Annotated in this window: 56 protein-coding genes (2 of these 56 cut by a window edge); 25 read left to right on the top strand and 31 right to left on the bottom strand. The window is 70.9% G+C overall.

Translation table 11 applies throughout. The features are described from left to right. Together LSF15_RS09930 and LSF15_RS09925 are read right to left on the bottom strand one after the other, a co-directional pair. Positions 1–896: the 5' portion of a trans-sulfuration enzyme family protein gene (locus tag LSF15_RS09930; RefSeq protein WP_232498375.1), read on the bottom strand. The gene continues 217 nt to the left of window position 1, outside the view; 896 of the gene's 1,113 nt are visible here — the first part of the coding sequence; it begins with the start codon at positions 894–896; the stop codon falls past the left edge of the window. Between the two features lie 120 nt (positions 897–1,016). Continuing rightward, a complete protein-coding gene (locus LSF15_RS09925; protein ID WP_232498374.1) occupies positions 1,017–1,850 on the bottom strand; it encodes an alpha/beta hydrolase in 834 nt (277 codons plus the stop codon). 140 nt (positions 1,851–1,990) lie between these two features. On the opposite strand from LSF15_RS09925, the gene LSF15_RS09920 reads away from it, so the two are divergent. The 3 genes from LSF15_RS09920 to LSF15_RS09910 all read left to right on the top strand — a co-directional run bounded on the left by LSF15_RS09920 (position 1,991) and on the right by LSF15_RS09910 (position 3,683). Beyond that, positions 1,991–2,572, top strand: coding sequence for a TetR/AcrR family transcriptional regulator (locus LSF15_RS09920; protein ID WP_232498373.1), 582 nt, complete (start codon positions 1,991–1,993; stop codon positions 2,570–2,572). Positions 2,573–2,759: 187 nt separating this feature from the next. After that, positions 2,760–2,954: a hypothetical protein gene (locus tag LSF15_RS09915; protein ID WP_232498372.1), complete on the top strand. Its 195-nt coding sequence runs from the start codon at positions 2,760–2,762 to the stop codon at positions 2,952–2,954. A 117-nt stretch (positions 2,955–3,071) separates the two neighbouring features. Further along, positions 3,072–3,683 carry a class I SAM-dependent methyltransferase gene (locus LSF15_RS09910; RefSeq protein ID WP_232498371.1) on the top strand — a complete coding sequence of 204 codons (612 nt, stop codon included), beginning with the start codon at positions 3,072–3,074 and terminating at the stop codon, positions 3,681–3,683. A gap of 34 nt (positions 3,684–3,717) precedes the next feature. Here the strand turns inward: LSF15_RS09910 and LSF15_RS09905 are convergent, their stop codons facing one another. Beyond that, positions 3,718–4,725, bottom strand: a complete 1,008-nt coding sequence (locus LSF15_RS09905) for a hypothetical protein (RefSeq protein ID WP_232498370.1) — start codon at positions 4,723–4,725, stop codon at positions 3,718–3,720. 117 nt (positions 4,726–4,842) lie between these two features. Between LSF15_RS09905 and LSF15_RS09900 the strand changes: the two genes are divergently transcribed. Next, positions 4,843–5,535 (top strand): NAD-dependent deacylase, encoded by a 693-nt coding sequence (locus tag LSF15_RS09900; protein WP_232498369.1) that lies wholly within the window; start codon positions 4,843–4,845, stop codon positions 5,533–5,535. A 14-nt stretch (positions 5,536–5,549) separates the two neighbouring features. On the opposite strand, the gene LSF15_RS09895 is transcribed toward LSF15_RS09900, so the two are convergent. After that, on the bottom strand, positions 5,550–6,017 hold the full coding sequence (locus tag LSF15_RS09895; protein ID WP_232498368.1) for an NUDIX hydrolase: 468 nt from the start codon (positions 6,015–6,017) through the stop codon (positions 5,550–5,552). A 78-nt stretch (positions 6,018–6,095) separates the two neighbouring features. Here LSF15_RS09895 and LSF15_RS09890 point away from each other — a divergent pair, with 78 nt between their 5' ends. From LSF15_RS09890 to LSF15_RS09865, 6 genes are all read left to right on the top strand, one after another. Beyond that, complete coding sequence (locus LSF15_RS09890) at positions 6,096–6,734, top strand: NAD(P)H-binding protein (RefSeq protein WP_232498367.1); 639 nt, start codon at positions 6,096–6,098, stop codon at positions 6,732–6,734. A 265-nt stretch (positions 6,735–6,999) separates the two neighbouring features. Then, positions 7,000–7,194: a hypothetical protein gene (locus LSF15_RS09885; RefSeq protein ID WP_232498366.1), complete on the top strand. Its 195-nt coding sequence runs from the start codon at positions 7,000–7,002 to the stop codon at positions 7,192–7,194. 159 nt (positions 7,195–7,353) lie between these two features. Then, entirely contained in the window at positions 7,354–7,656 is a 303-nt protein-coding gene (locus LSF15_RS09880; protein WP_232498365.1) for a DUF1540 domain-containing protein, read from the top strand. A gap of 59 nt (positions 7,657–7,715) precedes the next feature. Then, the gene (locus tag LSF15_RS09875) at positions 7,716–8,201 is read left to right on the top strand and encodes a MarR family winged helix-turn-helix transcriptional regulator (RefSeq protein WP_232498364.1); all 486 of its coding nucleotides are present in this window, start codon (positions 7,716–7,718) and stop codon (positions 8,199–8,201) included. A 60-nt stretch (positions 8,202–8,261) separates the two neighbouring features. Then, positions 8,262–9,500, top strand: coding sequence for an AI-2E family transporter (locus LSF15_RS09870; protein WP_232498363.1), 1,239 nt, complete (start codon positions 8,262–8,264; stop codon positions 9,498–9,500). Positions 9,501–9,598: 98 nt separating this feature from the next. Next, positions 9,599–10,039, top strand: coding sequence for a helix-turn-helix domain-containing protein (locus LSF15_RS09865; RefSeq protein ID WP_232498362.1), 441 nt, complete (start codon positions 9,599–9,601; stop codon positions 10,037–10,039). 91 nt (positions 10,040–10,130) lie between these two features. On the opposite strand, the gene LSF15_RS09860 is transcribed toward LSF15_RS09865, so the two are convergent. The 5 genes from LSF15_RS09860 to LSF15_RS09840 form a co-directional block, all read right to left on the bottom strand. Then, complete coding sequence (locus tag LSF15_RS09860) at positions 10,131–10,541, bottom strand: VOC family protein (protein WP_232498361.1); 411 nt, start codon at positions 10,539–10,541, stop codon at positions 10,131–10,133. A gap of 37 nt (positions 10,542–10,578) precedes the next feature. Continuing rightward, complete coding sequence (locus tag LSF15_RS09855) at positions 10,579–11,007, bottom strand: helix-turn-helix transcriptional regulator (protein ID WP_232498360.1); 429 nt, start codon at positions 11,005–11,007, stop codon at positions 10,579–10,581. Between the two features lie 67 nt (positions 11,008–11,074). Then, positions 11,075–11,665, bottom strand: coding sequence for a ClpP family protease (locus LSF15_RS09850; protein WP_232498359.1), 591 nt, complete (start codon positions 11,663–11,665; stop codon positions 11,075–11,077). Next, positions 11,662–12,285 (bottom strand): ClpP family protease, encoded by a 624-nt coding sequence (locus LSF15_RS09845; RefSeq protein WP_232498358.1) that lies wholly within the window; start codon positions 12,283–12,285, stop codon positions 11,662–11,664. Before LSF15_RS09845 ends, LSF15_RS09850 begins: the two co-directional genes overlap by 4 nt. Positions 12,286–12,362: 77 nt before the next feature. Further along, on the bottom strand, positions 12,363–12,884 hold the full coding sequence (locus tag LSF15_RS09840) for a MarR family winged helix-turn-helix transcriptional regulator (RefSeq protein WP_232498357.1): 522 nt from the start codon (positions 12,882–12,884) through the stop codon (positions 12,363–12,365). A 104-nt stretch (positions 12,885–12,988) separates the two neighbouring features. Between LSF15_RS09840 and LSF15_RS09835 the strand changes: the two genes are divergently transcribed. Continuing rightward, positions 12,989–13,558 carry an NADPH-dependent F420 reductase gene (locus LSF15_RS09835; RefSeq protein ID WP_232498356.1) on the top strand — a complete coding sequence of 190 codons (570 nt, stop codon included), beginning with the start codon at positions 12,989–12,991 and terminating at the stop codon, positions 13,556–13,558. 5 nt (positions 13,559–13,563) lie between these two features. Here LSF15_RS09835 and LSF15_RS09830 read toward each other — a convergent pair whose 3' ends face one another. Continuing rightward, positions 13,564–14,373 (bottom strand): MBL fold metallo-hydrolase, encoded by an 810-nt coding sequence (locus tag LSF15_RS09830; RefSeq protein ID WP_232498355.1) that lies wholly within the window; start codon positions 14,371–14,373, stop codon positions 13,564–13,566. A gap of 58 nt (positions 14,374–14,431) precedes the next feature. Here LSF15_RS09830 and LSF15_RS09825 point away from each other — a divergent pair, with 58 nt between their 5' ends. From LSF15_RS09825 to LSF15_RS09815, 3 genes are all read left to right on the top strand, one after another. Further along, positions 14,432–15,121, top strand: a complete 690-nt coding sequence (locus LSF15_RS09825) for an NUDIX hydrolase (RefSeq protein ID WP_232498354.1) — start codon at positions 14,432–14,434, stop codon at positions 15,119–15,121. Positions 15,122–15,124: 3 nt separating this feature from the next. After that, on the top strand, positions 15,125–16,585 hold the full coding sequence (locus LSF15_RS09820) for a phytoene desaturase family protein (RefSeq protein ID WP_232498353.1): 1,461 nt from the start codon (positions 15,125–15,127) through the stop codon (positions 16,583–16,585). 176 nt (positions 16,586–16,761) lie between these two features. Next, positions 16,762–18,201, top strand: a complete 1,440-nt coding sequence (locus LSF15_RS09815; protein WP_232498352.1) for a lipase maturation factor family protein — start codon at positions 16,762–16,764, stop codon at positions 18,199–18,201. Positions 18,202–18,320: 119 nt separating this feature from the next. Here the strand turns inward: LSF15_RS09815 and LSF15_RS09810 are convergent, their stop codons facing one another. Continuing rightward, positions 18,321–19,772, bottom strand: a complete 1,452-nt coding sequence (locus LSF15_RS09810) for an MDR family MFS transporter (RefSeq protein ID WP_232498351.1) — start codon at positions 19,770–19,772, stop codon at positions 18,321–18,323. A 102-nt stretch (positions 19,773–19,874) separates the two neighbouring features. Between LSF15_RS09810 and LSF15_RS09805 the strand changes: the two genes are divergently transcribed. Continuing rightward, positions 19,875–20,999 (top strand): AI-2E family transporter, encoded by a 1,125-nt coding sequence (locus tag LSF15_RS09805; protein WP_269756344.1) that lies wholly within the window; start codon positions 19,875–19,877, stop codon positions 20,997–20,999. Positions 21,000–21,058: 59 nt separating this feature from the next. Here the strand turns inward: LSF15_RS09805 and LSF15_RS09800 are convergent, their stop codons facing one another. The 4 genes from LSF15_RS09800 to LSF15_RS09785 form a co-directional block, all read right to left on the bottom strand. Then, the gene (locus LSF15_RS09800; protein WP_232498350.1) at positions 21,059–22,351 is read right to left on the bottom strand and encodes a sugar ABC transporter permease; all 1,293 of its coding nucleotides are present in this window, start codon (positions 22,349–22,351) and stop codon (positions 21,059–21,061) included. Further along, entirely contained in the window at positions 22,348–23,127 is a 780-nt protein-coding gene (locus LSF15_RS09795) for an ATP-binding cassette domain-containing protein (RefSeq protein WP_232498349.1), read from the bottom strand. Before LSF15_RS09795 ends, LSF15_RS09800 begins: the two co-directional genes overlap by 4 nt. Positions 23,128–23,252: 125 nt before the next feature. Further along, entirely contained in the window at positions 23,253–24,317 is a 1,065-nt protein-coding gene (locus LSF15_RS09790; protein WP_232498348.1) for a sugar ABC transporter substrate-binding protein, read from the bottom strand. 216 nt (positions 24,318–24,533) lie between these two features. Further along, positions 24,534–25,862: a GNAT family N-acetyltransferase gene (locus tag LSF15_RS09785; protein WP_232498347.1), complete on the bottom strand. Its 1,329-nt coding sequence runs from the start codon at positions 25,860–25,862 to the stop codon at positions 24,534–24,536. A 226-nt stretch (positions 25,863–26,088) separates the two neighbouring features. Between LSF15_RS09785 and LSF15_RS09780 the strand changes: the two genes are divergently transcribed. Beyond that, a complete protein-coding gene (locus LSF15_RS09780; RefSeq protein WP_232498346.1) occupies positions 26,089–27,375 on the top strand; it encodes a multidrug effflux MFS transporter in 1,287 nt (428 codons plus the stop codon). 93 nt (positions 27,376–27,468) lie between these two features. After that, positions 27,469–28,170 (top strand): phosphatase PAP2 family protein, encoded by a 702-nt coding sequence (locus LSF15_RS09775; protein ID WP_232498345.1) that lies wholly within the window; start codon positions 27,469–27,471, stop codon positions 28,168–28,170. Here LSF15_RS09775 and narI read toward each other — a convergent pair. The 4 genes from narI to LSF15_RS09755 are packed head-to-tail and all read right to left on the bottom strand — an operon-like array spanning position 28,157 to position 35,023. Continuing rightward, positions 28,157–28,921 (bottom strand): respiratory nitrate reductase subunit gamma, encoded by a 765-nt coding sequence (narI, locus tag LSF15_RS09770; RefSeq protein ID WP_232498344.1) that lies wholly within the window; start codon positions 28,919–28,921, stop codon positions 28,157–28,159. The two genes, LSF15_RS09775 and narI, sit on opposite strands and share 14 nt — an antisense overlap. After that, a complete protein-coding gene (gene narJ, locus LSF15_RS09765; RefSeq protein WP_232498343.1) occupies positions 28,918–29,631 on the bottom strand; it encodes a nitrate reductase molybdenum cofactor assembly chaperone in 714 nt (237 codons plus the stop codon). The genes narI and narJ overlap by 4 nt, the downstream gene beginning before the upstream one ends. Next, entirely contained in the window at positions 29,631–31,268 is a 1,638-nt protein-coding gene (gene narH / locus LSF15_RS09760; RefSeq protein WP_232498342.1) for a nitrate reductase subunit beta, read from the bottom strand. The genes narJ and narH overlap by 1 nt, the downstream gene beginning before the upstream one ends. Further along, positions 31,268–35,023 carry a nitrate reductase subunit alpha gene (locus LSF15_RS09755; protein ID WP_232498341.1) on the bottom strand — a complete coding sequence of 1,252 codons (3,756 nt, stop codon included), beginning with the start codon at positions 35,021–35,023 and terminating at the stop codon, positions 31,268–31,270. Before LSF15_RS09755 ends, narH begins: the two co-directional genes overlap by 1 nt. 225 nt (positions 35,024–35,248) lie before the next feature. On the opposite strand from LSF15_RS09755, the gene LSF15_RS09750 reads away from it, so the two are divergent. Both LSF15_RS09750 and LSF15_RS09745 read left to right on the top strand, forming a co-directional pair. Continuing rightward, positions 35,249–36,472, top strand: coding sequence for an MFS transporter (locus LSF15_RS09750; RefSeq protein ID WP_232498340.1), 1,224 nt, complete (start codon positions 35,249–35,251; stop codon positions 36,470–36,472). Positions 36,473–36,498: 26 nt separating this feature from the next. Continuing rightward, entirely contained in the window at positions 36,499–37,005 is a 507-nt protein-coding gene (locus LSF15_RS09745) for a molybdopterin-binding protein (protein ID WP_232498339.1), read from the top strand. A gap of 9 nt (positions 37,006–37,014) precedes the next feature. Here the strand turns inward: LSF15_RS09745 and LSF15_RS09740 are convergent, their stop codons facing one another. Genes LSF15_RS09740 through LSF15_RS09715 form a run of 6 tightly spaced genes read right to left on the bottom strand, consistent with a single transcriptional unit; the run spans position 37,015 to position 42,154 of the window. Beyond that, a complete protein-coding gene (locus LSF15_RS09740; protein WP_232498338.1) occupies positions 37,015–38,007 on the bottom strand; it encodes a DUF6457 domain-containing protein in 993 nt (330 codons plus the stop codon). After that, positions 38,004–38,480 (bottom strand): cyclic pyranopterin monophosphate synthase MoaC, encoded by a 477-nt coding sequence (moaC, locus tag LSF15_RS09735; protein ID WP_232498337.1) that lies wholly within the window; start codon positions 38,478–38,480, stop codon positions 38,004–38,006. Before moaC ends, LSF15_RS09740 begins: the two co-directional genes overlap by 4 nt. Next, the gene (locus tag LSF15_RS09730; RefSeq protein WP_232498336.1) at positions 38,480–39,757 is read right to left on the bottom strand and encodes a molybdopterin molybdotransferase MoeA; all 1,278 of its coding nucleotides are present in this window, start codon (positions 39,755–39,757) and stop codon (positions 38,480–38,482) included. Before LSF15_RS09730 ends, moaC begins: the two co-directional genes overlap by 1 nt. A 51-nt stretch (positions 39,758–39,808) precedes the next feature. Then, the gene (locus LSF15_RS09725) at positions 39,809–41,104 is read right to left on the bottom strand and encodes a molybdopterin molybdotransferase MoeA (protein WP_232498335.1); all 1,296 of its coding nucleotides are present in this window, start codon (positions 41,102–41,104) and stop codon (positions 39,809–39,811) included. 15 nt (positions 41,105–41,119) lie between these two features. Continuing rightward, positions 41,120–41,368, bottom strand: a complete 249-nt coding sequence (locus LSF15_RS09720; RefSeq protein WP_232498334.1) for a MoaD/ThiS family protein — start codon at positions 41,366–41,368, stop codon at positions 41,120–41,122. Between the two features lie 48 nt (positions 41,369–41,416). Beyond that, positions 41,417–42,154, bottom strand: coding sequence for a MerR family transcriptional regulator (locus tag LSF15_RS09715; protein ID WP_232498333.1), 738 nt, complete (start codon positions 42,152–42,154; stop codon positions 41,417–41,419). 43 nt (positions 42,155–42,197) lie between these two features. Here LSF15_RS09715 and LSF15_RS09710 point away from each other — a divergent pair, with 43 nt between their 5' ends. The 4 genes from LSF15_RS09710 to LSF15_RS09695 all read left to right on the top strand — a co-directional run bounded on the left by LSF15_RS09710 (position 42,198) and on the right by LSF15_RS09695 (position 45,883). Further along, entirely contained in the window at positions 42,198–42,689 is a 492-nt protein-coding gene (locus LSF15_RS09710; RefSeq protein ID WP_232498332.1) for a DUF6194 family protein, read from the top strand. A gap of 69 nt (positions 42,690–42,758) precedes the next feature. After that, entirely contained in the window at positions 42,759–44,204 is a 1,446-nt protein-coding gene (locus tag LSF15_RS09705; protein WP_232498331.1) for an HNH endonuclease signature motif containing protein, read from the top strand. A gap of 75 nt (positions 44,205–44,279) precedes the next feature. After that, the gene (locus LSF15_RS09700; protein ID WP_232498330.1) at positions 44,280–45,443 is read left to right on the top strand and encodes a ThiF family adenylyltransferase; all 1,164 of its coding nucleotides are present in this window, start codon (positions 44,280–44,282) and stop codon (positions 45,441–45,443) included. Positions 45,444–45,469: 26 nt separating this feature from the next. Further along, positions 45,470–45,883: a molybdenum cofactor biosynthesis protein MoaE gene (locus LSF15_RS09695; RefSeq protein ID WP_232498329.1), complete on the top strand. Its 414-nt coding sequence runs from the start codon at positions 45,470–45,472 to the stop codon at positions 45,881–45,883. A 22-nt stretch (positions 45,884–45,905) separates the two neighbouring features. Here the strand turns inward: LSF15_RS09695 and LSF15_RS09690 are convergent, their stop codons facing one another. Beyond that, positions 45,906–46,832: an alpha/beta fold hydrolase gene (locus LSF15_RS09690; RefSeq protein ID WP_232498328.1), complete on the bottom strand. Its 927-nt coding sequence runs from the start codon at positions 46,830–46,832 to the stop codon at positions 45,906–45,908. Positions 46,833–46,895: 63 nt separating this feature from the next. On the opposite strand from LSF15_RS09690, the gene LSF15_RS09685 reads away from it, so the two are divergent. Further along, positions 46,896–47,447 (top strand): TetR/AcrR family transcriptional regulator, encoded by a 552-nt coding sequence (locus LSF15_RS09685; RefSeq protein ID WP_232498327.1) that lies wholly within the window; start codon positions 46,896–46,898, stop codon positions 47,445–47,447. 82 nt (positions 47,448–47,529) lie between these two features. Here the strand turns inward: LSF15_RS09685 and moaA are convergent, their stop codons facing one another. From moaA to LSF15_RS09660, 5 genes are read right to left on the bottom strand one after another with little or no spacing between them, the layout of a single operon-like run. Further along, positions 47,530–48,639 carry a GTP 3',8-cyclase MoaA gene (moaA, locus tag LSF15_RS09680; RefSeq protein WP_308188455.1) on the bottom strand — a complete coding sequence of 370 codons (1,110 nt, stop codon included), beginning with the start codon at positions 48,637–48,639 and terminating at the stop codon, positions 47,530–47,532. Between the two features lie 40 nt (positions 48,640–48,679). Continuing rightward, positions 48,680–49,810, bottom strand: a complete 1,131-nt coding sequence (locus LSF15_RS09675) for an ABC transporter ATP-binding protein (RefSeq protein WP_232498326.1) — start codon at positions 49,808–49,810, stop codon at positions 48,680–48,682. Then, the gene (locus tag LSF15_RS09670; protein WP_232498325.1) at positions 49,807–50,664 is read right to left on the bottom strand and encodes an ABC transporter permease; all 858 of its coding nucleotides are present in this window, start codon (positions 50,662–50,664) and stop codon (positions 49,807–49,809) included. The genes LSF15_RS09675 and LSF15_RS09670 overlap by 4 nt, the downstream gene beginning before the upstream one ends. Further along, positions 50,661–51,488: a molybdate ABC transporter substrate-binding protein gene (gene modA / locus LSF15_RS09665; RefSeq protein ID WP_232498324.1), complete on the bottom strand. Its 828-nt coding sequence runs from the start codon at positions 51,486–51,488 to the stop codon at positions 50,661–50,663. Before modA ends, LSF15_RS09670 begins: the two co-directional genes overlap by 4 nt. After that, positions 51,485–51,892 carry a TOBE domain-containing protein gene (locus tag LSF15_RS09660; protein WP_232498323.1) on the bottom strand — a complete coding sequence of 136 codons (408 nt, stop codon included), beginning with the start codon at positions 51,890–51,892 and terminating at the stop codon, positions 51,485–51,487. Before LSF15_RS09660 ends, modA begins: the two co-directional genes overlap by 4 nt. A 352-nt stretch (positions 51,893–52,244) precedes the next feature. Between LSF15_RS09660 and LSF15_RS09655 the strand changes: the two genes are divergently transcribed. Then, on the top strand, positions 52,245–55,360 hold the 5' portion of the coding sequence (locus LSF15_RS09655) for an efflux RND transporter permease subunit (RefSeq protein ID WP_232498322.1). 115 nt of this gene lie beyond the right edge of the window; only the first 3,116 of its 3,231 coding nucleotides appear in the window; the start codon lies at positions 52,245–52,247; the stop codon falls past the right edge of the window.

The following is a 55,360-nucleotide window of genomic DNA, read 5'->3' as shown; positions in this document are numbered from 1 at the left end:
ACGAGCGCCTCGGCCGGGGCCGCACCGCCGCGCAGCACGATCGAGATGATGGCGCCGAAGCCGGGGTAGCGCACCTCCTCGAGGGCGGGGTGGGCGGCGAGCCGCGTCACGAGCTCGGTTGCCGTGGCCTGTGCGCGTTCCATGCGCACGGGCAGCGTGCGCAGCCCGCGCAACGCGAGGAACGCCTCGAGCGCCGAGGGAATGGCGCCGCCGAGTGAGCGGCGGGTCGTGAGCGCGTCGGCGTGGGCGGGGTCGGCGGCGACCACCGCGCCCATGACGACGTCGCTGTGACCCGAGATGTACTTCGTCGCGGAGTGCACGACGAGGTCGACGCCGTCGGTGAGAGGCTGTTGCAGCAGGGGCGTCGCGAATGTGTTGTCGACGGCCACGAGCGCGCCGTGCGCGTGGGCTGCCGCGGTCAGCGCCGGGATGTCGGCGACTTCGAGGGCCGGATTCGTGGGCGACTCGAACCAGAGCATCGCGGCTCCCTCGCAGGCTGCGGCCACCGCCGGGGTGTCGGTGATGTCGACGTACTCGACCTCGATTCGGCCAGCCGCCGCCCGGTCGTCGAGCTGCATCACGGTTCCGGTGTACGAGTGCCGGGGCGCCACGACCCGACCACCGGTCGGCACGAGGTCGAGCACCGCCGAGACCGCGGCGATGCCCGACGCGAACGCGACGCACCGACCGCCCTCGAGCGCGCCGAGCGTGTCTTCGAACGCCGACCACGACGGGTTGCCGTAGCGCCCGTATGCGACGTCGCCGCCGCCGACGTACGTCGATGCGAGATGCACCGGCACGTTGAGGGGCTGGTCGGGTGCATGGGCGGGTCGCCCCGCGACGATCGCGACGGTCTCGGGTCGCAGCTCGGCCGGGTGCGTCGTGGGGTCGGTCATGGCGGGTCCTTCGGGGGAGTGCGCGGCACGGGACATCCGTTCGCCCCCGTCAGGATACGCGGCACGACGAAGGGCGCGGAGCGTGTGCTCCGCGCCCTTCTCGCGTCGTGGCCGGCGTGGTCAGTTCGCCGCGGTGCGGGTGGCGGCGTGCTCGACCGCCCAGGTGAGCGCGTACTCGGCGATCTCCTCCCAGCCGTCCTGGCTGACGAGGCGGTGGGTGCGGCCCGGGAACTCGCGGTAGTCGATCGTCGCGGGGCTGCCGGTCGAGCGGTACTTCTTGACGATCGCCCGGCCGATGGCCGGGGGAACGACGTGGTCGATCCCGCCGGTGATGACGAGCAGCGGTGCGCGGTCGGCGCGTGCGAAGTCGACGTGGCTGACGCCGCCCTGCTCGTTGAAGGCCGCGGCGACGCCCTCGAAGAACACCCGGTTGTAGGAGTTCACGGCGTACTCGTTCCACAGGCGATCGGATGCCTCGCGGCTGAGGTCGTTGCCGAACGTGAAATGGAAGTGCGCCTTCGAGAGGGGCTTGGCGCCGTTCTTCTCGAACGGGTTCGCGAGGATCGGGGTGCCGGTCCACAGCGTCGAGAGCGGCAGGGTCGAGATGCCGGCGGGCTGACCCGGGGCGACCCCGACGTAGGCGACACCGAGGTCGCGGTCGGCGAGCATCTGGGTGAGCAGGCCGCCGAACGAGTGGCCCATGATGATCGGCTTCTCGGGGAGGGCGCGGATGATGCGCTCGTAGTGGTCGGCGATCTGCTTCAGGCCGATGCCCTTCAGCGCCTCGGGGTTCGAGCGGATGTCGGCGACCTCGCGGTCGTCGATGCCGGGCCACCCCGGGACGATGACCTTGTGGCCGCGAGCGCGGAAGTACTCGGCCCAGGTGTTCCAGCTCTTCGGGGTCATCCAGAGGCCGTGGACGAGGACGATGGGGGTCTTGGTCGTGGTGGTCATGATTCCTGCTCCTGAGGTGTCGGTCTCGTTCGCTTCCCAATGAAGTAGAACGATCGTTCTGTCTTGTTACTCCCAGACTGTACGCTCATGGCGGAACGAATGTCAAGCAAAAAGAGAAAGATCGTTCTATCATTTTCGGTATGGCATCTCGAACCACTCCCGGCGGCGCCTCCGCGGCCCGCGAACGACTGCTGCAAACGGCGAGCGAACTCTTCTATCGCGAGGGCATCCACTCGGTCGGCGTCGACCGCATCATCGCCGCGGCCGGCGTCACGCGCGCCACGTTCTACCGGCACTTCCCGAGCAAGGAAGACCTCGTCGAGGCGTACCTCGGGGTCGAAGATGCGGTGATCCGCGGCGCGTTCGGCGCCGCGCATGCGGCGACCGACGACCCCGACGAGCTCGTCGGCCTCGTCATCGAGGGTCTCGCCGACGATGTGGCCCGGCTGCACACGCGCGGATGCCCCTTCATCAACGCGGCGGCCGAGTACCCCGACGCCGACAGTCCCGTGCGCCAGGCCATCGGCGAGCATCGCGAGTGGTTCCGCGGCGAGCTCGAGTCGCTGCTCGATGCCGCGGGCGCCCCCGACCCCGCGACATCCGCCGGACAGCTCGTGCTCTTGCGTGACGCGGCCATGGTCGGCGGCTACCTCGACGGCTGGGCCCGCGTGCGCCCCGCCTTCGTGAGCGCTGCGACCCGCGCGGCCGGCCTCGGCGAGTGAACGCGGCCTCGATGCGGACGCACGGCACTCTTACCGGCACGACGCAGGATGAGCGCCTCACCAGACCCACCACAGCGACATCACACGCTGCGACGAGCAGTGGCCGGGCGGTGATCCTGTGTTGCGCTGACGGCGAAGCCGTGCTGCGCGATCCGCTGCGTGCGGCGGCAGCGGCTAGCCTTGACCCATGAGCCGCACCATCTGGACCGTCATCGGCGTCATCCTCGCCGTGATCATCGCGTGGATCCTCGTCGACGTGCTGTTCAGCCTGCTCTGGTTCATCGGCAAGCTCGCCATCGTGGCCGTGGTCGCGGTGATCGTCTTCTTCGTCATGCGCTCGGCGATCGGTCGCTCGCGATCGCAGGATTCGATCGAACGCTGAGGCGTCTGAGGCGCCTCAGGCCCCTGAGATGCACGAGGCCCCTGAGCCGCACGCGTACCGGATCGACCGCGAGTGCGCGGGGTTGACGCACGCGCACCGACGTGTTCGCATGGCCGGGTGGGAACCTACCCGAACGGCGCAGCCCCCGCACTGATCGACGACGAGCAGCTCGAGGAGTTCGAGCGCGAACTCGTCGGGCGCGTGCGCGGGCGCGTGCTCGAGATCGGCGCCGGCGAGGGCGAGAACTTCGGCGCATTCGACCCGGGCGTCCTCTGGATGGGGCTCGAGCCCGACCGCGAGCGCCGCACCGAGCTCACGACCCGAGCCCGTGAGTGGGGCCACACTTCGACGCCGTTCGATGCGGTCGCCGAGTCGATTCCCTTGCCCGATCGCTCGGTCGACGCGGTCGTCGGCACGTACGTGCTGTGCTCGGTCGCCGATCCGGCCGCCGCACTCGCCGAGGTGCGTCGCGTGCTCGTTCCAGGCGGGCGTGCCGTCTTCATCGATCATGTCGTCGCCCCTCCGCGCACGCTGAAGCGCGCCGTGCAACGCGTCGCCACGCCGATCACCTCGCGCTGCTGCCACGGTTGCCACTGGGACCGCGACACGTTCGCCGCGCTCACCGCGGCAGGATTCGAGCCCGACGACGTGCGGCGCGTGCGGGTGCGCTCGATGCCGTTCGGGCCGGTGCCGACGCTGCTCTTCGACGGACGGTCGCCCAGCGCGTGAGCCCGGGCGTCTGAGCCCGTCATCGCGAAACGCCTCAGCGCTCGAGGGCGTCGAGCGCCTCGCGCGCGTCATCGGCCGCACGTCGTGCCGCCGTCGCGGTCCGCGCCGCTCGGTCGCGGTCGCGCGTGGCGGCGCGCAGCTCGCGTTCGGCCTCGGCGAGCTCGTCATCGGCTCGGCGGAGCTGTGATTCGAGCTCGTCGCGGGCGGCGGTGCGCTCGTCGGTCGCGCGTTGCAGATCGGCGACGCGGGCGTCGAGTTCGGTGAACTGCTCGGATGCCTCGTCGGCGAGCCGCTCGGACTCCTCGGCCGCACGAGCCGCGCGTTCGCGAGCCTCCTCGGCCGCCCGCGCGGCACGCTCCTCGCGGGATTCGCGCTTGGCCGGGGCGGGGTTTCGAGACGCTCCTTCGTCGCTCCTCAACCCGCTGGAGAACTCGCCGGCCGGGTTTCGAGACGCTCCTTCGTCGCTCCTCAACCCGCTGGAGACCTCGCCGGCGGGGTTTCGAGGCGCTCCTTCGTCGCTCCTCAACCCGCTGGAGAACTCGCCGGCCACCGCGCCGTCGAGATCGACCTCGAGGCCGACCGCCTCGAGCCCGCGCACGAGCCGGCCCGTGCGCACGGCGGCCGTGGCAGCGACATCCGACATCGCGGCCTGCAGCGTCTGCGCGACCTGGTCGAGCACCGGGCCGCGCACCGGATTGCCGAGCTCCTCGGCGAGCTGGCCGGCTTCGCGAGCGAGCACGGTCACGAGCTGGCGGCGCTGCCTGGTCAGCTGCGCGAGCTGGGCCGCGTCGAGGTCGTCCTGCGCGGCGCGCAGGTCGGCGCCGAGCTCGAGCACGGCGCCGACCTCGGTGGGGCGACGGCGTACGAGCTGGTTGACCAGCCAGGCCGCCGGCGACGGGCGCTTCAGGTCTTGGATGCGCGCGGCGAGATCGCGATCGTCGCCGCGCGCAGCTCGGCCGCGCTCGTTTCGCGCCGCGGTGAACTCGTCGGGGAGGAGGCCGTAGAGCTCCGCCGCGATCTCGGTGAGCGCGTCGCCGGGCATGCAGACCATCCTGTCGGATCGGACGCCGGGGCAGAAGCGCCGGCGCGGCGGGGCGTCGCTGCCGGCGGGCCGCGAACCGGGCTGTCGAACGTCGTCGGGACACGGTCTAATGGGGGGATGCGACTCGTCGTGCTCACCGGTGCCGGCATCTCGGCCGAGAGCGGGGTGCCGACGTTCCGCGACGCTGGCGGGCTGTGGGAGGGCCACCGCGTCGAAGACGTCGCCACGCCCGAGGCGTACGATCGCGACCCCGACACCGTGCAGCGGTTCTACGATGCGCGGCGACACGCCGTCGCGCTCGTCGAGCCGAACCCCGCGCACACCGCGCTCGCGCGCCTCGAGGCGGCGCTCGGCGACGACCTGCTCATCGTCACGCAGAACATCGACGACCTGCACGAGCGGGCCGGGTCGCACCGGGTGGTGCACATGCACGGCGAGCTCGGGTCGGCGCTCTGCGCCGCGTGCGGCGCGCGATCGCCGGTGCGTGCGAACCTCGTCGAGCGGCCCGCGTGTCCTGAATGCGGTGAACGGATGCTCCGCCCCGACGTCGTGTGGTTCGGCGAGGTGCCCTACGAGCTCGACCACATCGACGAGGCGCTGCTCGCGTGCGACGAGTTCGCGGCCATCGGCACGTCGGGTGCGGTGTACCCCGCCGCAGGGTTCGTCATGGTCGCCGCCGAGCGCGGCGCGCACACGATCGAGCTCAACCTCGCCGCGAGCGAGATCACGCCCCTCTTCGACGAGGTTCGGCACGGCCCGGCGAGCACGGTGGTGCCGGCCTGGGTCGCCGAGCTGCTCGACGGCGGCTGATCGCGCGTCGCGCTTCAGGCGAGCCCGAGGCGATCGACGAGGGCGTCGAGCACGGGCCGCTGGCCCGTGGTGAGCAGCGCGCGCGTCTCGTCGAGCGCGACCCATCGCGCGTCGTCGACTTCGGGGAACGACTGGCGGCGGCCCGAGCGCGGCGGCCATTCGAGCTCGAAGAGGTTGCTCTGCACGGCGTCGATCTCGAACGTCGGCGCCGCTCCCGCGAAGACGTGCACGAGCTTGCCGCTCGAGTACCGGAACTCGCCCAGATCGAGCCACTCGGTGTCGGGGGCGGGTGCGCCGATCTCCTCGGCGAACTCGCGGACCGCCGCCGCGAGCGGGTCTTCCTCGGCGGAGTGCTCGCCCTTCGGAATCGTCCAGGCGCCCTCGTGCTTCGCCGCCCAGAAGGGGCCGCCCATGTGCGCGATGAACACCTCGAGGTCGGGCGCGCCGCGGAAGAGCAGGAGTCCCGCGCTTCTCACCGGCATGGCACCCGGCCTCGTCGAGTCGCCGGCGCCCGATAGCGTGGTGGAGTACCGAACGCATCGCACGCGAAGGAGACACCCATGGCACGCATCGTACTCATCGGCGGTCACGGCAAGCTCGCGCTGCGGCTCGAACGCCTGCTCGCCGACCGCGGCGACGCGGTCGAGGCGGTCATCCGCAATCCCGATCATGCGTCCGACGTCGCCGCGACGGGCGCCACCCCCGTCGTGGCCGACATCGAGTCGCTCGACGTCGACGGCCTCGCCGAACTGTTCCGCGGTCGCGATGCGGTCGTCTGGTCGGCGGGTGCCGGCGGCGGCAACCCGGCGCGCACGTATGCGGTCGACCGCGATGCCGCGATCCGCAGCATGTCCGCGGCCGAGCAGGCGGGCGTCTCGCGCTACGTGATGGTGTCGTACTTCGGCTCGCCTGACCGCTCGGTGCCCGAGTCGCACTCGTTCCACGCCTACGCCGCGGCGAAGGCGGCGGCCGATGAGCATCTCGCGACGACGGGGCTCGGTTGGACGATCCTCGGACCGAGCACGCTCACCGACGGCGAGGCGACGGGACTGATCGACACCGGGGCATCCGTGAGTCAGCGCGTCAGCCGCGCCGACGTGGCTGCCGTCGCTGCTGCCGTGCTGCAGCATCCGTCGACGATCGGGCGCACGATCCGGTTCAATTCGGGCGACACGCCCATCGCCGACGCGATCGGCTGACCGCCCGCGTCGTCGCGACCTCCCTGGTCGGCCGCGCCCGCAGGTCAGCGCTCGGGGGGTCGGCGCACGAGTGCCCAGCCCGCGGCGACGAACAGCACGCCGCCCACCAGCCCGATCAGTCCGATGATCGACCACAGCACGAATTCGGTTGACACCGCACACCTCCACGTCAGTGGTCCCATTCTGCACCGATCAGCGCACCACCGGCCAGCCCAGCCGCTTCACGGAGTTGACGGGCGTCGTCAACGCCGCGCACCCTTGACGCATGACGAACAACGAAGATCTGGAACGTGATCGTCGACCGAAGCCCCACCCGGGCAGCCACACCGTACCTGCGGCACGCGATCACGACATCGACGGCGAGATCGAGCGCGGCCCCGACGTGAACGATCTCGACGCCGACAACGCCGTCGAAGACGACATGGTCGAGTCGGTCGACCCCGACAACGCCCCGGCGTAGCGCATCGCGACGCCGCGAGGTCGCCTCGAAAGGTGAGCCTCACCTAAGTAAAAAGTCGCCGTGATCTGCACAAACCGTCCCGAGGGCTACTGCGGGATCGGGGAACCCGGGGCTACCATCCAGATACACCAACGGTCGAAACCGCCTCTGGAGGTCACCATGAGCATGACGCTCGACGATCTGCCCGCTGTCGCCGAGTGTTCGGTGGCCGGATGCTCCTACAACGACCATTCCAACTGCCACGCCGCGGCCGTCACGATCGCCGGCACGGCCGACCATGCCGAATGCGCGACCTTCATTCCGCTCAGCAGCAAGGGCGGGCTCGACAAGGTCCTCACGCATGTGGGCGCCTGCCAGCGCGGCGAATGCATCCACAACTCGAACCTCGAGTGCACGGCGGCCTCGGTGCGCATCGGCCCCGGGGCGGACAGCGCCGACTGCCTCACCTACGAGGTTCGCTGACACCCGCACCGATCGAACGCCCTCGACGCTGCCGATGCATGCGTCGATAGAGTCGAGTCATGTCCGAGGTCTCTGCGATCGACGAGTCCGAGTGGGCGATGTGGGCCGACTTCGTGCTCGTGCATCGCGAGCTCGCCCGTGAGCTCGATCGTCGGCTGATGAGCGACGCGGGCCTGTCGCAGGGCGACTACACGGTGATGCTCACGCTCTTCAAGGCCGACGACCGTCGGCTGCGCCCGGGCGTGCTGGCCGATGCGATCGGGTGGGAGAAGAGCCGCCTCTCGCATCAGCTCACGCGCATGGCCGCGCGGGGGCTCGTCGACCGCGTCGAGTTCGACACCGATGCGCGGGGCTCGCTGGTCGTGCTCACCAATGACGGTCGGCGCGCGCTGCTCGGCGCCATGCGCGACCACGCGTCCGCGATCCGCACCCACTTCCTCGACGTGCTCACCGCCGACGAGAAGGCGGCGATCGCGAGCGGTTCGGCGCGCCTGCTCGATCGGCTGCGTGATCATCGCGGCGTCGATCAGATGGCCGCGGGCTGATCTCGGGCGCACCGCGCCCTGGTCTGCAGATGGCGTCGACCGCCGCTCTACAGTCGTCCTATGGTCTTCCGTCGCGTACGTCGAAACGCCGAGCCGCGGGCGGTGCCCGGCGTCCGGCCCGCGGTACCCGTCGCCGACACCGAGCGCCGCAACCCCGGCGGCCCGATCTGGAACGACCGGCTGGGTCGCTGGGCGATCCGGAGCCTGCAGCTCGTGCTCGTGCTCACGCTCGCCGCGGTCGCGGTGTGGGCCCTCGTGCAGGTGCGGTTGCTCGTCATCCCCGTGCTCATCGCGCTCATCCTCGCGGCCGCAGCGAGCCCGCTCATCGGGCGGCTGCGCCGGTTCATGGCGCCGATCCTCGCGGCGTGGGTGACCCTGCTCGGCGGAATCGTCGTGCTCGGCGGCATCGTCACGGCGATCGTCTTCGCCGTTCGCAACCAGTGGGCGTCGCTGGCGCGGTCGGCGACCGAGGGCTTCGACGATCTGCTCGACTGGGTCGCGACGCTGCCGATCCCGATCGACCCGCAGCAGGTCGAAGACGCACGCGACTCGATCATCGATTTCCTGACGAGCGCCGAGTTCGGACGAAGCGCCGTCGCGGGCGTCTCGGCGGCGGCCGAGGTGATCACCGGCATCCTGCTGCTGCTCGTGGTGCTGTTCTTCTTCCTCAAGGACGGCGACCGCATCTGGGCGTTCTTCATGCGCCCGTTCACGGGCGCACACCTCGAGCGCGGCCGGCGCGTCGGCGTCACGAGCGTCAAGGTGCTCGGAGGCTATGTGCGTGGCACGGCGATCATCGCGTTCGTCGACGCCGTGTTCATCGGCATCGGCCTGGCGATCCTGCAGGTGCCGCTCGCGCTGCCGCTCGCCGTCATCGTGTTCCTCGGCGCCTTCATCCCGCTCGTCGGCGCCACGGTCGCGGGCATCCTCGCCGCGCTCGTCGCCCTCGTCGCGAACGGCCCGATCGTTGCGCTCATCGTCGTTGCGATCGTCATCGCGGTGAACCAGCTCGAGGGCGACCTGCTGCAGCCGGTCGTGATGGCCCAGTCGCTGAAGCTGCACCCGCTCGTCATCCTCGTCGCCCTGACCGCCGGCACCATCCTCGCCGGCATCGTGGGTGCCGTGCTCGCGGTGCCGCTCGCCGCGGTCGGCTGGGCGATCATCAAGGTGTGGGATGCGCCTGATCCATCGATCGACGAACGCAAGCCGTTGCGACTCAGACGACATCGTGCGGCGGATGCGACGAGCACTGGCTCAGAGCTTCCGGCCGATTCGGCGGGTGGCACGCCCGTCGCCTGATGCGCGGCCGCCTCGGCGGCAGTGGGCGGAGTCGCCGGTCATTCTGCTCTGAGCGGATCGACCTGTCGGTCGGGGCGCCCGGCGGTTAGCCTCTCGACATGGGTGACGTCGTCGAGTTCTCGCGGGCGGCAGGCCCGCGCATGTCCAGACCGCTGTGGCGCGATGTGCTCGGCGAGGTGCTGCGCGCAGAGCGCCTCGATCAGGAGCGCATCCTCACCGAGGTCGCCGCCACGGCGGGCGTCTCGCCGCAGTACCTCTCCGAGATCGAGCGCGGTCGCAAGGAGCCGTCGAGCGAGATCCTCGGGTCGGTGGCCGACGCCCTCGGCCTCGACCTGTTCGATGTCGTGCGCCGCGTCGGCGAGCGGCTCGGCACACGCCTCGACGACGAACGTCGCGAGGCCGAGCGTCGCGAACGGCTCGCGGTCGAGGCGTCGCTCGCGTTCCGGCTCGATGCCGCGTCGCGGCATCCGCTCGCTGCATTCGAATCGGATGTCGCGGGCGCGAGCCGCCCGGCCGACATGTTTCTGCTGGCAGCCTGAGCGCTGCTCGCGGCCTGAGCGCTGCTGGCAGCCTGAGCGCTGCTCGCGGCCCCAACGCCGGTGTGAAGCGCCCGGGCCGCGAGCCGCGAGCTCAGGCGGCGGGCGCCTGCGCGACGCGGACGGTGTTGCCCGACGGGTCGCGGAACGCGCAGTCGCGCGGGCCCCAGCCCTGGTCCATGGGCTCTTGGAGCACTTCGGCGCCCGACGCGCGCACGGTCTCGAAGGTGGCGTCGAGGTCGTCGGTGCGGAACACGAGCAGCGGAAGCGAGCCTTTGGTGAGCAGCTCCTGCAACGCATCGCCGTCGGCCTGCGAGCGGCCCGCGTGGGGGACCGAGAGCACGATGCCGAGGCCGGGCTGGGCGTCGCTGCCGAGGGTGACCCAGCGGAACCCGCCCGAGGACACGTCGTTCTGCACGTCGAGGCCGAGCGCGTCGCGGTAGAAGGGCAGCGACTCGTCGACGTCGTTGACGGTGATGTTGAGGTATTGGAGTGCGATGGTCATGTCGTCGACGCTACGCGGGGGCCCGAGCGGGCGCTTCTCAGATCCTGCTCGATGCGCTCGCGCTCGACGCGTTGCGGGCCGGGCGCGTCAGCGTCTTCGCGACGAATGGGGGCATGGCCCTGATCGCCTCGTGCTCGTGCCCCCGGTACTGCGATGGGGTCATGCCGACGATCTCGGTGAACCGCGAGCTGAACGAGCCGAGCGACGTACAGCCGACCGCCATGCATGCGTCGGTGACGCTCACGCCGACCCGCAGCAACGCCATCGCGCGTTCGATGCGGCGTGTCATCAGGTAGCTGTAGGGCGTCTCGCCGTAGGCCGCGCGGAACCGGCGCGAGAAGTGCGCCGGCGACATGAGCGCCTTCGCGGCCATGGTCGGCACGTCGAGCGGCTTCGCGTAGTCGCGGTCGATGAGGTCGCGGGCGCGGCGCAGGTGCGCGAGGGTCTCGAGCTCCTGGGGGGTCATGATTCGACGGTAGCACCGGGCGCCGACCACCGGCCGGGCGCCGACCACCGGCCGGGCGACCACGTGCTCATGCCTGCGCCGTGAGCACGTGGTCGGCGAGCCCGTAGGCCACGGCGGCCGCGGCCGGCAGGATCAGGTCGCGGTCGGTATCGTGGCGCAGCGCCTCGATCGAGCGCCCGGTGTCGGCGGCGAGGGCCGCCTCGAGGTCGGCGCGCACGCGCACGACCTCGTCGGCGTGGATGATGAGATCGGGAACGGTGCCGCGCCCCTGCGTCGACGGCTGGTGCAGCGTCACGGTGCTGTGCGGCAGCATCGCGCGCTGCCCCTTGGCCCCGCCCGCCAGCAGCACGGCGGCCGGCCCGCCGGCCTGCCCGACGCACGTGGTCGCGACATCCGGCCGGATGTGCGCCATCGTGTCGTAGACCGCGAGGGCCGCGCTCGGCGATCCGCCGGGGGAGTTCAGGTACAGGCTGATCGGCGTCTCGCTCGACTCCGACGCGAGGTGCAGGAACTGGGCGATGAGCACGTTCGCGACGCCGTCGTCGATCTCGGTGCCGAGGTAGACGATGCGCTCCGAGAGCAGGCGGCTGTAGACGTCGAGCGAGCGCTCGCTGTTGCCGCGCTTCTCGACCACGTAGGGGATCGTGTAGCTGCTCATGCCGGCACCCGCAATCCGGCTGCCGCGTGTGCGGGACTCGGGTACAGCTCGTCGAACTCGTCGACGACGCGGTCGACGAAGCCGTAGTCGACGGCCTGCTCGGCGGTGTACCAGCGGTCGCGCAGCGAATCCTGCGTGACGCGCTCGATCGGCTGGCCGGTGAGCTCGGACGTGATGCCGAGCACGACGTCGCGCGTGTATCGAAGGTCGTCGGCCTGCAGTTCGACGTCGACCGCGGTGCCGCCGATGCCCGCCGAGCCCTGGTGCATGAGCACGCGGGCGTGCGGGAGCGCGAGCCGCTTGCCCGGCGTGCCCGCGGTGAGCAGGAACTGCCCCGCGCTCGCCGCCCAGCCGATCGCCACCGTCACGACGTCGTTCGGGATGGCCCGCATCACGTCCATGATCGCGAGCATGGCGGGCACCGAGCCCCCGGGCGAGTTGATGAAGAAGCGGATGTCCCGGCGCGCGTCGTCGGCCGCGAGCGTGAGCAACTGCGCGATGAGGCGATTGCCGCCGGCCTGGTCGAGTTCGTCGCCGAGCACGATCACGCGCTCATGGAAGAGGCGTCTGGTGAGCTCGGCGTCGATCGGGTGGATCGGAGGGGTCTCGTGATCGGTCATGACCCCAGCCTGCGCGGGCGGTCCGCGCCGCGGGGCCGATGCCGCTCACGGCAGCACTGCCGTCGGCAGCAGGCGGGTCAGCCGGCGTGGGCGAGGATCGGGCCCTCGCTGAACTGGCACGAGGTCGCGGCGAGGCGCGAGTCGGGGTCGAGTCTCGTGAGCACGGCGCCCGCGATCGCGTAGAGCTGCTCGAGCTGCTCGGGCGTGAGCGCGTCGAGCACGGTCTCGCGCACGGTGGCGACGTGGCCGGGGGCGGCTTCCGCGATGAGCGCCATTCCGGCGTCGGTGATCGTGGCGTTGGTCGCGCGGCGGTCTTCGGGACAGGGGAACCGATGGATGAGGCCGCGCTCCTCGAGCCGGCGCGCGACGTGCGAGAGTCGCGGCAGCGTCGCGTTCGTGCGCGCCGCGAGCTCGGTCATGCGCATCGTGCGCTCGGGGGCGTCGGCGATCGACATGAGCGCGCCGTACTCGAAATGCGTGAGTCCGGCGTCGCGCAGCAGCTGCGTGTCGAGGGCCCCTGGCAGCAGTTCTGCGAGCGCGACGAGGCGCACCCAGGCAGCCGATTCCTCGGTGTTCAGCCACTTCGTTTCACTCGTCATGCGACAAGTCTACCGCAATAGTTGACGCAACAACTGAACCCGTGCTAACGTATTGGTTGTCGGAACAAGTAATCGCATCGACATCCGGTGCGGAGAGGAACATCATGACGACGGTCAGCATCATCGGAAACGGCAACATGGGCTCTGCGATCGGCGGCATCGTCGCTGCGGGCGGACACACGGTCGAGTACATCACCCGCGACACCGCCGACATCAACGGCGAGATCGTGGTGCTCGCCGTGGCGCACCCCGCGGTCGCCGAGATCCTCGAGCAGCGCGGCGCCCAGCTCGCCGGCAAGATCGTCGTCGACATCACGAACCCCCTGAACTTCGAGACCTTCGACTCGCTCGTCGCCCCCGCCGACGGCTCGAAGGCCGGCGAGATCGCCGCCGCCCTGCCGAACTCGCGCGTGCTCAAGGCGTTCAACACCAACTTCGCCGCGACCCTCGCCTCGAAGCAGGTCGGCAGCAACCCCACCACCGTGCTCGTCGCCGGTGACGACGCCGACGCCAAGAACGCCCTCATCGACATCGTGCGCGCCGGTGGCGTCGCCGCCGTCGACGCCGGTGCGCTCAAGCGTGCCCGCGAGCTCGAGGCCGTCGGCTTCCTGCAGCTCACCCTCGCGGTGCAGGAGAAGATCCAGTGGACGGGTGGCTTCGCGGTCGCCGCGTAACCGACTCAGGCGGTGCCGCGCAGGTACCGTAACTGCGCACGAACGGATGCCTCGGCTGCGACTCGCACCGAGGCATCCGTGTCTGCATAGACGACGTCGGTGACCTGCGCGGTCGTGGCGTCGTCGCCGAGCTCGCGCAGCGCGGCACGCACCTGGTCGAGCCGCTCGGCACGATGCGCCAGGTAGGCATCGCAGATCGCCGCGAGGTCGGGCAGCACCGGGCCGTGGCCCGTGAGCGCCACCACCGGGCCGGGAGTGCCGAGCGCGCGCAGTCGCTCGAGCGATTCGAGGTACGGGCCGAGCGCGCCGTCGGGGTCGGCGATGATCGTGGTGCCCCGGCCGAGGATCGTGTCGCCCGTGAGCACCGAGCCGTATGCGGCGCCCTCGAGCGGCCCGTCGCCCGGCAGTGCGAAGCACACCGAGTCAGCCGTGTGACCGGGTGTCGCGACCACGTCGATGGCGAGCCCGGCCGCATCGATGCGCTCGCCGTCGACGAGCGGATCGCCGCCGATGCACAGCGCCGCGTCGATCGCGCGGACCGGGGCATCCGTCATGCGCGCGAACTCGGCGAGCGACTCGGTGTGGTCGAGGTGGTTGTGGGTGACGAGCACCAGCTCGACCGGGCCGAAGCCCGCGAGACGCGCGAGGTGCTCGGCGTGGGCGGGTCCGGGGTCGACCACGATGACGCCCGGCGAACCGGGCCCGCGCAGCACCAACGAGTTCGTGCCGTCGAGTGTCATCGGTCCGGGGTTCGGCGCGAGCACGACCCGCGCGAAGGTCGTGGCCGCCACGCCAGCCGGTTCGGGCTCGTCCATGCCCGCAGTGTATCCGCCGCCGCTGCACCGATGTCGTGCCGGGCATATGCTGAACCGCATGGCCGACAACGCACCGAACCAGTCGATCGAGGGTGCGGGCTGGGCTTCGACGGTCGTACTGCTTCGCGACGGCGAGCGGGGCGTCGAGGTGCTGCTGGCCGAACGGCCCGGCCGGGGCTCGTTCGCGGGCGCCTGGGTGTTCCCCGGCGGCGCCGTCGAGCGAGCGGATGTCGCGGGCGACGCGATCGGCGGCATCGAGGCCGCCCGTCGCGCGGCGGTGCGCGAGACCCGCGAAGAGGTCGGTCTCGAGGTCGACATCGACGAGCTCGTGCCGATCGCCGTGTGGACCCCGCCGCAGGGGGCGCCGAAACCCCTCACCACCACGTTCTTCGCCGTGCGAGTGCCCGACGGCGAGCTCGTGCTCGCCCCCGACGAGGTCGTTTCGGCCGAATGGGTGCGTCCGGGCGATGCGCTCGACCGTCACGCCGAGGGCGCCATGCTGCTGTGGCCGCCGACCTGGGTCACCCTGCACGGCTTCGCGCACGCGGCATCCGTCGACGAGGCGCTCGCCGACCTCTCCGACGGCGACGTGCGCGACTATCGGGCACGTCGCGACGAGGCCCGCCGCATGGTGATCTGGCAGGAGGACGCCGAGTACGACCCCGGCGCCGAACCTGCGGGCGTTGCCGGCCCCCGCCACCGACTCGTGATGGACTCGCTGCCGTGGGTCTATCTCAACTCGTTCTGATCCGTGGTTGACGTCACCGTCGTCGGCAGCGGGCCCAACGGGCTCGTCGCGGCCGTCATCGCGGCTCGTGCCGGGTTGAGCGTGCGCGTGCTCGAGGCCGCGCCGACGATCGGCGGCGGCGTGCGCACGGCCGAGCTCACCCTCCCGGGATTCCGCCACGACGTGTGCTCGGCGGTGCACCCCGCGGGGCTCGCGTCGCCGGTGTTCCGAAAGCTCGGCCTGTTCGACGGCCCGCACGCACCCGAGTGGATCGTGCCCGAGGCGTCGTACGCCCACCCGTTGCCCGGCGGGCGCGCGGGCATCGCATGGCGCGACCTCGACCGCACGGTCGAGGGGCTCGGCGCCGACGGGCCCTCGTGGCGGCGCCTGATCGCACCGCTGCTCGCGCGGCAGCGCGGCGTCGTCGACTTCACGGGCGGGCAACTGCTGCGCGTGCCGCGCGACCCCGTCGCCGCGCTCCGCTTCGGGTTGCGCGCCCTCGAGCAGGGCTCCGGCGCGTGGAACACGCGCTTCTCGGGCGACGTCGCCCCCGCGCTCTTCACCGGAGTCGCGGCACATGCCGCGGGCGGCATGCCCTCGCTCGCCACGGCCGGGGCGGCGCTGCTGCTCGCGATGCACGCGCACGGCGTGGGCTGGGGGTTCCCGAAGGGCGGATCGCAGGCGATCGCCGACGCGCTCGCCGCCGAGCTCATCGAGCGGGGCGGCGAGATCGTGACGGATTCGCCGGTCGACGCCCTCGACGCCGTGACCGCCGACTCGCGGGCGGTGCTGCTCGACACGTCGCCCGACCTGCTGCTCACCGCCGACCTGCCGCCGGGCTACGAGCGGGCGCTGCGGCGCTACCGCTACGGGTCGGGGGTCGCGAAGGTCGACTTCGCGCTCATGGAGCCGGTGCCGTGGGCGAACCCCGCCGTCGCGTTCGCCCCGACCGTGCACATCGGCGGGAGCCGCCGCGAGATGGCGGCCGCCGAGAACGCCGTGGCCCGGGGACTGCAGCCCGGAATCAACCCCAGGGTCGCGGGCGGCGGAGCCCCGCGGCATCCGTACGTGCTCGTCACCCAGCCGAGCGTCGTCGACCCGACACGCGCGCCCGCCGGCATGCAGGTGCTCTGGGCCTACACGCATGTGCCCGCCGGGTCGACGCTCGACGCGACCGAGGTCGTGACCGCGGCGATCGAGCGGTTCGCGCCGGGCTTCCGCGATGTGGTGCTCGCCTCGGCGGCGAGCTCGGCGGCCGAGATCGGTGCGCACAACCGCAACTACGTCGGCGGCGACATCTACGCCGGCGAGCTCTCGTTCCTGCAGCTCGTGAAGCGCCCGGTGGTGTCGACGGCGCCGTGGCGCACTCCCGTCGAGGGCGTGTACCTCTGCTCGAGCGCGACCCCGCCCGGCCCGGCCGTGCACGGCATGAACGGGTGGTGGGCGGCCAAGCTCGCGCTGCGCGAGCGCTTCGGTATCGTCTGACCCCGCTCGTCGAGGAGCGAGCGAAGCGAGTGTCTCGAAACCCGTTCTGCCTGAACGGGGGTTTCGAGACGGCCCTGGCGGGCCTCCTCAACCCACGGGAATCGAAGAGGCGTAGCGTGAGGGCGTGGACTGGACCTGCTCAACCCACGGGAATCGAAGAGGCGTAGCGTGAGGGCGTGGATTGGACCTCCTGGTTCGACGCGCACGACTACGAGATCGCACGGCAGATCGTGCAGCGCGGCGTGGGGGCGCTCACGTTCGTCGCGTTCCTGTCGACGCTGAACCAGTTCCGTCCGCTGCTCGGCGAGCACGGGCTGCTGCCGGTGCCGACGCTGCTGCGGCGCGCATCGCCGCTGCGGGGGCCGTCGGTGTTCCGTTGGGGCTATACCGACCGGCGGCTCGTCGCGCTCGCGATTGCCGGCATGGTGCTCGCGGCGTCGGTCGTCGTCGGCCTGCCGCAGCTCGGCCCGCCGTGGGTGCCGATGCTCGTGTTCCTCGCGCTCTGGATCGGCTACCTGTCGATCGCGAACGTCGGCCAGACGTTCTACGGGTTCGGCTGGGAGATGCTGCTGTGCGAGGCGCTGTTCACCGTGGCGTTCCTCGGGTCGAACGACCAGCCGCCGCCGATCACGATCGTCGTGGCGATCTGGTGGCTCGTGTTCCGGCTGGAGTTCGGCGCCGGCATGATCAAGATCCGCGGCGGCCGCGAGTGGCGCGACCTCACGGCGCTCATGTACCACCACGAGACGCAGCCGATGCCGAATCCGATGAGCCGGCAGGCGCACCTGCTGCCGGCCTGGTTCCATCGCGGCGAGGTGCTCGGCAACCACTTCGCGCAGCTCATCGTGCCGTTCCTGCTGTTCGTGCCGGGCCCGGTCGGCTCGGCGGCGGCGGCCGTCGTGATCCTCACGCAGCTCTGGCTCATCGTCACCGGCAACTTCGCCTGGCTCAACTGGATCACCGTGGTGCTCGCGGCCTCGGCGATCTCCGACCCGGTGTGGCACGCCGTCATCCCCGTCATCCCGGCTGATCTCGGCACCGACAGCACGACGACGCCGCTCTGGTGGTTCGTCGTGGTGGGACTGGTGACCGCGCTGCTGCTCGTGCTGAGCTGGTGGCCGATCCGGAATCTGGTGTCGCGCCGTCAGCTCATGAACGCGAGCTTCAACCGGTGGATGCTGGTGAACGCCTACGGCGCGTTCGGCACGGTCACCACGCAGCGCATCGAGATCGTCGTCGCGGGCACGCTCGACGCCGCACCCGACGACGACTCCGATTGGCGCGAGTACGGCTTCAAGGGCAAGCCCGGCGACCTGCGCGCCCTGCCCCGCCAGTGGGCGCCGTACCACCTTCGGCTCGACTGGCTGATGTGGTTCCTGCCGCTCGGGCGCATGTGGGAACCCTGGTTCGAGACGTTCCTGAAGCGACTGCTCGAAGCGGATGTCCCGACGCTGAAGCTGCTCGCACACGATCCGTTCGACGGTGAAGCCCCCCGATGGGTGCGGGCGCGCGCGTACCACTACCGCTTCGCGTCGCGCGCCGAGTACCGCGCGACGGGCGACCGCTGGGTGCGCACCCTCGAGGGCGAGGTCATCGGGCCGGCCGCGCTGCGGTGATTGACCCTCGCCGCCGTCACGTGTTTGCAGGACATGGGGGGATTTGCAGGACGAAGACGCCCGTGTCCGTCCTGTGAATCGGGCATTGTCCTGCGAAGTCGGTCGGCGTGTGGTCGCGCCTATGCGGGCTCGGGCTCCGCGGGCTGCTCGACCTCGTGGTGCTCGACGTCGTCGACGTGGGCGGCGGGCATCGCGAGGGCGGCGGCGATCGTGACGACGGCGGTGACGACGACCGCGAGGAACACCGCGGCCGATGCCGATTGGATCGCGACGGGGGATTGCTCGCCCAGACCCGACCGCGCGATCACGCCGTTCGCGACCGCACCGAAGATCGCGACGCCGACCGCGCTGCCGAGTGAACGCAGGAACATGTTCGCCCCCGTGACCACGCCGCGCTCGGCCCACGGCACCGACGACTGGGCGGCGATGAGCGTGGGCGAGGCGACGAGCCCGAGCCCGAGGCCGACGATGAAGCAGGCGAGCGCGGTCGTCCAGACGTTCGGCGAGAACGACGCCGCGAGCAGGGCGGCGGCACCCATCACGGTGATCGCCAGCCCGATGAGCGCCGTGCGGCGGAAGCCGATGCGCAGGAACAGCCTCCCCGAGTTCGAGGCGGCGATCGGCCAGCCCAGGGTGAGCGCGGCCACCGCGAGACCCGAGACGAGGGGAGAGGCATCCGCACTCGCTTCGAGGAACGTCGGCACGAACGAGGTGAGGCCGATGAGCACCCCGCCGACCCCGAGCGAGATCAACGACGTCGTGACGATGAGGCGTCGCGAGAACACCCACAGCGGCAGCACCGGCTCTGCCGCGCGGCGCTCGACGAACACGAACGCGACGAGCAGCACCCCACCGAGACCGAACGCGCCGAGGCTCTGCCACGACAGCCACTCCCACGCCTGCCCGCCCTCGAGCACGGCGAGGATCACGAGCGTGAGGCCGACGGTGAGCACCGAGGCCCCGGCGTAGTCGATGCGGTGCCTCTCGCGCCCGACGGACTCGTGGTAGTTGCGCAGCAGCATGAACGCGGCGATGAGGCAGAGCGGGATGTTCACGAAGAAGATCCAGCGCCACGAGGCGAACTCGGCGAACAGGCCGCCGAGGGTCGGTCCGACCACCGACGAGATCGCCCACACGCTCGCGATGTAGCCCTGCACCCGGGCGCGCTCGCGCACCGAGTAGATGTCGCCGGTGATCGTGATCGACACGGGCAGCACGGCGCCCGCGCCGAGGCCCTGCACCGCACGGAAGACGATGAGCGAGGTCATGTCCCACGCGAAGCCGCAGAGGATCGAGCCGATGAGGAACAGTCCGATGCCGACGAGCATGATCGGCTTGCGGCCGATGGTGTCGGCGAGTTTCGAGTACACCGGTACCGACACGGCCTGGGCGAGCAGGTAGATCGAGAACAGCCACGGGAACTGGGCGAACCCGCCGATGTCGGCGACGATCGACGGCACGGCCGTCGCGAGGATCGTCGCATCGATCGCGATCAGGCCGGTCGAGAGCATCACGGCGACGAGCACGGGCCCGCGCTCCGAGCGGAATCCGACGGCGGTGGTCTCGCTCACGTTCCCCCTTCGCGGCGCGCGTCACGCCCCCTCTCACCACAATCGCGCAGGCACCCGTTTCATTCCCGAGGGATGTCCCCGCCCCTGTGTAGCGTCGGCAGCATGCGGATTCGTACGAAGCGGCCGGTCGCACCCGAGCCCACGCGCGCCGAGGTCACGAGCGACGCGAGCTCGCGCGCGCCCGAGGTGAAGATCCGGGCGTTCCAGATCGGCTTCGTCGGCGCGCTCGGCGTGCTGCTCGCCCTGCTGCTGGGCGGAATCGTGGGCCAACTCGGCACCGTCATCCTCTACGTCGCGCTCGCGCTGTTCCTCGCCCTCGGCCTCGACCCGGTCGTCAGCTGGCTGCAGCGACGGGGCATGCCGCGGTGGGTCGCGATCCTCATCGTCTTCGCGGCGGTCATCGGCCTCTTCGTCGGCTTGATCGCCACGATCGTGCCCATCGTGATCCGCGAGACGACGAACCTCATCGAGAACTGGGACGACATCGTCGCGAACATCGAGCAGAGCGACGTCGTCGTCTGGCTCAACTCGATCGTCGGCGACGACGCCATCCAGAACGGCATCGCCTCGATCGGCGACTGGCTCGCAGACCCCGCGAATCTCGGCGCCCTCGGCGGCGGCATCCTCGCGGTCGGCGCCGGCATCGCCGGCGGGTTCACGGGCGCGACGATCGTGCTCATCCTCACCCTCTACTTCCTCGCCTCGCTCGACTCGATGAAGCGCTACGCAGCCCGGTTCGTCCCGGCGAGCTCGCGCGGCGGCTACCGCGAGGTCTCCGAAGAGATCACCGGCTCGGTCGGCCGTTACGTCATCGGGCAGGTGAGCCTGGCCTCGATCAACGGCGTGCTGAGCCTCATCTACCTGACGATCATCGGTGCGCCGGCGCCGATCCTGCTCGCGTTCATCGCGTTCCTGTTCTCGCTCGTGCCGCTCGTCGGTACGCTCACCGGCGCGGTGATCATCACGCTCGTGTCGCTCGCGGCTTCGCCGGCGACCGCCATCGCCGCGGCGATCTACTACCTGATCTACATGCAGGTCGAGGCCTACGTGCTGAGCCCCCGCATCATGAGCCGCGCGGTCGCCGTGCCAGGCGCGCTCGTCGTGATCGCGGCCGTCGCGGGCGGCACGCTCGGCGGGGTGCTCGGCGCGCTCGTCGCGATCCCCGTGGCGGCGTCGCTCATCATCGTCAACGAGAAGGTGCTGTTCCCGCGGCAGGACTCGGCGTAGCGATCTCACGACCGATGCCGCGGCACCGTGCCGCGGCATCCGTGTTCATCGCAGCGGCGTCACGTGCGCATGATCGAGCCGCCGGCACGCACCCGCGAGACCGCGTCGACCGTGGCCGCGAGGATCAGTACGCTGCCGGTGACCACGAGGTTCACGCCGGCCGGCAGGTTGAGCAGGCCGAGCCCGTTCGTGATCACCGCGATGACGAGTGCGCCGACCGCAGCGTGCAGCAGGCGGCCCCGGCCGCCGAAGAGGCTGACGCCACCGACGACCGCGGCAGCGACACCCGAGAGCACGATCTCGCGCCCCGCTGCGGCATCGACCGAGCCGACCTTGCTGATCGAGAACAGCCCCGACACGACGGCGAGGGTCGAACAGACGATGAACGCGCTCCAGCGCACGAGCATGACCTTGACGCCAGCACGGCGGGCGGCTTCGGCGTTGCCGCCGATCGCATAGAGGTACCGGCCGAACCGCGTGCGGTCGAGCACGAAGGTGCCGATCCAGAGGATGACGAGCACGATCGGCACGACGATCGGCACGCCCTCGACGACGCCGACCGACTGGCCGCGGTTGCGGCTGAGGATCGCGACGACGGCACCGCCGATGACGGCGATGACGGCGAGCTTGATCCACACGAGCGAGATCGTGCGATTGGGAACCCCCGCGCGGGTGCGCCGTGTGCGGTCCCAGAACGAGGTCGCCGCCGAGATGGCGATGATGATCGCGAGCATCAGCCAGCCGGCCCACACGGGCATGTTCTGGTTCTGAATGGCCTGGATCTCGGGGATCTGCACGCGGTAGAGGCCACCGGCGCCGATGATCATGAGCGTGATGCCCTGGTACCCGAGGAACAGGCCGAGTGTCACCACGAATGACGGAATGCCCACTCTGGCGACGAAGAACCCGATGAACGTGCCGGTGAGGATACCGGCGATGAACGCGGCGGCGAGGGCGATCGGCCACGCCACGGCGTGCACGTTCACGAGCACGATGAACAGCGCCATGGTCATGCCGCTCGTGACGCCGGCCGACAGGTCGATCTCACCCAGCAGCAGCACGAACACGAGCGCCATGCCGAGCATGACGAGCGTGGCCGCCTGGGTCAGCAGGTTGGCGAAGTTGCGCTCGGTGAGGAAGAACGGGCTGAGGAAGCTGAACAGGATCGTCAGCACGACGAAGCCGCCGATGGCGGGCAGCGCGCCCATGTCGCCGCTTCGCAGCCGCTGGAAGTAGGCCTGCACCTGGTCGCCGATCGTGCCCTCTTGGCCGCTGCCGATGAGGTCTGGTGCGACGTCGGAGACCGACGTGTCGGGTGGGATCGTGGCGCGAGGCGTCGGATCCGAGTTCATGTGCTCGCTCCCTGCTGGGTCTTGGTGCCGGTGATGTACCCGACGACGTCGTCGCGGCTGGTCTGGTTCACGTCGAGCGAGGCGACCATCTGGCCGAGGTAGAGCACGTTGATGTGGTCGGCCACCTCGAACACGTCGGCGAGGTTGTGGCTGATGATGATCACGGCGACCCCTTGCTCGGCGAGACGGGTGACGAGGTGCAGCACCTGCTCGGTCTGCGCGACGCCGAGTGCCGCGGTGGGCTCGTCGAGGATCACGACGCGTGCCTTCTTGAGCACCGCCCGGGCGATGGCGACGGTCTGCCGTTGGCCGCCCGAGAGGCTCGCGACCTTCTGGCGCACCGACTTGACCGTGCGTACCGAGAGCGAGCGCAGCGTGTCGGAGGCCTCCTTCTCCATGCGGCCCTCGTCGAACGTGCCGAAGCCGGTCTCTTCGCGGCCGAGGAACATGTTCTGCACGATGTCGAGGTTGTCGCAGAGCGCGAGATCCTGGTACACCACCTCGATGCCGAGGCGGGCCGCATCGCGCGGGGTATGCAGGGTGATCGGCTCGCCGTCGAAGCGCACGACGCCGTCGTCGTAGGGCTGCACGCCCGCGAGGCCCTTGATGAGCGTCGACTTGCCGGCGCCGTTGTCGCCGACCAACGCGGTGACCTTGCCGGGGTAGGCCGCGAGATCGACCCCCTTGAGCACGCTCACGGGGCCGAAGCTCTTCACGATGCCCTCGAGCTGGATTATCGGCGCGCCCGCGCCGCCCGGATCTGCGCCCATGTTCATGCCGGTTCCTTTCGACGACGCTGTCTGGATCTCAGTGTGGCACTCGGGTGCCGAACGTGGGAGGGGGAACGAGGCCCCGCTCTCGGCGATCGCACTGCCGAAGGCGGGGCCCCGTGGTGGTGCGACTATTCGATGCCGAACTCAGTGCACTTCGCCGCGACCTCGCCCTGGCAGAGCTCGGCCGGGTCGGCGTCACCGGCGTCGACCACGTCGACGACCTGTTCTGGCCCGACCAGCTGGGGCGTCACGGCCACGTACGGCGTGCCGTCTTCGAGCTCTTGGTCGGCGGTCGGAGTCTCGCCGCCGAGCAGCGCGACGGCGAGTTCGACCGCGGCGTCTGCCTCGAGCTTGATCGGCTTGTAGACCGTGGCGGTCTGCTTGCCGAGCAGCACGTTCTGCAGGCCGGCGATCGATGCGTCCTGACCCGAGACCGGAACGACGAGGCTGTTCTTGTCGAGGATCGTGATGACGCCCGCGGCGTTGGTGTCGTTGGCCACCCACACCGCATCGACCTGTCCGCCGAGCGAGGTCAGCGCCTGCTCGAAGTTGGTCGCCGTCTGGTCGCCGTCCCAGACCCCCGGCGGTTCGGCGGCAGGCGTGATGCCGGCAGCCTCCATGACCTCGACGGCGCCGTCGTGGAACATCTTCGCGTTGCCGTCTGCGGGGTCGCCGCCCATGTAGACCACGACCGCGCTGGCCGGGTCCTTGCCTGCGGCGGCGAGCCCGTCGACGATCGACTGGCCTTCGAGTCGGCCGACCTCGAAGTTGTCGAACGACACGTAGTAGTCGGCGCCCTCGATGGGGCGGTCGTAGGCGATGACCGGGATGCCTTCGGCCTTGGCCTTCTCGGCGACGGCTGCGCCGGCGCCGTTGTAGTCGACGAGCAGCATCACGCCGCAGCCCTGACTGAGCTGCTGGTCGGCGATGGTCGCGTAGGTGTTGACATCGCCCTGGGCGTTCTGGATGTCGGTCTCGAAGCCTGCGGCCTCGAGCCCTTCCTGCAGGTACGGGCGGTCGTTGTTCTCCCAACGAGGCGACGAGGCCGCGTCGGGGAGGATGACACAGGCGCGCGATGCCGTCGCGTCGCCCGTACTCTCTCCTCCTCCGCCCCCGTCGCCGGCACATCCTGCCAGCAGCAGCGCCGAGACACCGACGAGCGCGGCAGTCGAGACCAATGAAGACGTCTTCATCGTTCTCCCCTTCTTCACGGTGAGGTGACCCCTCCGGGTGTCTCCGTCGGCATTGGCGGAGGCAAGGCAATAATCCCCCATTCGTGGCCGCGCCGAACATTTCGGCAGGTAACGCTTGGGTAACCAAACAGCCCGGTCGACAGGCGAATCGGCGCCCTGACGCGGATCGGCGGGGGAGCGCTCTCACGCAAGCCCTCGTTCTGGGGGTGCGCCGGCTCAGAACCAGATGCTGAGGTGCGGCGTGCGCTGGCCGAGGAACATGCGGTCGGCGAGCTCGGCCGTTCGGGGCGTCGACGGGGTCAGTCGACCCGCTCGGGCCAGGACCGACGGCCGCACACCGCCCAGGAAGATCGCACCGAGCTCGTGCACGCCGAGACGAATGCCCGGAGTCGAGCCCGCGGCGGTCGCGCCGGCTCCGTCGGTGCGCTCGACCTCGGCGCGCCCGCGCTCGTCGACGACGAGCTCGAACCGGCCGGCTGCATGGCCCTGAGGGTCGCTGACCTCGATGGCGAGCGTGCCGGCCGTGCCGTAGCGGCGCGACGCGAGCGCGCCGACCGGGTCGAGCACACGCACCCAGAGGTGGTCGGCGACGTCTGAGACGCTGATGGCCCGCGGATCTTCGAGGAGCCACGGCAGCGGTTCGTCGACCGAGCGCAGCAGACCTCGGACGCCCGTCACGAAGTCCTGCTCGACGAGGAATCGCCAGAGCGCCCGCTCGGCGTCGTCGGTCGCGGCGGCGAGGAAGTCGAATTCGACGACGCCGGGCTCGTTCGGCTCTCGAACCACTTGGAACACCGCGAAGCCCTGCGGGTTGCCGTGCTCGTCGTCGTAGCGCACGACGCGCCTGCGCCGCGAGTGCTCGCCGTCGGGGTCGACGAGGCCGAGCGCCCGGTCGAGGATGCCGGGCCATCGGTCGATCTCGCCGGGCGTGCGGGCGACCGCACGACGGGCGAGCGCCGGGGCGATCCTGCGCAGGTCTGCGGCGTCGACGAAGTGCACGCGCCCCGGGGCATCGGGTCCGATCCAGTGGGTGCGACGGCGGTCGACGTGCACGGTGGCCGCACGGGCGGCCGGCGCGTAGCCGAAGCGGCCGTAGATCGTCGCCTCGCTGGCGGTGAGCACCGCGAGCGCGGCGCCCACGGCGCGAGCGTTCTCGAGCTCGGCCAGCATGAGAGCGCGGGCGATGCCCCGGCGGCGGTGGGTCGGCGAGACCGTGACCGAACTGACCGCCCAGGCGTCGACGCTGCGCCCGCCCGGCACACTGAGTCCCGTGGGCCAGCTCGAGACGGTCGCGACCGGGATCGAGGGGTCGTGGATCGAGGAGTCGTAGACGCCCTGCACGCGACGCTCGGCGATCACCCCGAGGTCGTAGTCGATGCTGACCTGTCGGGGGCGCGCGTGGTGGAACCCGCGGAAGTCGGCCTCGATCCATGCGGTGGCGGCGGCGACGTCGTCAGTGTCGACCAGTCGGTACTCGAGGCCCTTTGCGGCGAGCGTGCGCACGGCCGTGGCGTCGAGCGGAATTCCCCGAAGATCGAACGACATCACCCCAGCCTATCCGCGCCGCGACGCTGCTGAGCCGGCCGGTCGCTCGTCGGCCCCTGTCGCGCAGCAGCGGTCGCACACGGTAGAGTGGAACCTCGTCGAATCGATTCGAGGCCGCCTGGCGGTGATCGTGTCGACGACGACGGCGCCCCGTCGGCGCCGTACCCCGCACTCCCGGCGCCCGACGATGCGCGTCCCGATCACCAGACCTCCATCAGGAACGCGCATGTCCGTCACCAGCTCCATCCCGATCGTACGACCCGACGACACCAGATCGACCCCCACGGTGTCGGCGCACCCCGGCGAGCTGCTCACGAGCAGGCAACGGCTCGTCTACGTGCTCGTGCTCGGCGCACTCACCGCGCTCGGCCCGTTCACGATCGACCTCTACCTGCCGGCGTTCCCGGTCATGCAGGCCGAGCTGGGCGTCACGGCGACGGCCGTGCAGCTCACGCTCACGGGCACCATGATCGGGTTCGGACTCGGCCAGCTCATCGTCGGCCCGTGGAGCGACAAGGTCGGCCGGCGGCTGCCGCTCATCCTCGCGACGGCGCTGCACATCGCGGCATCGGTCGCGGCCGCGCTCGCCCCCGACATCGTGTGGCTCAGCGTGTTCCGCCTGCTGCAGGGCTTCGGCGCCGCCGCGGGCGGTGTCGTGGCCATGGCGATGGTGCGCGACCTGTTCGGCGGCAAGCCGCTCGTGCGCATGCTCTCGCGCCTCGCGCTCGTCAACGGGCTCGCGCCCGTGCTCGCCCCGGTGATCGGTTCGCAGCTGCTCGCCGTCATGGACTGGCGCGGCATCTTCGTCGTCCTCGCGGTCTACGGAGCGGCCGTCGTGCTGTGCGTGGCGTTCTTCATCGTCGAGACCCTGCCCGCCTCGCGTCGGCACGTCGCCGGTCACTCGACGCTGCGCCAGCGCTATGCGGTGCTCTTCCGCGACCGCATCTACCTCGGAGCCGCACTCATCGGCGGCATGACGTTCACCGGCCTCTTCGGCTATCTCTCGACGTCGTCCTTCCTATTCCAGGACGTCTACGGTTTCAGTGCGCAGGAGTACGGCATCCTCTTCGGCGTGAACTCGGTCGGGGTCATCATCGGCGTGCAGACGAGTTCGCGACTGATGCGCGGGCCGGTGCCGCCGCAGTGGATCCTCGCCGGCACGACCGTCGCGCAGTTCGTGCTGGCGGGCGCCATCATTCTGCTCGACCTGTCCGGCGCGGGGCTCTGGGGCACGCTGATCCCGCTCTGGTTCTTCATCCTCGCGTGCGGCTTCGCGTTCCCCGCCGTGCAGGTGCTCGCCCTCGCGCACCACGGCGCCGAGGCCGGTACTGCCGCGTCGCTGCTCGGCGCGCTGAACTTCGGCCTCGCCGGCGCCATCTCGCCGCTCATCGGACTCATGGGCGTCGGCAGCGCCGCGCCGATGGCGTTCGTCATGGCCCTCGCCGCACTGGTCGCGATCGTGGCGCTGTGGGCGCTGGTGCGGCCGCGATCGGTTCCCGCGCTCAGCGACTGAATACCGCGATCGGATGGCCCGGCCGCGTGCCGGGGCATCCGTTCAGGCCGTTCGTTCACGTGTTTCGGGTGCTCGCGCCGCTAGCGTGAAGGCATGACCGAACGCGACGACCGTGCGGCGCGCTATCGACGACACGAGTGGCGGATGCCGCTCGCGATCGGCGGCGCGGCACTCGTGGCCGCAGTGCTCCTCGGCCTCGCGATCACGTTCGGTTCGGCCGGCATCGTCGTCGCGGCCGACGAGTGGTGGGCCGCCGCGATGGTGAGCGTGCGCGGGCCCGTCGGCGACGTGTCGGCGTATTTCCTGAACTTCATCGGCGGCGGGCGGTTCGCGGTGTTCGCGGTGCCGGTGACCACCGCCGTCGTGCTGCTCATCCTGCGCCTGCCGTGGGCCGCGGGTTATTTCATCGTGGGGTCGGCCGCGAGTGCGGGCGTCGTCCAGCTGTTGAAGAACACCTTCGACCGGGGCCGCCCCGAAGACATGATCGTCGCGTCGGACTTCGGCTCGTTCCCGTCCGGCCACGCGGCCAATGCGGCGACGATCGCGGTGGCGTTCGGCGTGATCTTCCCGCACGTGTGGGTGTGGGTGCTCGGTGCGGTCTACGCGGTGCTGATGGCGCTCAGCAGGATGTACCTCGGCGCGCACTGGCTCAGCGACACGGTCGGCGGCATGCTGGTCGGCGCGGGGGTCGCGCTGGTGCTGTGGGCGGCGTTCTCGAAGCCGCTCGAAGGCGAGCGGCTCGCACGACTCGAACGCGTCTCGGCACGCGATGGGCCCACCCTCAGAGCTTCGTGAGCTTCTTCGGGTCGGGCTGCGTGATCGGCTCCCACCCGCGGCGCGGCTTGCGGTTCGAGCGCTGATCGTCGCGCGACCGGTAGACGATGTACGGCCGGAACAGGTAGCCGATCGGCGCCGAGAACACGTGCACGAGCCGGGTGAAGGGCCAGAGCGCGAACAGCAGGGTCGCCGTGAGCACGTGCAGCTGGAATGCGAGCGGCGCGTCGACCATCAGCTCGGGCTGGGGCTGCAGGCCGATCAGGCTGCGGAACCAGGGGCCGATCGTGCCCCGATACTCGTAGCCGGGCCCGAAGACCTGGTACATCACGGTCGCCGCGGTGCCGAACGCGATCGTGGCGCCGAGGAACACGTACATGACCTTGTCCATGACCGTGGTCGCGAGGAACACGGGGCCCACCGTGCGGCGCCGGTAGATGAGGATCGCGAGTCCCGCGATGGTGAGCACCGCGGCCGCCATGCCGAGCACGGTCGCGCCGATGTGGTAGATCTCCTCGGAGATTCCGATCGCGTACAGCCACTCCCGAGGAATGATGAGGCCGACGAAGTGGCCGGCGATCACGAACAGGATGCCGAGGTGGAACATCGGCGAGCCCCACCGCAGCAGCCGGTTCTCGTACACCTGGCTCGAACGCGTGGTCCAGCCGAACTTGTCGTAGCGATAGCGCCAGACGTGCCCGACGACGAAGGTCGCGAACGCCGCATATGGCAGGGCGACCCAGAGCAGGATCGTGATCGCGTCGCCGTTCATGGCCGAACCTCCTCGTGAGTCCGAGTCACCCCGGTCGGCGAGTACGGGGCCAGGTTGCCGATGAACGTGAGCCCGACCGTCTCGGTCGGCGGCCCCTCGTTCACGAGTGAGAGATAGCGCTCGCGGGTCGCCTCGTCGATCTCGGGGAGCGAGCGGCATACGGCGGTCACCACCGCGGCGTAGGGGCTGTCGATGCGGTCGAGTGCGGCGCGCAGCACTTCGAGGCCCTCGCGGTGGGCCGCGATGAGCTCGGCCGCGATGGGGGAGTCGCTGCGCGCCGAGAATTCCAGCACCGCGGGAAGGAAGTCGGGCAGCTCGTCGGCGTCGAACTCCCACCCGGCGGCGCGGTAGGCCTCGAGGAAGGTGACGAGCGCGGTGCCGCGGCGGCGGGTGTCGCCCGCGGCGTAGTAGCTCAGGTACAGGCAGCACTTGCGCTTGAGGTCGAACGTCGCCACGTACTCCTGTTCGAGCGCCGTCGACGAACGCGCGCGGGCGTGGTCGAGGAATCGCCGGAAGTCGGCGGCGATCGGCCCGGGGAGCCCGGCGACGGATGACTCGATCAGGGGCATCCGCGTCGCGAACCCGGCACCCGGGTACTCGAGCAGCAGCGATGCCGCCATGTGCGCGATCCGGCGCTGGTCGCGCGAGAGCGTGAGCGACCCGGTCGGCCGGGGCATCCGGTTCAGCCGGATCTGCAGCGGAAGTCGCATCAGCCGTCCTCCTTCGGCGGGAACAGCCCGTCGGGGCTTCCGTTGCCGTCCCAGTTGAGCAGGTTGACGCGGCCGGGCGTCGACGGCCGGTCGGCGGTCTGGCGGTTCTTCAGGGCGTGGAAGTTCTCGACGGCGACGGGCACCTGCTGCCCGCTGGACGAGCCGAACGGGCCGGCCCCGCCCATGCCCGGTCCGCCGTCATAGTCGAGTGAGCAGGCGAGCTCCTCGAGCTCGCGCGCCTCTTCGGTGTGGGCGGTGGGGATCACGTAGCGCTCCTCGTACTTCGCGATCGCCAGCAGGCGGTACATCTCCTCGATCTCGGTCCCCGTCATCTCGACCGAGGCGGCGATCGACGGGTCCTGTTCCTCGCCGAGGTTGATGTTGCGCATGTGCGACCGCATCGCCGCGAGCTTGCGCAGCGAACCGGCGACCGCCGGCACGTCGCCGGCGGTGAACAGTCCGGCGAGATACTCCATGGGAATGCGGAGCCGGTCGATCGCCGCGAACAGGGTGCGCGCATCCTCGCCGTCGGCGCCGGAGTCGGCCACCACGTCGACCACGGGCGAGAGCGGCGGGATGTACCAGACCATCGGCATGGTGCGGTACTCGGGGTGCAGCGGCAGCGCCACCTTGTAGTCGTTGATGAGCTTCCAGATGGGGCTGCGCCGCGCGGCGTCGATCCAGTCTTCGGCGATGCCCGCGTCGCGAGCCGCCTCGACGACCGCCGGGTCGTGCGGGTCGAGGAACACCGAGCGCTGCGCGTCGAGCAGCTTCGTCTCGTCTTCGATCGTCGCGGCGGCCGCGACCCTGTCGGCGTCGTAGAGCACGAGGCCGAGGTAGCGCAGCCGGCCGACGCACGTCTCGGAGCACACCGTGGGCAGGCCGACCTCGAGACGCGGGTAGCAGAGCGTGCACTTCTCGGCCTTGCCGGTCTTGTGGTTGAAGTAGACCTTCTTGTAGGGACATCCGCTCACGCACATGCGCCAGCCGCGGCACGCGTCCTGATCGACGAGCACGATGCCGTCTTCGACCCGCTTGTACATGGCGCCCGACGGGCACGAGGCAACGCACGACGGGTTGAGGCAGTGTTCGCAGATGCGCGGCAGGTAGAACATGAACGTGTCTTCGAACTCGGCGGCGACGTGCTCGCTCATGTGCTTGAGGATCGGGTCGTCCTGCATCGTCTCGCGCGACCCGCCCAGGTTGTCGTCCCAGTTGGCCGACCACGAGATCTTCATGTCCTCGCCGGTGAGCAGGCTCTTCGGCTTCGCGACGGGCGTGTGCTCGCCGGCGGGGGCGTTCAGCAGCATGTCGTAGTCGTACGTCCACGGTTCGTAGTAGTCGTGGATCGAGGGCAGCTTGGGATTCGAGAAGATCGTCGCGAGCTTCTTCAGGCGCCCGCCGCTGCGCAGCTTCAGGCGACCGCCCTTCGTGCGCACCCAGCCGCCGCCCCACTTCTCCTGGTCTTCGTGGCCGCGCGGGTAGCCGACGCCGGGCCGGGTCTCGACGTTGTTGAACCACACGTACTCGACGCCCGAGCGGTTCGTCCACGCCTGCTTGCACGTGACGCTGCAGGTGTGGCAGCCGATGCACTTGTCGAGGTTCATCACCATCGACATCTGGGCCATGACCTTCATCAGTACTCGACCTCCTGGCTGCGGCGGCGGATCACGGTGACCTCGTCTCTCTGGTTGCCGGTCGGCCCCAGGTAGTTGAAGGCGAACGAGAGCTGGGCGTAGCCGCCGATGAGGTGGCTGGGTTTCAGGAGCACACGGGTGAGCGAGTTGTGGATGCCGCCGCGCAGGCCGCTCGTCTCGGTGCGCGGCACGTCGACGGTGCGGTCCTTGGCGTGGTACATGTACACCGTGCCCTCGGGCATGCGGTGCGAGACGATCGCGCGGGCGACGACGACGCCGTTGCGGTTGTACGACTCGATCCACTCGTTGTCGCGCACGCCGATCTTCGCGGCATCCTGCGGGCTCATCCAGATGGTCGGCCCGCCGCGCGAGAGCGAGAGCATGAACAGGTTGTCCTGATACTCCGAGTGGATCGACCACTTCGAGTGCGGGGTGAGGTAGCGCACGGCGACCTCGGCGTGGCCCGATGCAGCGGGGTCGCCGCTCGGCGCGGTCGACCCGACCGGGGGCGAGTCGTCGAAGAGCCGGGCGAGGTCGAGCGGCGGCCGGTAGATGGGCAGGTTCTCGCCGAGCTCGCTCATCCAGTCGTGGTCGAGGAAGAAGTGCTGTCGCCCGGTGAGCGTGTGCCACGGCTTCAGGTGCTCGACGTTGATGGCGAAGGCGGTGTAGCGGCGCCCGCCGTGCTCGGATCCCGACCACTCGGGGCTCGTGATCACCGACACCGGTCGGGCCTGCGTGTCGGCGAAGGTGATGCGCGACCCCTCGTGGTCGCGTGCGAGATGGGCGAGCTTCTGGCCGGTGCGTTTCTCGAGCTGCTCGAAGCCCTGCACCGAGAGCCGTCCGTTCGTGGTGCCCGAGAGCGCGAGGATCGCCTCGCAGACCTTGATGTCGGTGTCGAGCAGCGGATGTCCGGCCCCGGCCCCGCTCGTGGCCACCCCGTTGACCCGCTTCAGGTGTTCGACCTCGGGCGTCGGGTCGAACACGACGCCCTTCGTGACCATGCCGAGCTTGGTGGCGAGCGGCCCGAGCGTGGCCATCTTGTCGGCGATGGCCGTGTAGTCGCGCTCGACCGCGATGAGCTTCGGCATCGTCACGCCGGGCACGAGCGGGGCGCCGTCGACGACCGTGCCGTGCGGCGTGGCCATCGCGTCGGGGGTGTCGTGCATGAGCGGCGCCGCGACGAGGTCGGTGCGGGTGCCGAGGTGGTCGACGGCGAGCTCGGAGAGGCGCTTGGCGAGCAGCTGGAACAGTTCGAAGTCGGTCTTCGTCTGCCACGGCGGGGCGATCGCCGGGTTGAACGAGTGCACGAACGGGTGCATGTCGGTCGACGACAGGTCGTGCTTCTCGTACCAGGTGGCCGCCGGCAGCACCACGTCGGAGAACAGCGTCGTCGACGTCATGCGGAAGTCGGCCGTGACGAGCAGGTCGAGCTTGCCCTCGGGAGCTTCGTCGTGCCACGCGATCGTCTTCGGCCTGCGGTCGGGGCTCGCCTCGGCGGCGCGCACCGCGGAGTCGGTGCCGAGCAGGTGCTTCAGGAAGTACTCGTTGCCCTTGCCCGAGGAGCCGAGGATGTTCGCGCGCCACACATTCAGCACCCGCGGGAAGTTCCCGGGCGAGTCGGGGTCTTCGCAGGCGTACTTCAGCGACCCGTCGGTGAGACTGTCGACGACGTAGGCCGCCGGTTCCCTTCCCGACGCCTTCGCGTCGTCGGCGAGGTCGAGCGGGTTGCGGTCGAACGTCGGGTAGCTCGGCATCCATCCGCGCTTGGCCGAATCGACGAGGCAGTCGGCCGTCGTGCGGCCCTCGAACAGACCCTTCGCGAGCGGCGACGCGAGCTGATCGGCCGGCAGCCCGTCGTAGCGCCACTGGTCGGTGGCGAGGTACCAGAACGCGGTGCCGATCATCGACCGGCCCGGTCGTGACCAGTCGGAGGCGGTGCCGTACTGCGTGTAGCCGGTGACCGGCCGCACCTTCTCCTGACCCACGTAATGCGCCCAGCCGCCGCCGTTCACGCCCTGGCACCCGGTCATCGTCGTGAGCGCGAGGAACGTGCGGTAGATGGTGTCGGAGTGGAACCAGTGGTTCGTGCCCGCCCCCATCAGGATCATCGAGCGGCCCCCCGACCGCTCGGCGTTGTCGGCGAACTCGCGGCCGATGCGTTCGGCCTTCTCGGCGGGAACCCCCGTGATCTCCTCCTGCCAGGCCGGGGTGCCGGGCGTCGACGCGTCGTCGTAGCCCGTCGGCCAGGTGCCGGGCAGCCCGTCGCGGCCGACGCCGTACTGCGCGAGCAGCAGGTCGAACACGGTGGTGACGGTGTGCTCGCCGACCGTGGCGACCGGCACGCCGCGGCGCACCACGCCGGCGCCGCCCTCGTGCTCGGCGCCGGGTTCGGGCGCCGTGTCGAATCGCGGCAGGTCGACGGCGACGGATGCCCCGTGCCACACCTCCGCGTCGGCGATCGACAGCAGCGGATCGATGTCGCCGAGGTCGAGGTTCCAGGCGCCCTCGTCGTCGGCGCCGAAGCGGTGCCCGAGCGAGCCGTTGGGCACGACCGGCTGGCTCATCGCGTTGAGCACGACCGTCTTGAACGCCGCGTTGGGAGCCCGCGCGGTGAAGCCGCCGAGATCGGCGGCGGTGACGAACTTGCCCGGCACCCACGCGTCGCCGCGCGATTCGAGGGTGATCAGGTACGGGGCATCCGAATAGGTCTTCAGGTACTCCGCGAAGCGCGGCGTGCGCCGCTCGACGAGGAACTCGCGCAGAATGACGTGGCCCATCGACATGGCCAGCGCGCCGTCGGTGCCGGGGTGCGGGGCCAGCCACTCGTCGGCGAACTTGGTGTTGTCGGCGTAGTCGGGCGAGACGGTGACGACCTTCTGGCCGCGGTAGCGCGCCTCGGTCATGAAGTGCGCGTCGGGCGTGCGGGTCACCGGAACGTTCGAGCCCCACATCATGAGGTAGCTCGAGTTCCACCAGTCGGCCGACTCGGGCACGTCGGTCTGGTCGCCGAAGACCTGCGGGCTCGCGACGGGCAGGTCGGCGTACCAGTCGTAGAACGACTGCATCGTGCCGCCGATGAGATTGATGAACCGTGCGCCGGCCCCGTGCGAGACCATCGACATCGCGGGGATCGGCGAGAAGCCCGCGACCCGGTCGGGCCCGTACTTCTTGATCGTGTGCACGTGCGCGGCCGCGACGATCTCGAGGGCTTCGTCCCACGTGGCGCGCACGAGTCCGCCCTTGCCGCGGGCGCGCTTGTAGGCCCGCGACGCCTCGGGGTCGGCCATGAGCGCCTCCCACGCGACCACGGGGTCGCCGCCGGTGCGCGCCTTCGCGTCGCGGTAGAGGCCGAGCAGCGTGCCGCGGATGTACGGGTAGCGCACGCGCGTCGGCGAGTACGTGTACCAGCTGAACGCGGCACCGCGGGGGCAGCCGCGCGGCTCGTACTCGGGGGAGTCGGCGCCGACCGACGGATAGTCGGTCTCCTGCGTCTCCCACGTGATGATGCCGTCCTTCACGTAGACCTTCCACGAGCACGAGCCCGTGCAGTTCACGCCGTGCGTGGAGCGCACCACCTTGTCGTGCGACCAGCGGTCGCGGTAGAAGACGTCGCCCTGGCGACCGCCCTCGAGGAAGACCGCGCGCAGGTCGGGCGACACCTCGCCGGGGCGAAGGAAGCGGCCGAGCGAGAGGAGCCCGTCGGCGAGGGGGCCGTCGGTCGCCGGATGGTTCGTCGTGCTGGGCGTTTGGCTCACGAAGGCCTCCCTGAACGGGCGGCGAGCGTCACCGTGATCTTCGGCGTCACTGCCGCGGTCTTCGCCCATTATGTCCCGAGGCCATTCGCGGCGGAAGGAAGCATCCCGGTTCCGGCCGATCCGGCGGGAAGTACGCCGGCGACGGTGCTGGCGCAGCACGCGCGGCGCGGATATTGTCGGCACAGGCAGTGCGGCCGGACGATTCCCGCCGAGCAAGGGGGCAGCATGCAGGCGACGTCGACGCAGCAACCACCCGAGCGCACCGAGTTGCGAGGCCAGCTCGGCCAGATCCTCCTGGCGACCTTCGCCTCGACGATCGGATTCTGGGCGTGGATGGTGATCGCACCGCTGCAGAAGACGTACGCGACCGAGATGGGGCTCGACGAGGGGCAGATCTCGCTCATGCTCGCGATGCCCGTGCTCGTCGGCGCGCTCGGCCGCATCGTCGTCGGTGCGTTGACCGACCGGTTCGGCGGACGCAAGATGTTCACCTTCGTGCTGCTCGGCTCGATGCCCGCCGTGCTGCTCGTGGCCCTGGCGGGCACCCTGAAGAGCTTCCCGCTGCTGATGGTCGCCGGGTTCTACCTGGGGGTGGCCGGCACGATCTTCGCCGTCGGCGTACCGTTCTCGAGCGCGTGGTACGTCGCGAAGCGTCGGGGATTCGCGACGGGCGTGTTCGGCATGGGCATGATCGGCACGGCGGTCTCGGCGTTCTTCACGCCGCGGCTGGCCGAGAGCATCGGATACCTGCCGACCCACCTGCTGATCGCGGCGATCATGGTGGCGACGGCGATCGTGGTGTGGCTGTTCCTGCGGGATTCGCCCGTCTGGGAGTCGAGCCGCCAGCCGTTCATCCCGAAGGTCGTGGGCGCGCTGCGGCTTCCCATCACGTGGGAGATGTCGTTCCTCTATGCGATCGTCTTCGGCGGGTTCGTCGCCTTCGCGACCTTCCTGCCGAAGTACCTCACCACGATCTATCCCGACGACGTCGACCCGATCGGCGCCGGCACCCGCACCGCGCTGTTCGCCGTGGCGGCGGTGGTCGCCCGCCCGATCGGCGGCGTGCTCTCGGACCGGCTCGGTCCGAAGATCGTCTCGCTCGTGTCGCTCGCCGGCATCGTGTCGCTCGCGTACGTCGTCGGCCAGCAGCCGCCCGAGGGCATCCTCACCGGCGTCACCTTCATCGCGATGGCCGGCGCGATGGGACTCGGCATGGGTGCGGTGTTCGCCTGGGTGGGCCCGTCGACCCCGAAGGACAAGGTGGGCGCGGTCAGTGGAGTCGTCGCGGCGGCCGGCGGTCTCGGCGGGTACTTCCCGCCCCTCGTGATGGGCGCTACGTACAACCCCGAGACGAACTCCTATGCGCTCGGGCTGTGGCTGCTCGTGATCGTCGGTGCGGTCGCGCTCGTCGTCGCTGGCATGCTGCGCGACGCGCGGCCCGGCTCCTGAGCGAGGCGAGGGCCTAGCCTTGATGCATGGCAGGCGACGCTGAGCGCATCCGGGCGGCGGTGATCACCGTCTCCGACCGCTCGGCGAGCGGCGAGCGGGCCGATGCCTCGGGGCCGGCCGCGACCGACCGGCTGGTCGACGCGGGGTTCGAGGCCGTGCACGTCGCGACCGTGCCCGACGGCGCGGCCTCGGTCGAGGCGGCGATCGCGGCGGCGCTCACCGCGGGGTTCCGCCTCGTGGTCACGACGGGCGGCACCGGGGTCGGCCCGCGCGACCTCACCCCCGAGGGCACCCGGCCCCTGCTCGCTGCCGAACTGCCCGGCGTCGCCGAGGACATCCGGCGGCGCGGGGCATCCGTCGTCCCCACTGCCGTGCTCTCGCGCGGGCTCGCCGGCATCGCGGCCCCCGCTGGGCTGCCGCGGGCGGTCGTCGTGAACCTGCCCGGCTCGACCGGCGGCGTCGCCGACGGGCTCGACGTGCTCATCCCGTTGATGCCGCACCTGATCGCGCAGCTCGACGGCGGCGATCACTGAGGTCGGCGATCAGGCCGTCTCGTCGGGCGACCAGCCTTCGGCGAGTGCGGTCGCACGCGCCGATAGCTCGGCGAGCGAGCCGTTGCCGGCACCGACCGCGAGCCCGAGCACGAACGTGCTGAGCGGGGCGGCGGGCCGTGCCACGCCGTGCGCGACGTCGCGCGCGAGATCGAGGATGTCGCCGACGGGAACGGTCGCGGGGTCGATCCCCAGTTCGGTGGCGAGGGCGGCGAGCCACCGGTCGAGCGACTCGGGGGAGTTCGGTGTGGTCGGCATGCTCGGTCCTTCCGTGGGTGGCGACGCGGGGGCGTGCTCGGCATGCGATCGCCGCGCCTTCTCGAGATCGTCCCATGTGTCGACGTCGGCGGTCAGGCTGCCCGGGTCGGGGATCGCCATCAGCGTCACACGCGCTGCGAGCCCGCGCATCGAGGCGCCCCGCACGTCGCCGAGCTCGGCGAGTGCCCGCGTGAGCGCGTCTCGGCGGTAGACGGCGGGCAGCCACTGCGGACGACCGTCGTCGAGGTGGATGCCGTGCGTGTCGCGGGCAGCGTGGGCCGTGGCGGCGACGAGTTCGGCCGCGGCGTCGCCGGCGAGCGGCAGGTCGCACGTGAGCACGAGCACCCATCGTTCAGTCTGGTCGGTCGCGTCGCCAGGGTCGGCCGGGTCGCGGCGGTCGGATGCCTCGTCGCCGGCGTCGAGACGGTCGAGTGCGGCCAGTCCCGCGGCGAGGCCGGCGACCGGCCCGCTGAACGGCGGGTCTTCGCGGGTGGTGAGCACCGGCGGCGCGACGAGTCCGCCAGGGCCCACCACGACGGTGTGCCGCGCGCCGGCGGAGACGGCGGCATCGACCGCGAGATCGACGAGCCGCCGCGATCCGATGACGAGCTCGGCCTTCGGCGAGCCGCCGAGGCGCGACGACCGGCCCCCGGCGAGGATGACCGCGTCGAGCGCGATGCCGTCGTCGGGGTCGTGGACGTCGTCGGCCGGGGGCGCGCTGCTCACGGCCGGTGCCAGTCGCCCGACTTGCCGCCCGTCTTCGACTCGAGGCGGATGCCCTCGATCGACACCGACTTGTCGATGCCCTTGACCATGTCGACGATCGCGAGTGCGGCGACCGACACGGCGGTGAACGCCTCCATCTCGACGCCGGTGCGGTCGGCCGTGCGCACGGTGGCGGCGATGTCGACGCCCTCGTCGCCGATGGCGAGGTCGACGACCACGCCGTGCACGCCGATGACGTGGGCGAGGGGCAGCAGCTCGGCGGCGCGCTTGGCGGCCTGGATGCCGGCGATGCGCGCGACCGCGAGCACGTCGCCCTTGGGCACGCTGCCGTCGCGCAGGTGGGCCACGACCTCGGGGCCGCACACGACGCGGCCGGTCGCGGTGGCGCTGCGCACCGTGGGGTTCTTCTGCGTCACGTCGACCATGCGGGCCTCGCCGCGGGCATCGAGGTGGGTGAATGGCTGCTCGCTCATCAGGTGACCAGCATGACAGTCACGGGGTCGCCCGCGCGAACCTCGTCGACCTCGGCGGGCACGATCGCGTAGCCGTCGGCCGCAGCCAGCCCGCCGACGAGGTGCGAGCCCGAACCCCCGCGGGTCGCGGGCCGCACGCGCGGTCGGGTGTCGAGGGGTGTGGGGGATGCGTCGGGCGGCGTTCCGGCTGCGACGACCGCGACCGGCATGAACTGCAGCTTCGCGCGGGGCACCCGCCAGCCCTCGACCGCGACGGCGGCGATGCGCGGCCGGTGCACGTCGGCCGCTCCCTGCAGGCGCAGCAGTGCCGGCCGCACGAACGCCTCGAACGACACGGCGGTCGCCACCGGGTTGCCCGGCAGGCCGAACACGGGGGTCGGCGTCTCGGCGCCGCGATGCAGCATCCCGAACGCCTGCGGTTTGCCGGGCTGCATCGCGATCGTGTGGAATCCGACGGTGCGAAGCTGCGCGAGCGTCGCCTTCACGACGTCGTGCCCGCCCACGCTCACGCCTCCCGACAGCACGATGAGGTCGAGGCTCGCGTCGAGGCAGCGGGCGATCTCGTCGTCGAGCACCGACTCGTCGTCGGGCACGCTCGCGACGTGCACGACATCGCCGCCCGCCTCGCGCACCAGGCCGGCGAGCAGCAGCGAGTTCGACTCGGGGATCTGTCCGCGCGCGAGCGGGTGCCCGGGAGTGACGAGTTCGCTGCCCGTCGAGACGACCCCCACGCGTGGTGCCGGATGCACGTCGACTCGCGAGTACCCGGCGGCGGCGAGGGCCGAGACGCGTGCCGCGGTGAGGTGCACCCCTGCGGCGAGCACGGCGTCGCCGGCGTGCAGGTCCTCGCCCGTGCGCCGCACATGCGCCCCGGGTCTCGGCGCGACGGCGACGGCGACGACCGAGCGGCCGGCATCGGTGTGCTCGACCGGCACGACGGAGTCGGCGGAGCTCGGCATGGGCGCCCCGGTCATGATGTGCACCGCCTCGCCCGGGCCGATGCCGGGGTCGTGGGCACTGCCCGCGGCGACCTCGCCCACGACCCGCAGGGTCACCTCGTGCGCGGCGGTCGCCGCGGCGACGTCGGCGTGCCGCACGGCGTACCCGTCCATCGCCGAGTTGTCGAACAGCGGAATGTCGAGCCGGCTGCGCACGTCGACCGCGAGCACGCGGCCGCCTGCATCGGCGAGCGCCACGTCGATCGGGGCGAGCGGATGCACCGCGCCGAGCACGCGCGCCAGGTGCGCGTCGACCGTGTCGAGTTCGCCCGTGCTCATCGCGGAATCGGTGGGCGTCGCACCGGCTGGGCGGGTCGCGCCGGGCGCGTCTCAGTCATCGATCCTCCAGACGTCGACGAGCGCGCCCGCGGGCAGCGCGTCGATGCCGACCGGCAGGTGCACGAGCACGGTCGCGTTCGCGTAGGCGTGCAACAGGTGCGAGCTCGGCGCGCCGACCTCGACCGCGCCGTCGCCGTCGATGACACCGCGACGCACCTGGTGCTTGCCGATCGGCGAGTTCACGGCATGCGCGAGCTTGAGGTGCGCGCGAGGGCGGTCGGGGGCCAGCCCGGCGAATGCGCGCAGCACGGGGCGCAGGAACAGCTCGAACGAGACGAGCGCGCTCACCGGGTTGCCGGGGAACGTCACGACGGGCACGCCGGCGGTCCCCGGCGACAGGATGACCCGGCCGAGCCCCTGCGGGCCGCCCGGCTGGATGGCGACGCTGACGAACTCGACACCCCGCGCCGCGAGCGCGTCGCGCACGACCTCGAACGCACCGGCGCTCACGCCGCCCGTCGTGATCACGAGGTCGACGAGCCCGGCCGAGCCCTCGAGCGCGTCGACGACAGCCTCGGGGTCGTCGGGGGTCAGGGTGTCGCGCACGAGCGCGCCGGCCTCGTCGAGGGCGGCGCGCAGCATCGGCGTGTTCGCATCGTGGATCTGCCCGGGCTCGAGCGGCGCGCCTGCCGCGCGCAGCTCGTGGCCGGTCGAGAGCAGCAGCACCGTGATGCGGCGGCGTACCGCGACCTCGGTGATGCCTGCCGCCGCGAGCGTGCCGAGCTGGGCGGGTCCGAGGCGAGCGCCCGCGGGCAGCAGCACGGCGCCGCGGGCGACGTCGGTGCCGATCGCGCGTACGAACGTGCCTGCGGCGACGGGGTGCGCGAAGCGCGCCGTCGTGCCCGGTTGCACGTCGTGGGCGCTGCCGCCGAGTCCGCGGAATCGCGGGGGATCCGCCGCCTCGACCGGCACGACGGCGTCGGCGCCGTGGGGTAGGGCTGCGCCGGTCATCACGGGCGACGCGGTGCCGCGGGCGTGGGTGCGGATCGGGTCGCCGGCGGCGGTCGTGCGCCCGACGGGCAACTCGACGGGCTGCTCGGGCCGGGCGGCCGCGAGGTCGGCGGAGGCGACCGCGTACCCGTCCATCTGCGAGTTCGCGAACGCGGGAAGGTCGCCGGGGGCGATCACGTCATGGGCGAGCACGCGACCGTGCGCGCGCACCCGGCCGTGCGGCCCCGAGACGGCGTCGAGTGCGAGTACCTCGGCGCCCTCGGCCGCCTCGAGCGACGAGTGCAGTGGGGCGAGCAGCTCGCGCACCGCGCGCTGGTGTTCGACGAACGTGCGCATCTTCGACTCCGAGGCTCAGCCGCCGGCGAACGGCGGCAGGATGTCGACGCGGTCGGCGAGCGGATGACCCGCCTCGCGCCGCACCGTGCCGTCGACCAGGAACGAACCCGAGCGCAGCACCCGTTCCATCGACGCGCCGTAGCGCGAGACGAGTTCGTCGCGCAGCGCGCCGAGCGTTGCCGTGTCGGCGAACTCGAGCCGCTCTTCTTCGACGCCGGCCGCCTCCGCGGCCGCCGCGAAGTACCGAACGGTCACGAGCGCCATGGCAAGATGCTACCCCGCGCGCGACGAGGTTGACGGGAACCCGATCGGTCAGCGGGCGGTGCGCTCGGCGGTGACGAGGGCAGCGATGTCGGTCCCCGCTCTCAGCAGCGCCAGTGTCCGCATCGCGACGGTGTCGAGTCGCTCGTGAAGGGCGGCACGCGGGTCGTCGACGTCGAGCTCGCGTATGGAGTGCAGCAGCCCTCGGACTTCGGGGATGCGGTAGCCGCCGGCCCGGAGCGCAGCGGTGATCCTCGCCTCTCGGATCGCAGAGAGCGGATATCGCCGTGCGTTCATCCGGGTCACACGCTCAGGCGTGACCAGTCCTTGCTGCTCCCAGAATCGGAGGGTGGACGATCGCACCCCGAGCGCGCCGGCGAGCTCGGTGATCGTCATCGCGTCGTCGTCGGCGGCGAGGGACGGATCGGCCATCGACTCCGCACTGATCTGATCGAGTGCTCGCAACGCCGCCAGGACCCCGTCTCGCTCGCGGGTGAGCGTGACGTGCAACGAGCTGATGAGTGCGGCAGCGGGGTCGATCGGCAGCTCGCGGACCGCCCGCTGAGCCTGGCGTGCCTGCACGGGTCCGACGGCGAGCGCGAGGTTGCGGTACGCACGCAACGCGAGGATATGGATCGAGGAGAATTGCCGATACCCGTTGGCGGCACGGCGAGCAGGCGGAATGACACCGAGCCGTTCGAGGTCGCGCACCTGCTGCACCGAGTATCCCGACACGCGTGCGAGCGTCGCGGTCGTCAGCCGGCCGGGGTGGGATTGCTCCACGGTCACGGTCGGGAACCCTCCATAACCACTTCAACCTCACACTTCAACTATGAGTATGAAGCCGATCCTCGAAACCGTGCGAGCCCTCGACGGCGTGCTGGAGCTCGCCCCCGAACCCGGAGGTGAGTTCCCCGAGATCGCGTGGGGCGACCACTTCTTCTACTCCTCGCCCGACGGTTCCATCCCGAGCAACCGGCAGCCCTTCGCGACGATCGTCACCAAGGACTACCCCGACGACACGCTGTCGAACCTCGATCCGGCCGGCCGCTGGAGGCTGAACATCCACGTCGGCACGGCGAGATTCGCGGAACTCACCGGGGTGACGCCGCACGACTTCACGGCTCAGGATCTCTCGGCTGGCGACTTCTCGATGCCCGACGTGATCCTTCCGCACCCCGTGTACGGATCGCTCGGGTGGGTCGCCATCGTCAATCCGGGCGCCCGAACGACGGCGACGGCGCTGGCGCTGCTGCGTGAGGCACATTCTGACGATCGCCGACGAGTGGAGCGTCGGTCGACGAGCCCACTTGAGGGAAGATGAGTACGTATGCAACTCAGATTCGGAGCGACAAGTATAGAACAAACATGCGAAACCGGGTAGACTCGATCCATGAGCGATGAACCCTCGAATGCCAGATCAGCTGGCAATTCCGAGGGTTCTCGCGCGGTGGCGTCGCTCGATGATCGGTCGCCGTATGCGATCGCGCAAGACGGGCTCGCCGAGCTGATCGGGGCGTCGGTGCAGGCGCAGCGAGTCGAGGCGATGAACGCGGCGATGCGGGTCGATGTGCTGTTCCTCACGGTGAGGTACGCGGTGCGCGCCGCCGAGGCGTTCGTCGCGGCATCCCTGACACCCGAACGGCGGCGCGAGATGGCGCACCGCAGCGTGACCGCCGAGCTCGCGACCGCGTTGCACGTGCCCGAGAGCACGATGCAGCGGCAACTCGACGAGGCTGCGGCGCTCTCGACCCGGCTGCCCGCGACGCTGGCCGCGATGCGCGACGGGGCGATCAGCTTGGCGCACGCACGGGTCATCGTCGAGCAGACCAGCGACCTCGGCGACGACCGTGACGCGGTGGCGAAGCTCGACGCCCTGCTCGCCGAGTACGCGAAGACGAACACAGCCGCGACCGTGCGCCGCAAGGCCCGGCAGGTGCGCGACGAGGTCGTGTCCGAGTCCCTCGCCGAGCGGCAGCGCACGGCACGCGCGAAGCGGCGCGTCGAGTTCGAGGCGGCCGCCGACGGCATGGCATGGCTGCACGCATTCCTCCCTGCCGACGACGCCAAGCTGATCTTCGACCGACTCGACCGGGTCGCCCGCGCGAATCACGAGACCAGCGCACCCGCCCTCGCCGCCGAGCCCGAGCGCAGCATCCACCCCCACGGCGGGCGCATCGACAGCGACGGCATCGTGCGGGTCCGCGCCGAACAGCTCACCGCCGATCAGGTGCGTGCCGACGCAGCACGCGACCTGTTGCTCTACGGCACCCTCGGCAACGAGTCCGCGTTCGCCGACGCGGTGGCCCGGGTGCGTCCGAGCGTGCACCTGACCGTCCCGGTGCTCACCCTGATGGGCGAGTCCGACGCGCCCGCCCTGCTCGACGGCTACGGCCCGGTCGACGCCGAAACCGCGCGGCGGCTCGCCGCTCGGGCGCCGTCGTTCACCCGCATCCTGACCCACCCGGTGTCGGGCACTGTGCTCGACGTCGACCGCCGCAGCTACCGGCCCCCGGCCGACCTTGCGCAATGGCTGCAGGTCCGCGACGGTACCTGTCGATTCCCCGGCTGCAACCGCTCCGCACGGCGCAGCGACATCGACCACACCATCGATTGGGCCGACGAAGGCCGCACCGCGTTCGACAATCTCGCGCATCTGTGCGGGCCGCATCACCACCTCAAGCACGAAACCGCGTGGTCGGTGCGTCACACCAGCGCGGGCACCCTCGAGTGGACATCCCCAGCCGGCGCCACGCGCCTGACGCATGCGGCGAATCCGATCCCTGATCCGCCACCAGAACTCGCGCCGGGCCCATCGCCCGATGAACCGAACTTCTGAGTGGTCGGGTGCGCCGGCGTGGGCCGGGTGCGCCAGATCGCCGCGCCGGCCTCGCGCCGAACGTACAATTGCGGCATGCGCGCACGCCCGGCCCCGCTCGTCGAGCCGTCGGCACCGCTCAGCCCTGAGCGCATCGCCCGGTTCAGTCGCCAGATCATGCTGCCCGGGTTCGGCGAGCTCGCGCAGCGCCGGCTCGCCGCGGCGCGCGTGCTCGTCGTCGGCGCGGGCGGGCTCGGCAGTGCGCTCGTCCCGTACCTCGCGGGCGCGGGCGTCGGCACGATCGGACTCGCCGACGACGACGTCGTCGAGCTCTCGAACCTGCACCGCCAGGTGAGTCACGGCCTCGCCGACGTCGGCCGGCCGAAGGTCGACTCGCTCGCCGATGCCGTCGCCGCGATCGACCCCGAATGCCGGGTGGTGCGCCACGCCGAACGGTTGACGGCGGCGAACATCCGCGACATCCTCGCGCGCTACGACCTCGTCGTCGACGGCAGCGACAACTTCCCCACCCGATACCTCACGAATGACGCCGCCCTGCTCGAGGGCGTGCCGCTCGTCTGGGGCGCGATCCTGCGTTACCACGGCCAGGTCGGCCTCTCGTGGCATGAGCACGGCCCCACCTACCGCGACGTCTTCCCGGTGCCCCCGGCGCCCGACGAGGTGCTCTCGTGCGAGCTCGGCGGGGTGCTGCCGACCCTCTGCGCCACCGTCGGCGCCCTCATGGCGAACGAGGTCGTCAAGATCGTCACCGGCATCGGCGAACTGCTGCTGGGCCGGGTGGCGACGATCGACGCGCTCTCGGGTCGCAGTCGCGAAATCGAGTACGAGCGCATTGCGGATGCCCCGGCGATCACCTCGCTCATCGACTACGAGGTCTTCTGCGGGGTCGATGACGCCGCGAGCGCGGCGCAGGCCGAGGCATCCGCGCCCCCGATCTCGGCGGCCGAACTGCTGCGCCGCATGCGCAGCGGCGAGCCGCTGCGGCTGCTCGACGTGCGCGAACCCGTCGAGGCCGCGCTGCGGCGCATCAGCGGAAGCGAACTCGTGCCGATCGGCGAGCTCGCCTCCGGCGCCGAGCCCACGTCGGGCGCGGGTGCGCTCGTCGTCTACTGCGAGCAGGACACCCGGTCGCGGCGCGCGGCGCGACTCCTGCGCGAACGCGGACACGGCGACGTCATGTACCTGGCCGGCGGCATCGACGCGTTCTCGTCGGTGGCCGGCGAACTCGTGCACCGCTGACCCTGATCACCACGCGAGAGGCACGCATGAACCCCAACCCGGCCGTCGTCACCGCCGAGCCCATCGACGAGGCGGCCGTGCGTGCCGCCGTCGAGGCCGACACGAGCGGAGCGGTCGTGATGTTCTTCGGGGTCGTACGCAACCACGACGCCGGGCGCGACGTGCTCGCGCTCGACTATCAGGCCCATCCTGAGGCCGAGCGGTTCCTCGCCGAGTGCGTGCGACGCATCGCCGACGACACCGGGCTCGCCGTCGCGGCCGCTCATCGGGTGGGCGAGCTGCGCATCGGCGACGTCGCGCTCGTGGCAGCGGCATCCGCCCCGCATCGTGCCGAGGCGTTCGACGCGTGCGAACGCCTCGTCGACCTGATCAAGCAGCAGGTGCCGATCTGGAAGCGGCAGCACTTCACCGACGGCGTGTCGGAGTGGGTCGGGCTCTGAGCCCGACAGGTTCGCGCTGAACTCAGCTGTCGCGGTCGAAGAAGTCGAGCGCCAGTTCGGCGACCGCGTCGGGTGCGTCGTCTGGGAGGAGCTTGCCCGCGTTCTCGACGAAGACGAACTCCATCCGGTCGGCGTACCGGTCGGGGTTCTCGCAGAGGCGACGCACGAGCGGCTCGTTGAACCTCGTGTCGTGCCGGCCGAAGGCGACGAGTGTCGGGATGGTCAAATGCATCCGCTGGTACTCGCCCCGGGCGAGCCGCATCGCCTCGGGAATGACCATGCCACGGTAGAGCGGGCGAACCGCGTCGTCGATCTCGCGACGTTGCATGGGCGCGAGGTGGGCGTCGATGGTCGCGTCGGGCGTGACCTTCGCGCAGTACGGATCGGACCATACGCCCCGAAGCGCGTTGCCCGGGCGATGCCAGATGAGCTTCGGCATGTGCCGGAACGCGGGGAGGAGGCGGGGGCTGAACGACATGAATCCTGGCGGAATCGAGAGCTGAACCGCTCGCCCCACGCGTTCGGGGTGCGTGTACGTGAGCTGCAGCGCCGTGATCGCCCCCATGTCGTGGCTGACGACGTGTGCGCGTTCGAGGCCGAGTGCGTCGAGGATGTCGAGCAGGTCGTGCAGTCGCGTTTCACGCTCGATACCGCGCTCGTCGGCTTCGGTCCAGCCGGCACCGCGCAGGTCGGGGCAGATCACGCGGTAGCCGGCCGCGGCGATGCGGGGTGCGACCTGGTGCCACTGCCACCAGTGCTGCGGGAAACCGTGCAGCAGCACGACGGGCTCGCCCTCGCCGATGGTCGCGACGTGCGAGCGCAGCCCCGTGGTCTCGACGACCTGGTGAGCGAAGCCCGGTGCTTCGGGCAGCGGCGGCGCCCATGTGGCGGTGCTCGCGACGTGTGGCCGCGCATCGTCGGGGCGGGATCGGAGTTCTGGCGTGTCCATGATGACCCCCTCGTCACGTTCGGACTACTATGTTTATAGTACTCCCGATTGGAAGGGGTGTCCATGGCGGCGACCCGAGAACGGGCGCTCGAGGCGGCCGTCGAGCTGCTCGGCACCGAGGGCATCCGGGCGCTCAGCCACGCTCGGGTCGATGCACGTGCAGGGCTTCCCGCCGGCTCCACCTCCAATTGGTTCCGTACCCGGCGGTCGCTCCTCGCCGGCATCGTCGACTGGATCGCGGTGAGCGAACGGGCCGAACTCGACCCGGCGCTCATGCCCATTCCCACCGATGCCGAAGCACTGATCGAGCTGCTCACCGCGCTGCTCGAGTCGCAGACCGGCCCGCACGCCGCACGTACCCGGGCTCGCTACGCCCTCTTCCTCGAGCTCGCCGCCGACCCCGACCTCAACGAGCTGCACCGGAGACAGCGGCGCGAGTTCGAGCGCCTCGGCGAGCAGCTCGCCGCAGCCGCCGGTGTGCCGGATCCGGTGCAGTCGGCGCGGGCGCTCATGGCGATCAGCGATGGACTCGTGTTCCACCGCCTCACGATCGACCCGACGCTCGACCTGCGCCCGCCCATCGAACGCGCCGTGCGCGCGCTCGCCGATCAGTGAATCGAACGTGTCGAGTGTGCAGTCGTCGCCCTGGTGAGGGCGCGGAGCGCGCGCACGGCGGAGAAAGATGGGGATCGCGGCGTCAGCCGCCCAGGTACGACATCTCTGGCTTCGGCCGGGCGGCCCGAAGCTCGGGCGTGAGCGTTGCGCGCACCTCGGAGTAGCGGTCGTCGCGGGCACCCCAGATCGAGGCCATCGCCGCGGCGAGCCCGTCGTCGTCGACACCGCCCCGCAGCAGCGCCCGGAGGTCGTGCCCCTCTGAGGCGAACAGGCACGTGAAGAGCTTGCCTTCGGTCGAGATGCGCGCCCGGTTGCACGAGCCGCAGAACGCGTTCGTGACGCTCGAGATCACGCCGATCTCGCCGCCTCCATCGACGTAGCGCCATCGGGCGGCGGTCTCGCCCGGGGCCGTGGCGCCGATGGGCTCGAGCGGCATCTCGGCGCCGATGAGCTCGACGATCTCCGCGGACGGCACGACCTCGTCGAGCCGCCAGCCGTTCGACGTGCCGACGTCCATGTACTCGATGAACCGCAGCGTGAACGGGGAGTCCTTGAAGTGTCGCGCCATCGGCAGCACCTCGTGGTCGTTCAGCCCTCGCTTGACGACCATGTTGACCTTGATCGGGCCGAGCCCGGCGTCGTGCGCGGCCCGCAGGCCAGCGAGCACGCGGTCGACCGGGAACCGCACGTCGTTCATCGACTGGAACACGGCGTCGTCGAGCGAGTCGAGCGACACAGTGACCCGCGCGAGCCCGGCCGCCCGGAGCGCTTCGGCCTTGACCGCGAGCGCCGAGCCGTTGGTGGTCATGGCGATCTCGACGGGCTCTCCATCGGGCGTGCGCAGCGCGGCGAGGCGCTCGATGAGCCCTTCGATGCCGCGGCGCAGCAGCGGTTCGCCGCCCGTGAGCCGCAGCTTGTGCACCCCGTGCGCGACGGCCACACCGGCGAGCCGGGTGATCTCATCGAAGCTCAGCAGCTCGTCGTGCTCGAGGAACGCGTAGTCGCGCCCGAAGACCGTCTTCGGCATGCAGTACACGCACCGGAAGTTGCACCGGTCGGTCACCGAGATGCGCAGGTCGCGCATCGGCCGGGAGAACGCATCGGTGATCGCGCCGGTCGACGGCAGGCGGCGGGCTCGCGGCGCGCCGTTCGCGGGCGCTGGGACTGCGCGCACGGGCAGCAGGGTGGTCACGGGTCACCCCCTCTTCGGTGGCGTCTACGCTAACACCGCATCATGAGTGCGTGCGCACCGAGACGTCGGCCGGCGCGACGTGGAACGCGAGCCGCGAGCCGGTGCTCAGGTCGAGGGCGACGGCGGCGGTCGACGGCACGTCGATCGCGAGGTCGGGGTGCTCGTCGGTCACGATGCGCACGCCGCCGCGGGCGGGCTCGAGCGACGCGACGGCGCCGAACCAGGCGTTGTCGGCGGATTGCGACGGGTCAGCGGATGCCGCGGCTCGCGCATGCACCGACGCCGGACTGAACACGACCGAGGCGGGAGTGCCCACCCGCAGCGCCTCGCCCGTGCCACGCAGCGCGATCGGCCCGCTCGCACCCGCAACGCGCACGGCATCGCGCGCGATCGCGACGCCGGTGAGCAGGTTGACCCCCGCGAGCGCGGCAGCGAACGGCGTGCGCGGGTGCCCGAGCACCTCGGCGGTCGGCCCCTGCTGCACGATCCGCCCCGTGTGCAGGATGGCGGCGCGGTCGGCGAGCACGATCGCGTCGAGCGGATCGTGCGTGACGAGCAGCGTCGGGATCCCGAGCGTCGAACGCTGCTCGGCGACGAGTCGGCGCATCGCCGCGGCCGTCTGCACGTCGAGCGCCGCGAACGGCTCATCGAGCAGCAGCACGTCGGGCTGTGCCGCGAGGACGCGGGCGAGCGCGACCCGCTGCTGCTGGCCGCCCGAGAGCGCGGAGGGGAGTCGACGCTCGAGCCCGGTGAGACCGACGCGGTCGAGCCAGTCGGATGCCGCGACGCGAGCCTCGCGCTTCGCCATGCCCTGCGCGCGCGGGCCGAACGCGACGTTCTCGAGCGCGGTCAGGTGCGGGAACAGCAGCGGGTGCTGGCCGAGCAGGCCCACGGAACGCTCGGCCAGGTCGACCTCGGCGGCGCCCGCGTCGATCGCGCCTGTGTCGATCGTGGGGGTGCGCGAGAGCACGCGCTCGCCGATGCGCACGGCACCGGCGGTGAGCGGGTGATGGCCGGCGATGGCGGCGAGCAGCGTCGATTTGCCCGAGCCGTTCGGGCCGAGCACCGCGAGTACCTCGGATGCCGCGACCGCGACCTCGACGTCGAGCCTGAAGTCGCCGACCTCGGCGACGACCCGGGCGTCGAGCTCCCCGCCGTTCGTGCCGGTCATCGGGGGGCGTCCTCACGCCAGCTGCGCATGAGCACCAGCACGGCGACCGCCACGAGGACGAGCATGAGCGACAGCGCGATCGCGGTGTCCTCGCTGACGCCGGCGCCGTTGAACGCCGTGTAGATGGCCAAGGGCATCGTGCGGGTGATGCCGGCCGAGTTGCCCGCGAACAGCGCCGTCGCCCCGAACTCGCCGAGCGCGCGTGCGAAGCACAGCACGGTGCCGGCGATCAGGCCGGGGGCCACGAGCGGCAGCGTGATGCGCCGGAACACCGTGAAGCGGCGTGCACCCAGGCCGGCCGCGACCGTCTCGTAGCGGGTGCCGGCCGTGCGAAGCGACCCCTCGACCGTGATCACGAGGAACGGCAGCGCGACGAACGTCTGCGCGATCACGACCGCGGCGGTCGTGAACGGGATGCGCAGGCCGAGCACGCCGAGCGTCTCGCCGAACAGGCCGTTGCGCCCGAGCAGCGCGAGCAGCGCGATGCCGCCCACGAGCGGCGGCAGCACGAGCGGCAGCGTGGTCAGGGTACGCAGCACCGCGGCGATGCCCTTCGAACTGCGGGCGATGACCATGGCGAGCGGAACGCCGAGCACGATGCACACGCCCGTCGCGATCGCGGCGGTGGCGAGTGAGAGGGTGAGCGCCTGCAGTGCGGCGGGTGAGGCGACCGCGGCGGGCACCTGCGTCCAGTCGAGGCGGACGAGCAGGGCGACGAGCGGCAGCGCGAGCACCGCCGCGCCGACGGCGGCCGGGAGGTACAGCCACAGTGGAAAGCGTCGCGCCGCAGCGGCATCGTCACGACGGGTCTCACTCGCACGGGCCGTGACGCCCGCGGGCGAAGACGCCGTCATGGCGTCCCGAAGCCGAACGACGCGAGCACCGCCCGGCCCTCCTCCGACGTGACGAATTCGACGAACGCGCTCGCCGCCTCGGGGTTCGCCGCGTCGGTGAGCGCCGTGACCGGGTAGACGTTGGTCGCGGCATCCGCATTCTCGATCTCGATTCCGTCGACCTCGCCGCCGGCCGCCTCGACGTCGGTGACGTAGACGAGCCCGGCGTCGGCTTCGCCGCGGCCCACCTTGGTGAGTACGGCCGACACGTTCTGTTCCTCGCTCGCGGGCGTCACCGTGATGCCGTCTTCGGCGAAGAGCGACTGGGCCGCGTCGCCGCACGGCACCTCGGGGCCGCACAACACCACGGTGATCGGGAGCCCGTCGGCGGTTTCGGTCGCGCCGTCGGCGAGGTCGTCGAGCGTCTCGATGCCGAGGGGGTTGCCGGGCGCGACGGCGATCGTGAGCACGTTCGTCGCGAAGTCCACGGGCTCGAGCGTGAGCCCGGCATCGACCAGCTTCTTCATGTTGCGCTCGTCGGCCGAGGCGAGGACGTCGGCCGGCGCCCCCTCGATGAGCTGCGTCACGAGCACCGACGACCCGTCGTAGGTGATGGGCAGCACGTCGAGGTTCGGGTGCCGCGCCTCGAAGGCGATGGCGAGCTCGTCGAAGGCCGCGTTCAGCGAGGCGGCCGCGTAGATCGTGAGCGCTCCGGTGAGTTCGCCGGGCGCCGCGGTGGGCTCGCCGGACTCGGACCCGGCGTCGCCTGCCGGGCCCGAGCACGCGGTCAGTGCGAGCGCGGCGAACACGACGGGCAGCGTCGAGCGAACGATCGGATGTCTCATGCGCGAGGTTCCTCGTCGGTCTCGATGACGACCATGGTCGCCTTGACCACGGCGACGCCGCGTGAGCCGACCTCGAGGCGCAGGTCGCGTGCGGCCTCGGCCGACATGAGCGACACGACGCGGTGCGGGCCGCACTGCAGCTCGACCTGGGCCATCAACCCGTCGATCTCGACGCGCGTGACCAGGCCGACGAATCGGTTGCGGGCGCTGCGTCGCACCGGGCTGCGGTCGTCGACGGTCGCGGCGATCGCGACGGCGCGTGCCGCGAGTTCATCGCCGGGCACGACCTGTCGCCCGGCCTCGTCGTTACCCCCCTTAAGGAGGCCATCTCTCAGCCATCGACGTATCGTGTCGTCGCTGACGCCGACGAGCGCCGCTGCCTCACTGATCCGATAGTGCGTCATGAAATCGACAATACGACCGCATCTGCGGAAAGAACAGCGAAGATCGCCCGAATCGGCGAAACGGTGGAAGCGCCTTGGAAAGCGTCATCCGGATGTAGGGTTGGCTATCCTAACTTATCGATACCGATTTCGTCAACCAAAGAAGTTGTACTGCCCGACCGGCTGTGCCACACTGACGACGATTGCTCAGTTTCCAGCGCGGCACCATTCGGAAATCGAGCATGCACGGCGCGCGGCCGCCGGTACATCTTGGCGATCCACGCGGCGAGACTCGCGGTTGACGCGGTCTGCACAGGAGGTTCAGGGGAGCGCGGGTGCTGCCGGCAACGCCGACGCGGCACCAGGCGCAGGCGTGGGGGACGTCATGATCTCGTGGCTGGTGCGTTGGAGCCTGCGATTCCGGCTGCTCGTCGCGGCCGTGGCTGCGGGAGTGCTCGCGTTCGGAGTGGTCAGCCTGCCGACGATGGCGGTCGACAACCTGCCCGAGTTCGCGCCACCGCACGTCGAGATCCAGACCGAGGCGCTCGGCCTGTCGGCCGAAGAGGTCGAGCAGCTGATCACGAGCCCCATGGAGGCGGACCTGCTCAACGGCGTGGCCTGGCTCGACGAGATCCGCTCGGTCTCGGTTCCCAGCCTCTCGTCGATCGAGCTCGTGTTCGAGCCGGGCACCGATCTCCTGCGCGCGCGCCAACTCGTGGCCGAACGGCTCACGCAGGCACACGCACTGCCGAACGTGTCGGCGCCGCCCGTGCTGATGCAGCCGTTGTCGTCGACGAGTCGCGTCATGATGATCCAACTCACGTCCGAGGACGTGTCGCTCATCGACATGTCGGTGCTCGCCAGATGGACGGTGAAGCCCGTGCTGATGGGTGTTCCCGGCGTCGCCAACGTCTCGACCTGGGGACAGCGCGAGCAGCAGGTCCAGGTGCAGGTCGAACCCGAACGGCTCGAGGCCGCCGGCGTGACCCTCGATGACGTCATCGAGACCGCCGGCAACGCGGTGTGGGTCTCGCCGCTCAGCTTCCTCGAGGCATCGACCCCGGGCACCGGCGGCTTCATCGAATCCGCCAACCAGCGCATCGGCATCCAGCACGTGCTCCCGATCCAGACTCCAGAAGACCTCGGCAAAGTCGTCATCGAGGGCAACCCGCAGAGACTCACGCTGGCAGACGTCGCCGACCTGCGGGAAGACCACCAACCGCTCATCGGCGACGCCATCACCGGGGATGGGCCCGGCCTGCTCATCGTCATCGAGAAGTTCCCCGAGGCGGATGTCCTGGAGGTCACCCGCGGCATCGAGGCCGCCATGGCCGACCTCGCACCGGGGCTCGCCGGCATCGAGGCCGACACCACCGTGTTCCAGCCGGCGACGTTCCTCGAGACCGCGGCCGGCCAACTCGGATGGGCCGCGCTCGTCGGGCTGCTGCTCGTCGCGCTCGTGATCGGGCTCGGGCTCGGCTCGTGGCGGTACGCGCTGATCGCCGCGCTGGCAGTCCTCGTCTCGGGCACGGCCGCCGCCCTCACGCTGCAGGTCACCGGCGCCGTCATGAACACCATGACCCTCGTCGGACTCGCCCTGGCGCTCACGGTCGCCGTCGGCGATGCCGTCGCCGACCTCGATTCGCTGCGCACGCGGGGCACCGCTCCGCGCCCACCGCGAGGGAGTGCCGCGCCCACGGCCACCGATGCTGACGCGTCGGCCGACGCGGTCGCCCAGCGAACCGGCATCCTGGCCACCGCGCTTCGCCGTTCACGCCTGCCCGCGCTGTTCGGCGCCCTCGTGTCGGCCGTGGCGATCGCCCCCAGCTTCTTCATCGCGGGTCTCAACGGTGAGATCCTGCGGGCGGTTGCGATCGCCTACCTCGTGACCCTCCTGGTCGCGATGATCGTGGCGCTGACCGTGACGCCGGCGCTCGCCAGCCTGCTGCTGCCGCGCAAGGACGACGCCGAGGCGCCGAAGGAATCGACCGCGGTGGCAGGGATGACGACGAAGTACGCAGGTGCGATGGAACGAGCCTCCGCCGGGCGAGGCGGCTGGATCGCCGCGCTCGCAGCCGTCGTGCTCGGCGTGCTCGCACTCGGAACCATCCCGCTGACGACCTCGAGCGCGCCCGTGCTCGCGTCGGTGGCCGACCGGACGATCCTGGTCGAGTGGGACTCCGTCGCCGGAACGTCGAACGACGAGATGAGCCGTATCACGACACGCGCGGCGGATGAGCTGCGCACCCTGTCCGGCGTCGCGGCGGTCGGCGGTCATGTCGGCCGTGCCATCACATCGGACACCGAGTCCGACGTCAGCGGCAGCGAGATCTGGGTCACGCTCGACGACGGCGCCGACTACGCCGCGGTCAAGGACGACGTGCAGCAGGTCATCGACGGGTATCCCGGACTCGCGAATCGCGTCATGTCGTATCCCGAGCGGCAGCTCGAGCGCGTACGCGCCGCACAGGAGCGCGACTTCCAGGTGCGCGTGTACGGCATCGACATCGACATCCTTCGCGAGAAGGCCGCCGAGCTTCAGGCCGCGATGAGCGGGATCGACGGGCTCGTCGAACCGACGATCCAGCAGGATCTCCTGCAGCCGATCGCCGAGATCGAGGTCGACCTCGAGAAGGCCAAGCAGTACAGCGTGAAGCCCGGCGATGTGCGCCGAGCCGCGGCCGCGGTACTGCAGGGCTTCGAGGTCGGCTACATGTTCGAGGAGCAGAAGGTCTTCCAGGTCGTCGTCAAGGGCACCGAGCAGACCCGACACAGCCTCACCGACGTCGAGAACCTCATCATCAACACGCCGGGCGGCGAAACCGTCGCGCTCTCCGATGTGGCCGACGTGCGCGTCAGCCCGAACCTCGCGGTGATCCGGCACGACGACACCCATCGGCGCATCAACATCACCGCCGACGTGCAGGGACGCAGCCTCGCCGACGTCGAGGCCGATGTGCGTGCGGCGATCGCCGACGTCGAGTTCCCCGTGGAGTACCACGCCGAGGTCCCGCCGCAGTACCGCGAACAGCAGGCCTCGGGCCAGCTCACGTGGTGGCTGCTCGCGGCCGCGGCCATCGTCGTCCTCGTGCTGTTGCAGACGATGCTCGGGTCGTGGCGGCTCGGCGCGATCGCGCTGCTGACGCTTCCGCTGGCGCTCGCCGGCGGCCTGGTCGGCGCGTGGCTCTCCGGCGGTCTCGACTCGCTCGTGCTCGTCATCGCGCTCGTACCGGTACTCGCGTTCGCCGTGCGCGAAGCGGGAATGTTGATCGGCGCCTACCAGACGGCGATGGCCGCCGGGCAGGCCGAATCTCCCGCGAAGGCGATCTGGGCCGCCGCGGGCGCCCGCATCCGCCCGACGCTGATCGCGCTCGTGGCATCCGTTGCGCTGCTCGCCCCGCCCGCGTTCTTCGGCGGCACGGTCGGCTTCGAGACCGTGCTCCCGGTGGCGGCCGTCATCTGGGGCGGCACGGTGACGTCGATCCTCGT

Origin of the sequence: Agromyces humatus, assembly GCF_021228295.1 — a bacterium.
GTDB lineage: Bacteria > Actinomycetota > Actinomycetes > Actinomycetales > Microbacteriaceae > Agromyces > Agromyces humatus.
Note: the sequence above shows the minus strand (reverse complement) of the source record. Positions and strands in the feature narration are given on the sequence as shown.

Bases quoted from the DNA above. Each gene is read 5' to 3' on its own strand.
- LSF15_RS09840 (WP_232498357.1), bottom strand. From the start codon at position 12,884: ATGACGAGTGAAACGAAGTGGCTGAACACCGAGGAATCGGCTGCCTGG.
- LSF15_RS09685 (WP_232498327.1), top strand. From the start codon at position 46,896: ATGGCGGCGACCCGAGAACGGGCGCTCGAGGCGGCCGTCGAGCTGCTC.
- LSF15_RS09860 (WP_232498361.1), bottom strand. From the start codon at position 10,541: ATGACCATCGCACTCCAATACCTCAACATCACCGTCAACGACGTCGAC.
- LSF15_RS09895 (WP_232498368.1), bottom strand. From the start codon at position 6,017: ATGCCGGTGAGAAGCGCGGGACTCCTGCTCTTCCGCGGCGCGCCCGAC.
- LSF15_RS09870 (WP_232498363.1), top strand. From the start codon at position 8,262: ATGGTCTTCCGTCGCGTACGTCGAAACGCCGAGCCGCGGGCGGTGCCC.
- narH (WP_232498342.1), bottom strand. From the start codon at position 31,268: ATGAAGGTCATGGCCCAGATGTCGATGGTGATGAACCTCGACAAGTGC.
- LSF15_RS09720 (WP_232498334.1), bottom strand. From the start codon at position 41,368: ATGGCGCTCGTGACCGTTCGGTACTTCGCGGCGGCCGCGGAGGCGGCC.
- LSF15_RS09905 (WP_232498370.1), bottom strand. From the start codon at position 4,725: ATGCCCGGCGACGCGCTCACCGAGATCGCGGCGGAGCTCTACGGCCTC.
- LSF15_RS09890 (WP_232498367.1), top strand. From the start codon at position 6,096: ATGGCACGCATCGTACTCATCGGCGGTCACGGCAAGCTCGCGCTGCGG.
- narI (WP_232498344.1), bottom strand. From the start codon at position 28,921: ATGAACGGCGACGCGATCACGATCCTGCTCTGGGTCGCCCTGCCATAT.
- LSF15_RS09730 (WP_232498336.1), bottom strand. From the start codon at position 39,757: ATGAGCACGGGCGAACTCGACACGGTCGACGCGCACCTGGCGCGCGTG.
- LSF15_RS09805 (WP_269756344.1), top strand. From the start codon at position 19,875: ATGCGGATTCGTACGAAGCGGCCGGTCGCACCCGAGCCCACGCGCGCC.
- LSF15_RS09705 (WP_232498331.1), top strand. From the start codon at position 42,759: ATGAGCGATGAACCCTCGAATGCCAGATCAGCTGGCAATTCCGAGGGT.
- LSF15_RS09925 (WP_232498374.1), bottom strand. From the start codon at position 1,850: ATGACCACCACGACCAAGACCCCCATCGTCCTCGTCCACGGCCTCTGG.
- LSF15_RS09675 (WP_232498326.1), bottom strand. From the start codon at position 49,810: ATGACCGGCACGAACGGCGGGGAGCTCGACGCCCGGGTCGTCGCCGAG.
- modA (WP_232498324.1), bottom strand. From the start codon at position 51,488: ATGAGACATCCGATCGTTCGCTCGACGCTGCCCGTCGTGTTCGCCGCG.
- LSF15_RS09920 (WP_232498373.1), top strand. From the start codon at position 1,991: ATGGCATCTCGAACCACTCCCGGCGGCGCCTCCGCGGCCCGCGAACGA.
- LSF15_RS09710 (WP_232498332.1), top strand. From the start codon at position 42,198: ATGAGTATGAAGCCGATCCTCGAAACCGTGCGAGCCCTCGACGGCGTG.
- LSF15_RS09780 (WP_232498346.1), top strand. From the start codon at position 26,089: ATGTCCGTCACCAGCTCCATCCCGATCGTACGACCCGACGACACCAGA.
- LSF15_RS09700 (WP_232498330.1), top strand. From the start codon at position 44,280: ATGCGCGCACGCCCGGCCCCGCTCGTCGAGCCGTCGGCACCGCTCAGC.
- LSF15_RS09660 (WP_232498323.1), bottom strand. From the start codon at position 51,892: ATGACGCACTATCGGATCAGTGAGGCAGCGGCGCTCGTCGGCGTCAGC.
- LSF15_RS09850 (WP_232498359.1), bottom strand. From the start codon at position 11,665: ATGAGCAGCTACACGATCCCCTACGTGGTCGAGAAGCGCGGCAACAGC.
- LSF15_RS09855 (WP_232498360.1), bottom strand. From the start codon at position 11,007: ATGACCCCCCAGGAGCTCGAGACCCTCGCGCACCTGCGCCGCGCCCGC.
- LSF15_RS09885 (WP_232498366.1), top strand. From the start codon at position 7,000: ATGACGAACAACGAAGATCTGGAACGTGATCGTCGACCGAAGCCCCAC.
- LSF15_RS09830 (WP_232498355.1), bottom strand. From the start codon at position 14,373: ATGGACGAGCCCGAACCGGCTGGCGTGGCGGCCACGACCTTCGCGCGG.
- moaC (WP_232498337.1), bottom strand. From the start codon at position 38,480: ATGAGCGAGCAGCCATTCACCCACCTCGATGCCCGCGGCGAGGCCCGC.
- LSF15_RS09835 (WP_232498356.1), top strand. From the start codon at position 12,989: ATGACGACGGTCAGCATCATCGGAAACGGCAACATGGGCTCTGCGATC.
- LSF15_RS09825 (WP_232498354.1), top strand. From the start codon at position 14,432: ATGGCCGACAACGCACCGAACCAGTCGATCGAGGGTGCGGGCTGGGCT.
- LSF15_RS09785 (WP_232498347.1), bottom strand. From the start codon at position 25,862: ATGTCGTTCGATCTTCGGGGAATTCCGCTCGACGCCACGGCCGTGCGC.
- LSF15_RS09900 (WP_232498369.1), top strand. From the start codon at position 4,843: ATGCGACTCGTCGTGCTCACCGGTGCCGGCATCTCGGCCGAGAGCGGG.
- LSF15_RS09745 (WP_232498339.1), top strand. From the start codon at position 36,499: ATGGCAGGCGACGCTGAGCGCATCCGGGCGGCGGTGATCACCGTCTCC.
- LSF15_RS09725 (WP_232498335.1), bottom strand. From the start codon at position 41,104: ATGCGCACGTTCGTCGAACACCAGCGCGCGGTGCGCGAGCTGCTCGCC.
- LSF15_RS09915 (WP_232498372.1), top strand. From the start codon at position 2,760: ATGAGCCGCACCATCTGGACCGTCATCGGCGTCATCCTCGCCGTGATC.
- LSF15_RS09800 (WP_232498350.1), bottom strand. From the start codon at position 22,351: ATGAACTCGGATCCGACGCCTCGCGCCACGATCCCACCCGACACGTCG.
- LSF15_RS09790 (WP_232498348.1), bottom strand. From the start codon at position 24,317: ATGAAGACGTCTTCATTGGTCTCGACTGCCGCGCTCGTCGGTGTCTCG.
- LSF15_RS09795 (WP_232498349.1), bottom strand. From the start codon at position 23,127: ATGAACATGGGCGCAGATCCGGGCGGCGCGGGCGCGCCGATAATCCAG.
- narJ (WP_232498343.1), bottom strand. From the start codon at position 29,631: ATGCGACTTCCGCTGCAGATCCGGCTGAACCGGATGCCCCGGCCGACC.
- LSF15_RS09845 (WP_232498358.1), bottom strand. From the start codon at position 12,285: ATGACCGATCACGAGACCCCTCCGATCCACCCGATCGACGCCGAGCTC.
- LSF15_RS09865 (WP_232498362.1), top strand. From the start codon at position 9,599: ATGGGTGACGTCGTCGAGTTCTCGCGGGCGGCAGGCCCGCGCATGTCC.
- LSF15_RS09695 (WP_232498329.1), top strand. From the start codon at position 45,470: ATGAACCCCAACCCGGCCGTCGTCACCGCCGAGCCCATCGACGAGGCG.
- LSF15_RS09750 (WP_232498340.1), top strand. From the start codon at position 35,249: ATGCAGGCGACGTCGACGCAGCAACCACCCGAGCGCACCGAGTTGCGA.
- LSF15_RS09670 (WP_232498325.1), bottom strand. From the start codon at position 50,664: ATGACGGCGTCTTCGCCCGCGGGCGTCACGGCCCGTGCGAGTGAGACC.
- LSF15_RS09875 (WP_232498364.1), top strand. From the start codon at position 7,716: ATGTCCGAGGTCTCTGCGATCGACGAGTCCGAGTGGGCGATGTGGGCC.
- LSF15_RS09690 (WP_232498328.1), bottom strand. From the start codon at position 46,832: ATGGACACGCCAGAACTCCGATCCCGCCCCGACGATGCGCGGCCACAC.
- LSF15_RS09880 (WP_232498365.1), top strand. From the start codon at position 7,354: ATGAGCATGACGCTCGACGATCTGCCCGCTGTCGCCGAGTGTTCGGTG.
- LSF15_RS09775 (WP_232498345.1), top strand. From the start codon at position 27,469: ATGACCGAACGCGACGACCGTGCGGCGCGCTATCGACGACACGAGTGG.